This window comes from Chryseobacterium joostei (assembly GCF_003815775.1).
Lineage (GTDB): Bacteria > Bacteroidota > Bacteroidia > Flavobacteriales > Weeksellaceae > Chryseobacterium > Chryseobacterium joostei.
Genome location: NZ_CP033926.1, coordinates 3,402,614 through 3,460,284, shown reverse-complemented (window position 1 = coordinate 3,460,284; position 57,671 = coordinate 3,402,614). Strand labels below are relative to the sequence as shown.

The window sequence follows — 57,671 nt, the reverse complement described above, 5'->3', positions numbered from 1 at the left end:
AACGAGATACGCAAAGGTATCACTACTCCAGATCAGCACAAATAGGAAAAGAACCTCCAAAGTGAAGGTATCATTATAGCTCGAGAACTTTGGTAACCCTAGTGCAAAACTGAACGGAAGAGCCACATAAATGACCGTAAAAATCAATTTTCCGCTGTCGTAGTATAATTCGTTAGGAAATTTAAATAAAGTAACTACAGCAATGGCAATGAGCGCAAGTGCCAGTATTTCACTTAATCTAAAATCAAAAAAGAAATCGTGATGGAAGTATCTTTTCGAAAAGACGTAGAAGATAAAAATAACCAATGGATACACTACCCATTTTTCATATCCTTTACCAAATTTCATAATTTTCACACACTCCCAGGTACCTACAATCAGTAAAAGGCTTATCAAGCCATAATAAAGATATTGTTGCTGAATAAGACCAGGAAAAATGTTATTGATGAGTTGTGCTCCTAACGGAGTCGAGCAAAGAATAATAACAGCTACATAAACGAGACCTGAAATGGTTCTTTGAATGAGATTTTTGTCCAAAATTTAAAATTTAGATGTGGGTGCTTAATCTTCAAGCAGCAGTAAAAACAATTTTGTATTGGAATTCGAAGAACTATCCATTTTCGACTGGCTGCCGCTTATGGAAGTAAGGTTCTTGATATTTCCGTTTCTTTTTATTTTCCCCATGGCATCATTCAGGTTGTTTACAATCTGTGAAACATTAGCTATGATGATAATCTTATCCGGTAGCCTTGAAGAATGATAATGAAGAATATTATTGTGGGAAAGCATAATTCTCCCATCATATGCAATCAGGTATTCACAAGTGATGAATGCTGCGTCATTGGATGTCTGCAATTCTGAAGTATAGGAAGACTTCACAACGTTCAAGAAGTTTTGAAGTTCCTTATCCCAACAGAAAAGGTTGCCAATACCTTCTATCTTGATAATTTGATTTAAAGTTTGTAGAGCCTCCGCTTCATCTGCACAATAATTAAAAAATCCCCCCGAATGCGTAAATAATTGCGCAAACTTATAGTCAAGATCCGCATTTTTCAGCGAATCTCCAAGCTTCTCCAGGCTCTGTTTGTCCTCTTCCTCAGGCTGGTTGGTAAGTTTGCTTACAATCCTCTTGAATAAATTCAACTTAATCTATTTTTAGTCAACTTTATACAAAAATAGAAAATAAATTACAATAGATTCCAAAATATCTCTTTAAATATGAAAAAACCTGACAATTTTGAGATTGTCAGGTTTTAAATTATTCTATTTTTAGAGTATTAAAGCTGTGTTGGGCTTTCTGGAGCCTGTATTTCACTTTCTTCCTCTTTTTCTTTTATCTGAGGAGTTTCCAATACCACTTTTTCAGGAATAGTATTAGTAACTGGTTTCTCTGTCAATTCAGGATCCCATGCTCTCTTTCCGAAAATTTCTTCTAAATCTTCACGGAAGATAACTTCTTTTTCTAAAAGCTTATTGGCTAAAGCATCAAGTTTATCCTTATTTTCTGTAAGAATTCTTACTGCTCTCTCATATTGATTTTCGATGATTGCTTTAATCTCTACATCAATTTTAGTAGCTGTTTCTTCAGAGTAAGGTTTCCCAAAATTATATTCAGACTGACCTGAGCTATCATAGTAAGAAATATTACCAATATTCGGGCTTAATCCATAGATGGTAACCATTGCCTGAGCTCTCTTCGTTACAGTTTCCAAATCAGAAAGTGCTCCTGTTGAAATATTGTTGAAGATCACTTGCTCTGCGGCTCTACCTCCTAAGGTTGCACACATTTCATCCAACATCTGCTCTGTAGTGGTAAGCTGTCTTTCTTCCGGAAGATACCATGCAGCACCCAGAGAACGTCCTCTTGGAACAATCGTTACTTTTAAAAGTGGAGATGCATGTTCTACCAACCAAGAAATTGTAGCATGACCAGCTTCATGATAAGCCACTCTTCTTTTCTCAGATGGCTTAATTGCCATATTTTTCTTTTCAAGACCTCCGATGATTCTGTCTACAGCATCTAGGAAATCCTGTTTTGTAACAGAAGTATGATTATATCTTGCTGCGATTAATGCTGCTTCATTACAAACGTTAGCAATATCTGCCCCACTGAATCCTGGAGTTTGTTTTGCCAAGAAGTCTCTGTCAACATTATCATCAAGCTTGATTTTCTTCAAATGAACATCAAAAATTTCTTTTCTTTCATGTAATTCCGGAAGATCCACATAAATGGAACGATCGAAACGTCCTGCTCTCATTAAAGCTTTATCAAGGATATCCGCTCTGTTGGTTGCAGCCATTACAATTACATTTACATCTGTTCCGAAGCCATCCATTTCAGTAAGAAGCTGGTTCAATGTATTTTCTCTTTCATCGTTTCCACCAGAGAAATTATTTTTCCCTCTTGCACGTCCAATAGCATCAATCTCATCGATAAAGATAATGGCCGGAGATTTTGCTTTTGCCTGAGCAAAAAGGTCTCTTACTCTTGAAGCACCTACTCCAACGAACATTTCCACAAAGTCAGATCCTGAAAGTGAAAAGAAAGGAACCTTAGCTTCACCTGCAACAGCTTTTGCCAATAAGGTTTTACCTGTTCCCGGAGGCCCTACCAAAAGTACACCTTTAGGGATTTTACCACCAAGCTTTGTGTATTTTTCAGAGTTCTTCAAGAAATCTACAACTTCCTGAACTTCTTCTTTAGCCCCTTCTAATCCTGCAACATCTTTAAATGTTACCTGAATTCTTTCTTTTTCGTCAAAAAGCTTAGCCTTTGATTTTCCGATTGAGAAGATTTGTCCACCAGGACCTCCACCACCTCCCATCTTTCTGAAAAGAAGGAAATAGAACAATCCTAAAATAGCAATCCAAATTAATGCAGACACAAGAATATCTGCGAACGGGCTTTTACCTGTTCCATAGTCCTTCGCTGTTTTAATAGCTGGATTAGTAGCTTTAACCTGCTCAAATTTTTGAAGGAAAAGCTGAAGATCTCCATATTTCACAGAGTAATCTGCTTTAGGAGCCATTTCAAATGCTGAAAGCGGGTTGTTTTCCTTAGCGGTTTTAGAGACCATAGCTGATTTTGCTTCTTTGGTAAGAAAAACATCAGCTTTTTCTATGTCTTTGTATATAATTATATTTTGGACTTTCCCCGCCTGCATTTCTCTAAAGAAACCATCTTCATCAATAGATTTTGCAGTATCTCCTCCTAGAAAATTGGAGCCAAAGAATAGCAAAAGAGCTATGATTGCAATAGGAAAGAACCAGTTGAATCCTTTATTATTCATTTATACTTTTTAAGATTTTAAAATTCATTTTCAATTTTGGTAATGACTGCGTCATTCCAAAGCTCTTCTATATCGTAGTACTCACGTACATCTTTTTGAAATATATGAACGACTACTGAAACATAATCCATTAGTACCCACATTGCATTTTCTGTTCCCTCTACATGCCAAGGTCTATCTTTCAAGTCGTTTCTTACTTTCTTCTCTACACCTCCTGCTAATGCTGCCACCTGTGTATTTGAGTTTCCGCTACATATTACGAACGTTTCCGCTACTGAGTTTTCAATTTTAGAAAGGTCGAAGATCATAATATCTTCTGCCTTTATATCTTGAAGAGCTTCAACGATTTTATCTATTAGTGCTTGTTTTTCTGCTGTTTTATTCATTAAAAATATACTATAATCTGCAAATTTATTGTTTTTTCTTTACTTTAACCTTACTTTTACCCCCTTAATGTCTTAAAGTTTTCTTAAATGAGTCAACTATTCTACCTAAAAGAATGTTCTTCTACTAATGACGAAATATCAAAGTTTTTACTTTATGAAAATTCAGATTTTATTGGACTTCATACTTTCAACCAAACAAAAGGCCGTGGACAGTATGGAAATGTATGGACTCAAACTGCCGGAAAAAACCTGGCGTATACGCTGGCAGTGAATACTCACAACATTCTGTGCTCCGACTTTATATTCAATTATTATACCGCAATTATTGTCAGGGATTACCTTGCCAATTTGGCTGATTATGACGTAAAGATCAAGTGGCCGAATGATATTATCCTTAAAGGTAAAAAAATCGTCGGGATTTTGATTGAAAAGAAAAAAATTAATCAAAATAATTATTTTATTATCGGAACGGGTATCAACGTTCTTCAGGATAAATTTGAAGCAATATCCAATGCAGGATCGCTTCTAACGCAGACAGGGCTGGAATTTGACCTTGAAGATCTTACATTGAATTTTCATGAATTCTTATGTGAAAAACTGAAAAACATTCCATCTGACCAGGAAATTTTAGAAAGCTTCAACAAGAACCTTTTCAGAAAAGACATGATATCAGTCTTTGAGATTGAAAAAGAACGCCAAAATGGCATCATCCGAAATGCAGATGACAAAGGTGAACTTTGGATAGAACTGGAGGACGGAATGCGCTCTTTCTACCATAAAGAAGTAAAACTTCTCTACTGATTCGCTCTTTTGATATAAAGATAAAGGGTAAGCGGAAGAAACACCAGATTCGGCAACCACATGGCCAAGGCCGGGGATAAACTTTTATTTTCTGACACTACCTTCAATGCTTCAAAGGAGAATACAAAGAGAAAGGCCAGTGAAATCCCTATCGCAAGGTTGATTCCCAGTCCTCCTCTTTTCTTTTGGGAAGAGAGTGATAGTGCTAAAAAGGTAAGAATAATGATGGAAACAGGCATTGAGGTTCTTTGGTGAAGCTCGTTCAGATAAGAATTCAGGTTACTGTTTCCTCTTGCTTTTTCTCTTTCAATAAATTTTAACAGCTCAGGGGTGGTTTTGTTTTGTCCTAAAAGCTCGTTGGGAAAAAGTTCTTCTGGTGAGTGTCCATAATTTTTCCTAAGCTCTATTCCACTACCTAACTTTTCGGTATTATCTTTATTGATAGTTTTTTCAAGATAGTTATTTAAAACAAACTGCTTTTTGGTATTATCCCAATATACATCACCAGCTTTCAGTTCGTACACCATTCTTCTGTCTTTATCAAACTTCTGATAAACAAAGCTGGATCCTCTTTTTTCTCTCTTATTCCAGGAGTCTACGAAAATATATTCCGTTTTACTAAGCTGTGAGGAAGCAGGGGCTGTCCCCAGAATTTTTTCTTTATTGGCCGCGTTATAGGTGTAAGCCTCTAATTCGTTTTTCTTGATATTAGCCCAAGGAAGAACCATATGATATACCAGCATTGCCACCAGTGCAATCAGGATTGAAGTATAAAGATAAGGCTTTGAAAACCTATGGAAACTGGCTCCACTACTAATAATGGCTACAATTTCCGTATTATTGGCCATTCTTGAGGTGAAGTAAATAACGGTAATAAACACCAGAATGGAAAGGAATGTCACCACAAGGTTAACGATCCAGAAAGGGTAAAAATGAATCAGGAAATACACCAGATCAAGCTTTGGATCAAGCGCCTTTGCATTTTCTATCCTTGGGATCTTTTGCTGTACATCTATGACAAGCACCACTATAGACAATAGCACTAGCATGAAACTGAAAGTTCCAAGGTATTTTTTAATGATATATCTGTCTACAATTTTAAGCATAATTCTTTTACAGTCTTTGTCTAAGAACCGGTACTACAGAGTTTTTCCATTCGTAGAAGTCTCCGGCTAGGATGTGCTCTCTTCCCACCTTAACCAAGTCAAGATAAAATGCAAGGTTATGAATTGAAGCAATCTGTTTTGCCAGATATTCTTTGGATACAAATAAGTGACGAAGATACGCTTTTGAATATTCTCGGTCTACAAAGCTGGTTCCAAATTCGTCAAGAGGCGAAAAATCGCGCTTCCATTTCTCATTTTTAAGGTTCATCACGCCCTGCCAAGTGAAAAGCATAGCATTTCTCGCGTTTCTTGTAGGCATTACGCAATCCATCATATCAATTCCTAATCCAATGGATTCCAAAATATTCCAAGGAGTTCCTACGCCCATCAGATATCTTGGCTTTTCTTTTGGAAGAATATCAGTTACTTCATCAGTAATTCTGTACATTTCTTCTTCCGGCTCACCTACGGAAAGACCACCTATGGCATTTCCTTCAGCTCCAGCCTCAGAAATCACCTCTGCAGATATTTTTCTTAGATCAGAATAGGTAGATCCCTGTACAATAGGGAAAAGTCGTTGTTTGTGACCATATAACTCGGGATTATCATTGGTCCAGTCGATGCATCTTTTCAACCAACGGTGTGTAAGTTCCATTGATGATTTAGCCTGATTATATTCACAAGGATAAGGTGTACATTCATCAAAAGCCATGAAGATGTCTGCTCCGATCTGTCTTTGAATTTCCATAGATCTTTCCGGAGAAAACATGTGGTAGCTTCCGTCAATATGAGACTTGAATCTAGCCCCTTCCTCTGTCATTTTTCTGTTGCTTGCCAATGAAAAAACCTGAAAACCTCCTGAGTCTGTAAGAATTGGAAGATCCCAATTCATAAACTTATGCAGACCTCCTGCATCCTGCATGGTTTCCATACCGGGACGAAGGTAAAGGTGATAGGTATTACCCAAAATAATTTGGGCCTTAATGTCTTCTTTTAATTCTCTCTGATGAACTGTTTTTACACTTGCAACAGTTCCCACTGGCATAAAAATAGGAGTTTGGATCTTTCCATGATCCGTAGTAATCTCCCCTGCCCTTGCTTTTCCTTCAGAGGTTTTTTCTATATTAAAAAATTTCATCCGTATATTTTTTAAATTCACCGCCAGCAGCGGTTAATCATTCTTCGGGAAGAACCCGCTTCATCATTATTTATTTTACAAAAGGCATCAGTCCTCCATTCTGCTTTTTCTTGTCCTCTATATATTTTTTTGCCTTAGGATCTTTTTTAAGCAAAATTTCCTGGGCATCATTCGCTATTCCCTCCATTTCTTCTTTAATAACGTAGTATTTAAAGCTTTCCGTGAAATCATCAGGTTTTACATTGTGCGCTTTCAAGACGAATCTTGTGCCTGCTTCCATGTTTTTATCCTGATACATAAATATTGCCTGATCATTGATGGTAAGATCAACGAGAATATCTGTCATCACATCTTTATCAATAAGATTTTTAGGCTTATCGATATAATCACTGCATGAGGACAGCCCCAGTAGAACAAAAATAAGGATCAGTTGTTTCATCATGGTCATGCTTTGTTTCATAATCTATTGATGATTGATTTCCATTTTAAGTTTAACACCCCAAAAACAGCTTCATGGATAATCCCGCCATTCATTTTGCTTTCTCCTAAAATTCGGTTAGTAAATATAATAGGAACTTCTACAATTTTGAAACTTTTTTTGTAGGCTCTGAACTTCATTTCTATCTGAAATCCATATCCTTTCAATCTTACATTGTCTAATCCGATATCTTCCAGTACTTTCCTTGAAAAGCACACAAAACCAGCTGTAGTATCATGAATAGGAAGTCCCAAAACAAATCTTACATATTTTGAAGCAAAATAGGAAAGCAATACTCTCCCCATTGGCCAGTTTACCACATTCACTCCTTTTGAATAACGGGAACCAATAGCCATATCTGCATTCTTGCAGGCTTCAAAAAGTTTTGGTAAGTCATTCGGATTGTGTGAAAAATCGGCATCCATTTCAAAAATGTAGTCATATTTGTTTTCTATGGCCCATTTAAACCCATGAATATATGCCTTTCCCAAACCATCTTTAATGTGCCTTATTGACAGATGAAGATAGTGTGGGTTTTTCTTCTGCAATTCCTTTACAACTTCCGCTGTTCCATCCGGAGAAGAATCATCCACTACTAAAATATGAAAGTCATCCTCCAATGCAAAAACCGCGGAAATAATATTTTCAATATTTTCCTTTTCGTTATACGTTGGGATAATGACGAGTTTTTTCATTTCAGTTTGCAAAGATAGTTTATTTAACCTTTTTATTTTATACAAAATAATCTATAATTTTGCAAAAATATTTCTCACAGATTATATGATGATATTAAGACTTTATGAAACAGTCCTGCATATCATCTACAATCGATAAGGAAGTATACTTTAGCATAAATACCACGGATGAAGCGATAAAGAAAATCCATGCCAAGTTGTGTTATTGATCATTAAATAAAAAATAAAAAAAACTTAAGATTTGCCATCATCACAAAACTTCATCAATCACGTAAGAATACCCGAGAATAATGACTGGGTGGTCTTTATATTAATAGGCTGTATATTTTTATATGTTTTTATGATGAACATTATAGAAAGAGATGCAAGCCTTAAGGATTTTTTGCTTCAAAAATATTTTGATGCCAGTAATAACCTGCCTAGCTGGATCATTACCTCGTGTGTGATTACCCTTACCCTGTCTGTGCTCATCTCACAATATATTCCTATAGTACCGAAATATATTGCCGACCTGCATCTTTTGGGGTATCAGCTTAATAAATTTGGATATACCTTATTGGTAGTGATCTTTTTTTATGTGCTGAGATCAGCATTAGGCTTTTTATTTTATCAAAGTATAGGGGATGGAAAAAAATGGACTGTTTTTTATTTTACCTCTACAAAATTTTATTTTATCCTGTCTTTTTTATTGATAATTCTGTGCATTACCCATTATTACTTCCCTATAGACAGAAATAAAATATTTTCTTACTATTTCTTCTTCTTTTCTTTTGTATTCATTTTCAAAGTTTTTTTCTATTTATTTCACAAGAACAAGATTCTTCCTGAGAAATGGTATTATAAATTTTTGTATATTTGCACGCTCCAAATCGCACCATTATTACTGCTTTGGAAGTTGTTATTTTTTTAATAAATGTCAATGATGAGAATAAAGTCTATATTGGTTTCTCAACCAGCGCCTAGTGAGTCTTCTCCATATTTGGATATAGCGAAGAAGGAAAAAATAAAGATTGATTTCCGTCCATTTATCCACGTCGAAGGGGTTGACAATAAAGAGCTCAGAACACAGAAAATAGATCTGACGCAATATACTGGAATCATTTTTACCAGTAAAAATGCGATTGACCATTACTTCAGACTAGCGGAAGAACTGCGTTTTGCAGTTCCGGATACAATGAGATATATCTGTCAGTCGGAAGCAATAGCCAACTACCTTCAAAAGCATATTGTGTACAGAAAAAGAAAAATCAGCTTTGGGGAGAAAAACTTCTCGGATCTACTTCCTCTTTTCAAAAAGTTTCCAACTGAAAAATATCTGTTGCCATCTTCAGATGTTTTAAGTCCGGATATTGTAAAAACTTTAGATTCTGCAAATATAGAATGGACAAGAGCAATCATGTACCGTACTGTATGCAGCGACCTGACAGACATTACCATTAAGGATTATGATATGTTAATTTTCTTTAGCCCGCAAGGAATTAAGTCTTTACAACAGAATTTCCCAGACTTTAAGCAGGATGAAACAAAGATCGGGGTTTTCGGAAACACTACTCTGGCCGCTGCTGAAGAAGCAGGATTAAAGGTAGATCTAATGGCTCCTACAAAGGAAACACCATCCATGACAATGGCACTGGAAAAGTATATTAAAGCGCTTCATAAGTAGTCTTTAATACAAAAAATAAACTCAACCATCTTTTCAATAAAGGAAAGATGGTTTTTTTTTACCTAAATTTGAACAAGAATTAACATTGAATGAAATGTCTATGCAAAAACATTAAAAAAAAAGAAAATTGCGTAGAACATTAAAAATTAAAATATCCGGATGAAAGCTCCACAGGCAAAAAAAATAGAAAAAATACTAGAAACTCACGGCGACAGAAGAATAGACAACTACTTCTGGCTTAATGAAAGAGAAAATCCCGAAGTCATCAAATATCTTGAAGAAGAAAACGCTTACGAAGAATTCATTATGAAAGATACGGAAGAACTTCAGGAGCAACTTTTTGAGGAAATGAAGGCACGTTATAAAAAAGATGACGAATCTCTTCCTTATATCTTTAATGAATACTGGTACATTGTACGCTACGAAGAAGGCAAAGAATATCCTATCTTCTGCAGAAAATACAAAAGCCTTGATAACCCGGAAGAAATTGTACTTGATGTAAATCTTTTAGCTGAGGGCGAGGAATTCTTTGAGGTTGGCAGTGTAGCAGTAAGCCCTAATAATGAATTAGCCTCTTTTTCTTCAGACAATGTAGGCAGAAGAATTTATACTTTAAATTTCAAGAATTTAAAAACCGGTGAAATTCTTCAGGATAAAATAGAGAATACAACAGGAAAAGCAGTTTGGGCTAATGATAACCAACATGTTTTTTATATCAGAAAGGACAAAAGCCTCCGTGCATTCCAGGTGTACAGACACCAACTGGGAACAGATTCGTCTGAGGATGTTCTGATCTTCCATGAGAAAGATGAAACATTTGATGTGAACGTCTTTAAGACAAAATCTTTACAATATATTTTCATCGCAAGTTCAAGCACCATTTCTGACGAGCATCACTTCATCCCTTCTGATAATGTATTTGCAGATTGGAAAGTGATTCAGCCAAGAATAGATGATCTTGAATATTCTGTGGAACATTATGAAGATGAATTCTATATCATTACCAATGCTGACGATGCTACGAATTTTAAAATCGTAAAAACAAAGATTGACAACTGTGGCATGGAAAACTGGGTGGATGTAATCCCTCACCGTGCAGAAGTTCTATTGGAAGGCTTTGAAATCTTTAGAGACTATTTAGTTCTTGAGGAAAGAGAGAAAGGACTACTACAAATCAAGATAATTGATGAAAAAACGCAGGAGTCTCACTATTTACCATTCTCTGATCCTACCTACACTACTTATATAGGAATCAACCTGGAGTTTGATACAGAGGTTTTACGTTATGGCTACACCTCATTAACACAGCCAAGTTCCACTTATGAGTACAACATGAGGGACAATACCACAGAACTTCTTAAACAACAGGAAGTTTTAGGCGGAAACTTCATTCCTGAAAACTATATCTCAGAAAGAATATGGGCAGATTCCAGAGACGGAAAAACAAAGGTCTCCATTTCTCTTGTTTATCATAAGGACACAAAGAAATCTGCCGACACACCACTTCTTTTATACGGATATGGAAGTTACGGACATACTGTAGACGCAAGTTTCTCTAATGTAAGATTATCAATTCTGGATCGTGGATTCATCTATGCCATAGCTCACATCCGAGGAGGAGAATATCTGGGTAGAGAATGGTATGAGGATGGAAAAATGCTGTCTAAGAAAAATACATTCTTCGACTTTATCGATGCAGGAAAACACTTAATAAAAGAAAACTACACTTCTTCTAAACATTTATATGCAATGGGTGGAAGTGCAGGAGGCCTGTTGGTAGGAGCTGTTGTGAATTACGAGCCACAATTATTCAACGGAATTGTAGCACAGGTTCCTTTTGTGGACGTTGTTACCACTATGCTGGATGACACGATCCCTTTAACAACCGGAGAGTATGATGAATGGGGAAACCCAAATGACAAGGAGTATTATCATTATATGAAAGAATATTCACCTTATGACAATGTAGAGGCCAAAGATTATCCGCACATGCTAATCACTACAGGATTCCACGATTCCCAGGTACAATATTGGGAGCCGGCAAAATGGACAGCCAAATTGAGAGAGGTAAAAACAGATCATAATATTTTAGTCTTTAAAACAGACATGAGCTCAGGGCACGGAGGTGCAAGCGGAAGGTTTGAATCATTGAAAGAAGATGCATTAGAATATGCTTTCCTGTTGAAGATTGATAAGAAATAAAATAATAATTAAAAAATATATTGTCATTAGAAAATGGCAGATATCATCATATGAACGAATCTGAATATTGGAAAAAAATAGAACAGTTCTTCGAAGACAACTTTCAGACAGAGAAGAACCCTCCCATTGAAACTCTTTTGTTTCTAATAGGATTACAGGAACTGGGAAGCGGGCAACAAAAGTACACAAAGGAAGACAAGGTAAACCTGATTCACATTGCGGTATGCAGGCTACTTGAACCTTTCGGGTATTATAAATTCACCCACTATGAAGATGGGTGGCCACAATTCGAAAAAATGGAAGAACTTCCTGAACTAAGGCCTAATGAGCAGAGCTTGCTTATGAAAAAGGCGATTATTCAATATTTTCAGGAGGAAGAACTAATTTAACCTGAAAATGCAATAATTTAAATATTTGATAATAAAATACTGTAATAATTATCAAAATCAACCTAAATAATAAATTTTATTGACACAATAGAGATGAGCCAAAACTTATCTCTATTTTTTTTAAACAAAATTAAACTGTTAATTAAAAATATTATTTAAAAAATAAATTATAATTAAAAATTTAAATCAATTCATTACCAAAACATTGCCATTTTATTCCCTAAAGATTAAATGTCTCACCTACAATATTTCATAATTTGATTGGCTGATATTACATTAGATTTGTACTTTAGACAGGTCCATACCACGTTCTTTTGATCAAGTACTATGATCAATTTCCCTCAGAATATTATGGTCAATTTTTCCATGCTTTTTTAATGATAGGCTTGAAAAAAAAGACAACAAATGATAAATCCAGTTCAGACCCGAACCTGGAGAGATAAAATTTTGAATAAAAACCACAAAAACTAAAACTGAAAAAACTATGTATTTCGATAAAAATTATTCTGGATAAAACAGATTAAAATTTAAATAGAAATCAAAACCATGAAAAAAATCAGCACTTCTTTGATGTTGCTCCTCGTTAACTTAAGTTTTTCACAAGTAGGTATTTCAAAAAATCCGACTGTCGAAATTCACAATAAGGCTATTTTACAGGTAGACGGAAAACATGAAAGGAAAAACCTAGGCATGATGCTTCCTGAAGTCTCTGCACCGGAAAATCTTCCGTTGTATACTCCCTCCACTTCTGATCCTGAAATGACAGGAATGATGATGTTCGAAAAAACACATTCCACATTTTACTCTTATGACGGAGCCAAATGGAGCAATGAACCTACAGCTTCAGACTTCAAAATGAAACAATCCAGATTTTTATCTACAGCTGATGAAGAAACCAGCGTGGTATGTGTTCTTCTTGGATGTGGCAGGCATGTAGGCATTGGATTCAGCGCTCCGGTAGATGGGCAACAATCTTACAATAACCTCAATATCACAAGGGAAGCTGCAGTGGTACCAGGAGGAGGAATTTATGGCAACAAAAGCTTCGATAATGCTAAGTTTGTCGTAAATGAAGCAGGTGTTTATGACATTTATTTAAATATACCCTCCAAAACAGGAGGAGCCGTCTCATTAACAAGCGGACCACAATACCAGCTAAGAGCATATCTGAAACAAACCGACGGAAGCCACAATGAAGTTAAATTAACTACTTTCTTTCCAGATTATTATGGTATTCTTGGAATAGGTGGCGATACGAATACAGCGGCATTCACCACAACCAGAATTCGTCTAAATCCGGGAGATTACATTGTTTCCAGAATACATTCTCCTTTGGCAACAGTATCTGTAGTGGTTACGCTGACTGCAGCTGCCAATACAAACATTGCCCAATATTATCCAAGAGAAATAATGTTTACCAAAGTAAGTGATTAAAATGATTAAAAAAGTTATTACACTCAACGTTTTTATATTAACAACTATGGGATATCCTGGATATGCCCAGGTAAAAATAGGTAACAGACCTGAAGCTGTTCATCCAAGAGCAGCTTTACAGATAGAGCACAATACCAAGGGAATAATGCTGCCGGTTGTTGAAAACCACACCGAACTACCCAATTATAATGCTGCTCATCCAGATTTATACGAGAATAATCCTACAGATAATGGATTGATATTTTATAGCAAGGAAATAAAGGATGTCGTAAAGTACGATGGCTACAGATGGATTGCAGCCACAGAAAGAAGTATTAAAAATTATAAGAACCTGAGCATTCTAGGATCAAACTCAACCGATCAGACTGTTGCCAATGTACTGGGGATTACGGGACGACCTACCTTACAGTTTAATATTTTAAATGATTTTGACCGAAATAATATAAATAATTTAGGATTAACCGTCAATGCCAATGGAGAAATCACCATTCCCGCAAGTGGATTCTACAGGATTAACCCTTCCGTTAAAACGAGCAGCGCCGGCGGACTTTCTGTAGGAAATGCAGCCACTATTGTATCCCTTCAGGCTCTTTATGTAAATGCCGTAGGAGAAGGATGGCAAAAAATTCATGAAAACAGCTTTTTATTGTATGGGCTGCTGGTAACCGGGGGAAGCTCAAATTCAATAAACAGCTTTTCTACTACCAAATATCTGCATGCAGGAGATCAAATTCGTTTGAGAGCCGGTATTCAGGCAGACACCGGACTAAACGTAGGAACCGGTGTAACGTTTAAAATGAGTGATAAGGATACCTATTTATATATAGAAAAACTGAACTAAAATGATGAAAAAAATATACATCTCAGTACTTATGGCTTTGGCCGGTACAGCTTTCTCACAAGTCACTCTTGGCAGCGCTGCCAACCCAAGCGCAAACTCCATGTTTAGTGTTGTAAATAATGAAGACAATGCTGCAAAATCCAAGGGAATGATGATCCCAACAGTAAATAATGAAACAGAATTACCTTTATATAATGCCAGTGATCCGGATCGCTTTAGCAATGACCCTACGATGCAGGGAATGATCATGTATAGAAAAGACATACAAAGAGTGGTTGTTTATGATGGTGAAAAATGGAAACCTACTTTTTATGAAAACGGCGGAAGAACAACCCGCGCCAGCATGAACCCTGCCACACCGGAAAATAATTTCCCCTCTGTAGCCTGTATACTTATTGGTTGTGGAGAAAAAGACGTCCCTTTCGGATTTTACAACAATACTTTGGATGGAGATAAATTAGGCATTATTGATCCACAGGGAACGGTAAATAGCAACTTCAATAATTTCACATTCAAAGAATCAGGATTTTACAGGGTATTGATCAGTTTAAAGGTAAAAACTTCAGGAATCCACGTAAGTCCGCCTGTTATTTCATTCAGGGCTTTAAAAAATGGCAGTGTGCTTGCCCGAAATGATGTATCCTTAAATGAAGCCATTTTAATTACTGCCGGAGCCAACCGAGTAGGAACTATGGAGTTTTTGGCAATGTTTGACAAAGGAGATCAGCTTAAGGTTCAGGTCTCAGGAGGTATTTCAATACTTACCGTTGCTGACGTCTATAAAATAGTTCCCACAGACGGAACTTTCATTAGCATAGAAAAATTATAAATTAATGTTAAAATAAGAAATAGCAAAACATTTTTATTCCATATTTTAATAAATAGAGTGTTCCAATTGGAGCACTCTATTTTATTAGTACAAAATTAACCTACTATTTTTCTAATGATGATCTAAAATTCCCTCCAGCTGATTCAGTCCCATTTTAAGTCCTTCTTCAAACCCCATTTCCAAGATTTTTTTCATTATTTCCTGAGATTGATAATGAATGTTAATCGTTATTTTTACCCCCTCTTCTACTCCCGTAAAGCCTACCAGCCATTTTGATCCTGAGAAATCTTCATTTATATTTCCCTTTTCATCGCAAAAGGCACTTGTCCAATCCACGCTTCTATGCTCCATGATCTCACCATATTTGAATTGGGCATAAGCTTTTTCTCCGTTCGGTCCTACCATTGAATAGAGCCAGATGCCACCTTCTTTAAAATCCTGATCTAAAGTTTCACATCTCCATGGCTTGGGTCCCCACCATTGATCCAATAATTCGGATTGGGTAAAATAGTTCCATACCGTTGAAACATCAGCGTTGTAAACTTTCATTACATAAACGCTATTCGAGTCAAAATCTTTGTTGAAAATGATACTAGATTCCATAATTAATTATTTTTAATAAAGTTAAGTCTTTATTTATAGAAAGGACTTTTCATATGACAAGTAAACAATAATTCATAAATAATTGTTAAAAAACACTCTTTTAAGAAAAAAAACATAATTTTTTGGCTCGTTTTTTGTTTACGTAGTCTTAAAACAATTAATTTTAACATTCATTTTTCCAAAACATATATAATTAAATAATGAATAACAAATTCATCCCAATAATTTCGGTGTTTATGACAATTTCACTGATTGTCTTTGTGACGCTCCAATTTTATTGGCTGAAAGGCTATTACGGTGTACTGGAACAGGATTTTTCAAATAAAGTGTATGCTGTTTTGGAAAGTACTTCAAAAAGTATTGAAGAAATTGAAGCTGAAAAATATTTAAATCAGGATTATAAAAATTTCAGAAATAATATTCTTGCTAACAGTAAACAGCCTTCTTTAACCACCATTCAACAGGTTGAAGACTCCGGAACCCAAAGACAGATTATTTACTCCAAGAACATTATTGAAAAAACACAGCTTCCTATCTCTAAGAAAGGAGACTCTATAAAACTGACTACTTTATATACGGACGAAGCTGCCTATAAAATAAAGAGAGATACCACAAACCGTGAACTTCTTACTACAGATATTAACCAGGATATAGAAACGGGTGACTATTCCATGAAAGAATTTGTAAAGGTTTACGGAAACAATCTTCCCATCACCAAAAGAGTTGACGCTACCGTTCTTGATTCTGTCATCACCAAGGAACTGAGAATAAGAGGGATTACCGCAAAATTCGGATACGGAGTCCTTGATAGAAATAGCAAATTAACAAGCATTGTTAATAAAGCCTATAAAGAGAAAAAAGATAGTAATACGTATAGCTTTCCTCTTTTTACAGACAAAAAAAACACATTATACAGTCTTGCATTGGTATTCCCTAAAAAGGAATATTCTTTGGCTATGAACAACTGGCCCATGTTATTGGGGACCTTCCTTTCCTTACTTACCATTCTTGGAATTTATATCATCTCCATCAATTATATGATGAGACAGAAAAAGCTTGCAGAAGTGAAGACGGATTTCATCAATAATATGTCTCATGAATTCAAGACGCCATTGGCAACTATTTCTGTAGCAACGGATTCTCTGGCTAATGATAAGATTGCAACCAATCCGGATAAAGTAAAATATTATTCCGAATTGATCAAGCAGGAAAACTTAAGAATGAAAAAGCAGGTGGAAAATGTTCTGAACATGTCCAAGCTTGAAAGAAATGAGGTAGAATTATTCCTAAGAGAAACCAACGTAAGGGAATTGATTAAGAGAACAACGGAATCTTTTAACCTTATTGTACAGCAGAGAAATGGTTCTTTAACCCAAGAATTTAATGCGACTCATTATAATTTTAAGATTGATGAATTCCACATCTCAAATATGCTAGTGAACCTATTAGATAATGCCAACAAGTATTCTCCTGAGGCTCCTGAAATTCATGTAGAAACAAGAAACGAAGGACATTGGTATATCATCGAGATCTCGGACAAGGGAATGGGAATGGATACCCAGAATAAGACAAAAATATTTGAGAAATTCTTCAGGGAAGAAACAGGAAACATTCATAATGTAAAAGGACAGGGCTTAGGTCTTTCCTACGTTAAAAAGATTGTGGAACTCCATAAGGGGCAGATTCTAGTAGAATCTAATAAAGGACAAGGAAGCACATTTACGATAAAGCTTCCAATGAGCTAAAAATGAAAGAATCAATGGTAATAAACACTTTACCTCATTGATTAATTATAAAATAAAAACCAAAAAACAAAATATAGGAAGAGAGAGTGAGAAAGTTCATTCTTAATTGTTAATTATTAATTATTAAAATTATGAGCAACAGAATATTATTAGTAGAGGACGATCAGAGTTTTGGAGCGGTGCTTAAAGATTATTTAACAATCAATAATTTTGAAGTTACCCTGGCAACAGATGGAGAGCAAGGACTTAAGGAATTTACGGAAAACGAATTCGATATCTGCATATTTGACGTGATGATGCCTAAGAAAGACGGATTTTCATTGGCGGAAGATGTAAAAAAGATTGATAAAAATACCCCTATTATATTCCTTACGGCAAGAAATATGAGAGAGGATATTCTGAAAGGATATCAGCTGGGAGCTGATGATTACATCACAAAACCTTTTGATACTGAACTTCTTTTATACAAAATCAAGGCTATTCTTCAAAGAAGCTCTACATTGGAAAATGAAGAACAGGAGCAATTTAAGATTAGTAATATCTTCTTCGACTCTATGTTGAGACAACTGAAAGTAGGTGATAAAGAATACAAACTTTCTCCAAAAGAAAACGAATTATTAAAACTTCTTTGCATTCATAGAAACGACTTCATGCCTAGAGATCTTGCTCTAAGAAAGATCTGGAAAAAGGAAAATTACTTTACGGCAAGAAGTATGGACGTTTATATTGCTAAGCTTCGTAAGTTATTAAAAGACGATGAAGGATTGGAAATTATCAACGTTCACGGTGAAGGATTTAGACTTCTTGTGAAAAATTAATCTAAAAATCGGATTATAAATATAAAATTAGCAAAACAATTGAAAATGTTTTGCTAATTTTGTTTCATACCCAATCTAGGATATGAAGAATACGTTTTTAGGTTTGATCTCTGTATCAATATTAGCTGTCTCTTGTAAAAAGGATGAGAAAGCAACTTATTTAAAAGAAGAAGCGGGCTCGCAGCCATCGTCTGTAGCAATCAATAACACGCCCAAGGCTTCACTGATGGATCAGGCTGGAATTCAATCCGTCTCTAACCCAGCTCCCATAGCAACTGCTGCAGGAATGAATCCTGCTCACGGACAACCGGGACACCGTTGCGATATCCCTGTAGGACAACCTTTGAGTGGACAGCCAGCGGCTACTCCTGTTGCACAAACTGTGAATACTGGAAATAGTAATACCATTCAGATTGATCCAAATTCAATGTCTCCGGGAAAAGTAACAATTGATAATAATAGCGGAAAACAGATTAAAACCGCACCCGGAATGAATCCTCCACACGGACAACCGGGACACCGATGTGACATTCCTGTAGGACAACCCTTGAACAGTAAGGCTGCTCCGGCTCCACAACCTGTTCAAAATGTAGTACAAACCTCTCCTGCCCCAGCTCCGGCGGCACAAAATATTGCCATGGGAGAAAAACCAAAGCTAAACCCTGCTCACGGCGAACCTTGGCACAGTTGTTCTCTAAAAGTTGGTGATCCATTACCATAAATTTTGTATTTTTGCAGACATGAAGCTGTTTCATCTACTTGCAATAGTATTTTGTTTGGGAATTTTCTTGGTTCCTAAGGACAGCTTCTACGCTCAATCTATGCAGGATACCTGCTGTAAGGCAGAATCTAAAAAGAGTGACTGCTGTAAAAATCATTCCTCAAAAAAAGATGGCAAAAATGATTCTAAAAAATCATGTAGTGATGATTGCTGTTCATCATGTGTTGTTTGCTGTACCTTTATTGAGACTCCATTTTCAAAAAATCTACGTTTGGAACTTTCTTATTACAAAGCGAATAAGAATCCACAGTTCCAGTATTCAGATCCATACCTTTCGGACCGTTTAAAGGAGATCTGGCAACCGCCCAAAATAGGTTAATTAAAACATTATGTGTTCGTTATATGATATAATGAACCGTTTTTACTTAATCTAAACTTTAAACAAAATGAAATTATATATTTCCAGGTTTATACTTGGTGCATTATTCTTATTTACTCAATTTATATCCGCTCAAAATCTTTCAAAAAATCAGTTCAAGGTAAAAGGGAACTGTGAAATGTGCAAAACAAGAATTGAAGGAGCAGCCAAAAAAGCTGGAGCAAAAACTGCGATATACTCTATTGATCTTCAAACATTAACATTAGAAACAAACAATGTTTCAGCAGACGAAATCTTAAAAAAGGTTGCAGAGGCGGGACACGACAATGAAAAATTCAAGGCTCCCGATGAAACGTATGAAAGTCTTCCGGGATGTTGTCTTTATGAAAGAGATCTTCAACCTAAAGCAGCTGAAGCTCATGAACATCATGCTAAAAAGGACAATGAGTTCTACGTAAGAGGAAATTGTGCTTCATGTAAAGCCAGAATTGAAAAAGCAGCTAAAGGCGCGGGAGCAGACTCAGCAGACTGGAACGCAGAAAAGCAGACGGTTACTTTAAATTTTAACCCATCTAAAACCTCATCAGATCAAATTTTAAAGGCAATTGCCGATGCTGGGCACGACAATGAAAAATATAAGACTTCTGATGCCACTTACAATGGGCTTCCGGGATGTTGCCTGTACGACAGGGATTTCACTTTTGGAGAAGCTAATCCAAAGGTACATTATGAGGAAGAAACAAAACATGAAGATCATAAAGACCACTCTACTCCGTCTGATAATGACACCCACAGCAAACAGGAGAAGAATATTGACGGTGTTGTTGTTACAGGCTCCAAGGCTGCAACTTCTTTAAGTAAGAAGGAGGCTGGACTTGTCTTTAATATTGATAAAAAGGAGCTATTAAAAGCTGCTTGTTGTAACTTATCTGAAAGTTTTGAAACCAATGCCACTGTAGACGTTTCGTTCAGTAATGCTGTAACAGGGACAAAACAGTTGAAAATGCTTGGTCTGGATCAAAAGTACACCAGTTTAACCAAGGAACAGCTGCCTGAGATCAGAGGACTGGCTTCAGCTTATGGGTTGAATTTCATTCCCGGAAGATGGATTGAAAGTATCCAGTTAACAAAGGGAGGAAGTACGGTAACTAATGGTTATGAAAGTATTACAGGACAGATCAACACTGAGCTTTTGAAAAACGCAAAGACTCCGGAAACATCACTGAATCTTTTTTCTGATTTTAATGGAAGAGCGGAAGCTAATATCACCAGTGTATCTCCTATCAACGATAAATGGTCGCAGACATTCCTTCTTCACGGAAATGGAACTTTTGGAAATACGGACATGAATCACGATGGTTTTCTTGACAGACCAAAGGGAACTCAAATTAATGCGGCCTATCTCCTTAATTACAATGATTTGGAAAAGTCGGGATTTGGCTCTCATTTTGGGATCAACTTCATCAGAGATGAGAGAACCGCAGGACAAACTAATTTTGATAAAAAACTGGCTCAGGATAAGCAACCTGCCTATGGTGTTGGAATTGACATTTCAAGATTTCAGGTTTGGAATAAAACAGGATATGTTTTCAAAGGAAAGCCTTACCAAAGTATTGGCTGGATGAACCAATATGTATATCATCAGCAGGACAGTTTCTTTGGATTGAGAAATTATGCGGGGAAACAACATACTTATTATTCCAATTTAATCTTTGAAAGTATCCTTGGAAATACAAACCATAAGTATAAAGCAGGGGCAAGCTTTTTATATGACGGGTATGAGGAAAATTACTTAATGGATGACATTAAGAGAAATGAAATTGTTCCCGGAATCTTCGCTGAATATACTTTAACAGGATTAAAATATACTTTAGTAGCAGGAACCAGAGTTGACTTTCATAATCTGGCAGGAACTCAGTTCACACCAAGAGTTAACTTTAAGTACGACTTTACACCACAGACTATTTTGAGACTTTCTGCGGGAAGAGGATTCAGAACAGCGAATGTATTTGCTGAAAGCCAGCAATATTTTGCATCGAACAGAACGATTAATATTTTACCAAATGGTGGAAATATCTACGGATTAAAGCCTGAGATTGCATGGAACTACGGAGCGAGTCTACAGCAGGAATTTAAGCTTTTCGGAAGAAAATCAACCATTATTGCAGACTTTTTCAGAACCGATTTCCAGGATCAGGTATTGGTAGATCTGGACAGATCTCCTCAACAATTAACGTTCTATAATCTTGAAGGAAAATCTTTTGCCAACTCTTTCCAGACCCAATGGGACTTTACGCCTTTCAAAAACTTTGATGTAAGACTGGCTTATAAATATTACGATGTACAGGCGGATTATATTGACGGAAGAAGAGAGGTTCCTTTTATGGCGAAGCACAGAGGTTTTGTAAATCTGGCCTATTCCACCAATAAAAATGATAAGGGCGGATTCTGGAGTTTTGATACGACTTTAAACTGGGTAGGAAAACAAAGACTTCCTGATATGTCAAGCAACCCTACAGAGTTTCAGCTGCCGGCTTATTCTAATTCATATGCTGTCCTTAATGCACAGATATCAAAGAACTTCAACAAGAAGCTTAGAGCGTATGTAGGGGGAGAAAACCTGACTTCTTACTATCAGAAAAATGCAATCATTGATTTTAAAAATCCTTTTGGAAATTATTTTGATGGCGGAATGGTATATGCTCCAATTATGAAAGCAAATTTCTATGTAGGATTGGACGTAACGTTCTAAAATCTATAAGATACCACAAACTTATTTTTCTCTGAGAGAAATAAAAAAACAGCATCAAATTGATGCTGTTTTTTTATTTCTACTTATCTTCCAAAGTCATCCTGTACTCTTACAATATCATCTTCATCTGAAGGGTTAGATGCATCGGTATGCTGCCAGATTTCGGCTACTACACCCCAATCTGCCAGGCCTATCAACCTATGTCTTTCGCCTTTTTGAAGTTTTACCTGATCTTGAGGCTTGTATTCTCCAACCTCTCCTTCTTCATCTGTCATACTGCGTTTAATTCCTACCGTTCCCTCTACAACCTGCCAGATCTCGGCTCTTCTGTGATGATACTGCCAGCTTAATCTTGCTTCCGGAGCCACAATAAGAATTTTGGGGCTTAACTTCCCTCCTATTCTCAGGTTTTCCACATCAATTCCGTCAAAATATTGATTTGCAAAATCCTGTGCCTGCGTTTCATCAATAACGAAAAACCCGCCCCATGGCCTTGTGTCATCTTTTGCTGCAATATTAAAACCTTGTGTGTGCAACATTTCTTCTACTCTATCGAATATTTCTTTTTTTTCTGTACTCATACAGCTTGTATTTCTAAATTAAAAATTTATTTACTTGATTCTTCTTTTGACATGGAATACGGAAAGTCTTTTTCCTGTGATCCTCTGTCTTTATTCGGCTTACTATCCATTTTAAAGTCTAAAACCGTTCCTTTCATCAGTTCTTTATGGCTGATCCAATTTTTGGAATAAGGTTGCTGATTAACGTTCAAAGACTTTACATATAGATTTTCAGCATTATTTTCCGGAGCTTTTATTTCAATTTTCTTCCCATTTTCCAGATGGATGGTAGCTTCTTTAAATAATGGTGCTCCCAGTACATACTGATCTGTTGCCGGCGTTACAGGGTAAAAGCCTAATGCAGAGAAAATGTACCATGCAGAAGTCTGTCCGTTATCTTCGTCTCCACAATATCCGTCCGGAGTGGCATGATATAATTTATTCATAACCTGCCTTGTCCAATATTGCGTTTTATAAGGAGCTCCTGCGTAATTGTAAAGATAAATCATATGCTGAATCGGCTGATTTCCGTGGGCATACTGTCCCATGTTCATAATCTGCATTTCTCTGATCTCGTGGATTACTCCTCCATAATAGCTGTCATCAAAAACCGGTGGCAGTGAAAACACCTCATCCAGTTTGGCTTCAAATTTCTTTTTACCTCCCATCAGCGTTGCCAGTCCGTCAATATCCTGAAAAACAGACCAAGTATAGTGCCAGCTGTTTCCCTCTGTGAAAGCATCTCCCCATTTGAAAGGGTTGAAAGGTTTCTGGAAGTTTCCATCTTTATTTTTACCGCGCATCAACCCTGTTTCCTTATCAAACAGATTTTTGTAATTATACGCTCTTTTTTTGTAAATATCAATTTCTGAAGCGGGTTTTCCCAATGCTTTTCCTAATTGATAAATAGAAAAGTCATCGTAAGCATATTCCAATGTTCTGGCTGCATTCTCATTGATTTTTACATCATAAGGAACATAGCCTAATGTATTGTAGTACTCTACTCCTGCACGGCCAACTGCTTCTATAGGTCCTTCGTTGTTCGCTCCATGCTTTACAGCCTGCCAAAGGGTTTCCACATCGTATCCACGAAGTCCCTTTATATAGGCATCTGCTACTACGGATGCAGAATTATTTCCAATCATGATATTTGAATATCCCGGGCTGCTCCATTCTGGCAGAAATCCACCCTCTTTATAAGCATTAGCCAATCCTTCCTGCATTTCTACATTGATGCTTGGGTATACCAAGTTCAGGAAAGGGTATAAAGCTCTGAAAGTATCCCAGAAACCTGTTCCTGCAAACATTTTTCCATCTGCTATTTTACCGTTGTAAGGACTCCAGTGCTTTACTTTGTTCTGGGCATCAATTTCATATAGTTTTTGTGGAAAAAATAATGTCCTGTACAAAGAGGAATAAAAGGTTCTCATTTGTTGATCTGTACCTCCTTTTACTTCTATTTTTCCCAATGTATTATTCCAGATATTTTTGGCATCTGTTTTTACCTGATCAAAGTTTCTTCCTCCGATTTCTCTTTTAAGGTTAAGTTCTGCCTGCTCGAAGCTTATGAATGAAGAGGCCACTTTTGCATAAACAGCTTCTTTATTTTTCAGTTTAAAACCTACTACTGCTCCTGTATGATCGCTGGTGATTTCCAACTGATCATTGATGAATTTATCATCTTTCCAGGTTTTTGTCAGTTCAAAGTCTTTATCAAACTGAACTACAAAATAGTTTTTAAAATTATCATACTTCCCGGTAGAATATCGGGTTGTATATCCCAGAATTTTTCTTTCCTTAGGCAAAATTTTAATGTATGAGCCTTTGTTTAGTGCATCAATAACTACATAGGCGCTGTCTGTTTTTGGAAAATCAAATTTAAAGAAAGAAGCTCTTTCTGTTGGTGTAAACTCGGTGGTTACATTGATATCTGCCAAGTAGACACTGTAAAAATAAGGGGTTGTAACTTCAGCTTTATGACTGAACCAGCTCGCCCTGTCTTCTTCTTTGAATTTCGGTTTGCCCACACCCGGCATTATGGCAAATGCGCCGTAGTCATTCATCCAGGGAGAGGGCTGATGCGTTTGCTTGAATCCGTTTATTTTATCTGCATCGTAGCTATAAGCCCATCCATCGCCCATTTTACCGGTTTGAGGGGTCCAGATATTCATTCCCCACGGAAGTCCGACCGCCGGATAGGTATTTCCGTTGGATAAAGAAGGTTTAGACTGGGTTCCCATCAATGGGTTTACATAATCTACAGGAGATAGATTCTGACCGAAAGCCAAAGCCTGTACTACGAGAAAGAAAGTAGAAAATATAGACTTCATTGTATCATTTCGTTTATTAATTTATATACTCTTTTTTAATGCATAGCTGGCAGCTCCCAGAATGGCTGCATCTTCAAAAATAGCTGAGATTCTGACCTGCAAATTAATATTATTCTTTTTTAAATTATGAAGAAATCTTTCCTCAAAATAAGGATAAGCTTTTGCAATATTTCCTCCTATAACTAAAACTTCCGGTTTATATTCATCTACGTAGTTTACAATGAATCCGGAAAAGGAGTCCGCATATTCATCAAATATTTTGGTTCGTATTTCTACAGGTTTATCCAATAGATCCTTGGTTCCTGAGATTTGTTCACCGGTTAATTCTGCATAGTAGTTGACAAACCAACGTGTTGCCAGATAGTCTTCGCAGATAGAATCTTTAAAAGGGGAATCCCACAAATCTTCATCGGTCGCTATTTCTCCGTTGTAAAAAGTGGTTCCAAGCCCTGTACCGAGTGTCACACCAAAAATTCTTTTAAAATCCTGTACACAACCCCCAAACACTTCCCCTTCCATAAAGGCTGCCGCATCATTTACAAAATGAATCTGATTCTGTGAAATGGATAGTCTTTTTGCCAGTTCTTCTTTGATATTTATCTGATACATATCGATGAATTTTCCTTGTTGCATCAAAGAGACTCCGTTTTCGTAATCAAAAGGTCCGGGCATTGCAATGCCTATTAAAAGATCCTTTTTTGCCAGATCATGAGCTCCTTTTTCAATGGCTGAAACCCACGCAGAAAAAATAACTTCTTTCTCATCAAAGGAATTAACATGTTCCCTTACATAAGTTGAAGCAATAATTTCACGTTTTTCAGGATTTACCTGAGCCAGCGTAATATGTGACCCTCCAATATCGATTCCTACTATATTCTGCATTATTTTTAATTTTAACTTCTAGTAATTCTCTCTTACTGAAAAAACAGACAAACAAGAATATACAACTTATCTGCCTGTTTACAGCTTTATTTTATTTACAGATAACAATCTGAATATCTCAACCTTACCTGATGATTACTTTACCTGATGATAATATTTTATTGTTTGAGGATGTAATTTTGTAAATATAAGTACCACTAATTAAATCCTGCGTATTCACTGTATTATTATTTTGATTAATATTCTGCTTTTTGATTACTTTTCCTGTAGAATCATACAACAAAACCTCAGCAGTAGAGCTGCCATTGATTGTGAAATGAATGTCATTCCCTTTTTTTACAGGATTTGGATAGACACCGTTTTCTTTCACCGCATCAAGATCTCTCACAGATAGAAGCGGATCACAAGGCACATCTGTTTTCCAGTTAGTATCAGTCATATTCACAAGTGTTGCAAAATGTGTATTTGGAGTAGAATCCAAGGCCGCAATTCCACTTCCTTCATCCATTTTCCAGTTGGCTTCCAGACTTGCAGAGTTCGAAGCAACATTACATTTATTATCCAGGATCTCCTGAGCTGTCAATGCTCTTTTCCAAACTCTAAATTCATCAAGAGAACCATTAATGGCACGTGAGTTATCATAATTTCTACCCAGATAAAGAATACCGTTTGCTGTAAAATTACCTGTTGCTGCTACACTTGAATCCAAGGTACCATTGATGTACATCTTCATGGAAGCACCATCATACGTTGCAGCAATATGATACCAGGTATTTGTATTAAATGTGGCGTTGCTATTCAGTTTTATCTGAGAAGACCCAAAACTTAATATGAACTGAAGCTTGTTACTTGGCAGGTTTCCATCACCAAATCTTAGCATAGCGGAGTTGCTGTCTCCCACTTCGATACCCATTACGGACGAAATATAAGGGAAAGCTGTTTTAAATGAATTTACTTTTACCCATCCTTCGAATGTTAAGGCATTTCCATTCAGGTTAAATTGCCCCGCATTCAGATAATTTGTACTTCCATTAAAGGAAAGTGATCTCGGACCGGGGCTTGTAACAGGTGCTAACCCACTGTTGAATGTACCGTCCCCTGAATAGGTGCTTGTAGTTCCTCCATCACATACGGCCTGTACTTTCCACACATAGCTTGTGTTGGGAGTCAGATTTTGCAATGAATAATTATTGGATGTAATATTCTGTACTACAGTCCATGTTGATCCCGCTGCTGGTTTGTATTGCAATGTATAAGAAGATGCTGTACCTGCACTCCATGATAGCTGTGTAGTATTTCCAAGATAACTTCCTGATACCAGCCCTGAAGGAGCTGCACATCCGTTTCCGGAATTGAATCTTGGAGCAAACAGATAAGTACTTGTTAATGTTGGAGAGCAGTTGGATTGTATTCTCCAGTCATAGTCTGTATTCAGATTCAGGCTATTGACTACTACATTACTTCCTGAGTAGTTTGTGGCGGCATTGGTCCAAACTGTTGAATTAGCCGGTTTATAATCAATATTATAGGTTTGGGTCCCATTGGAGGTCCAGTTCAATTTAGCAGAAGTACCTGTTACATTGGTAACTTCCAGTCCTAATGGCGGATCACAGGCTTGTCCCTGAGCCCAGGTATATAGTTGCCCGCTTAACTGGGTATTTTCATTATAAAGAATATTGGAACCTGTGCTCAGATAATTGGCAACATCGGCTAATCCCAGATCATACCACATGAAAACTCCATAGCCATCTGTTTTTGTACTGGTTGCTAAAGAAGCCAGTGTAGAGGCAGATGTAGAACCAGAGTTTGAGTTCTGTACCCAGATTGCTGCCGGAGAAAGCTTGGTTTTATCCAATGGAGGAACATTCGGAACACTGTAGGTACCATACATTGCATTCCAGCTATAATTGATATAGTTTCCTGCCTGATCTCCGTTATAACTCTGCCTTGATGTGGCAGGACCATAATAATAAAATGTGATCAGCTTATCTGGCATTGCAGCCTTAAGTTCCTGTAACAGCATGACAAAAGAACTGCTATTAGGCTGTCCTGTTCCGTTATTTCCGTATCCTGCGTATTCATCATCCAGATCCACTCCATCCAGCCCATAAGTATACACCGTATTCGCCACTTGTAAAGCGAAGTCTTTTGCTGCTTCACGGTTTGGAAAATTAGAAATACCAGCCCCTTGATGGTTTCCTAAAATATCTAATAATACCTTTATCCCCTTTTGCTGTAAAGGCTTTACATAGGTATTCACATCGTTCAAAACCTTGGTAACGTTGTTGTTATTTGAGATGTATGCTCTGCTTTTGGAAACATCATAGTTGATATTGGCCGCAAAAATAATAGCAACATCAAAAAGCTGTTTGTTTGAATTCTGCAAAGTATAGGAACCTGCATTCAGCATATTATTGTTGTTTACTTCTACATAGCACACTCCTAAGGGATTAAGCTGCTGCGCCTTAAGCAATGGAGCCGATTGAAGCATCAGAGCCATTAAAGGAATAAAAAAGGATTTTTTTCTCATAGTATATTAATTTTATAGTAGAAAAAGTCATTGGGACTAAGCCCAATGACCCGTTTTTTTTATTTTACCATTAATTGTTCTGTCTGTTTCAGGCTTCCATCCTTAGACTCAAACTGAAGAATATAATTTCCTTCTCCAAGTCTGGTCAGTTCATATAAGTTATCACCTGCATTCAGTGATTTTACATCTACGGCCTTTCCATTAAAGTTATAAATCGTTAGTTTTCCTCTGTTGTATTCATCAGGCACAGTAACTGTAAGGGATGAAGATTTGTTTACCGGATTCGGATATAGCTTTATCTGATTCTTCACATTGATTTCTCCTGCATTTCTTGCTAATTTTGAAGTTCCTGCTGTACAAGGCAGATCCGTTCCCCAGTTGGAGGAATCCACCCCGGTTAATGTTAAGCTCGCTCCGTTTCCTGAACTATCCTGAACCGTAGAACCGCTTCCTTCGTTAAATTTCCAGTATGCAGAAAGAGAGGAAGCAGGAACTGATACGTTACACATATTCTGACTGATTTCCGTCTGGCTTAGTGCCCGTTTCCAGACTCTAACCTCATCTACTTTACCATTGAAGTTTCGGGAAGTATTGTATAAGTATCCCACATTGAATGCTCCGTTTGAATTCACACTTCCAGTTTGTGCTTTGCTTGCATCCAAAACACCGTTGATGTAAAGTTTCATCGCAGATCCATCGTAGGTTGCAGCAACATGATACCATGTATTGGCATTCAAAGCTGTAGCTGAGGCTAGTTTTTGCTGTACATTGTTAATACTTACAACAAACTGAAGCTTATTATTTGCCAGACCAGCGTCTCCTAATCGTAAGAATGCAGAATTACTGTCGCTTACTTCCGTTCCCATAATTGAAGAAATATATGGAGATGCTGATTTGAAAGATGAAGGTTTAATCCAGCCCTCAAAAGATAACGCCGAACCACTCAGAGTAAGGTTTCCGGCAGTGCCTGATTCAGTGCTTCCGTCCAGAGAAAGAGAATAAGAGCCTGTAGGAGTTGTTGTTCCTGATCCACTGTTAAATCTTGGAGCAAACATATAAGCACTTTTTACACTGCAGTTGGTTCTGATTCTCCAGTCATATTCGGTATTGGCAGTTAATCCTGAAATCGTTACGGAAGTAGAATTAAGAGCTGATGCTGCATTCGTCCATGTTGTAGAGGAAGCCGGTTTATAATCGATGTCATAAGTATTGGTACCTACATAAGACCAGTTCAGCTTTGCGCTTGTACCTGTAAGGTTGCTCGTATATAGTCCAATGGGAGCATCACAATTTGTACCCTGTGTCCAGGATTGTAGAGTGCCGCTTAACACAGTTGGCTGTCCGTATAAGGTCTGTGTTCCTGCTGAAAGCTGTGCTGTTTCATTGGTTCCGTGAAGGTCATACCACATGAATACTCCATAGCCGCCATTTTTAGTCTGAGTTGCCAGACTGGTGGTTGTGGAATTGGAAGTATTCCCCATCCATACTGCTGCCGGAGAAATCTGTGCTTTGGTAAGGGGAGGTACGTTGGGAGCAGAAAATGTTCCGTACATCGCATTCCAGCTGTAGTTGACGTAATCTCCCACTCTGGCACCGTTCCATGAAAGTCTTGAAGCCGCAGGTCCGTAATAATAGAATGAAATTATTTTATCCGGAAGCAATGCTTTTAACTCCTGAACAAGCATTACAAAAGAACTATCATTGGGCTGTCCTGTTCCGTTTTGCCCATACTCGGAATATTCATCATCAAAATCAATCCCATCCAGACCGTAAGTATTAACTGTGTTGGCAAGCTGTAATGCAAAGTCTTTTGCCGCCTCACGGGTAGGAAAATTACAAATTCCTGCTCCCTGATGATTTCCCAGAATGGTCAATACTACTTTCATTCCTTTCTGCTGGAGCGGTTTGATGTAGGTATCTGCATTGGTAAGAACCTTGGTTACATTATTATTAGAATAGAGATAGGCTCTGCCACGGCTGGTATCATAATTAATATTGGCCGCAAAAATATTTACCACATTGAACAGATAGCTGTTCGATGTTTGCAGTTTGTACGCTCCTGCATTCAGGAGGTTGTTATTGTTCACTTCCACATAGCATATTCCTGTAGGATTCAGCTGTTGTGCATTAAGCTGGGAACCACACTGAAGCATGATGGCAGTCAGCGCGGTAAAGATGGATTTTTTTTTCATTACTATAAATTTTGGTGATGTTTTGTGTTAAATTTTGATATGGAACTCCCCTAGCATTCTTCTTTTTAAAGAAAAACACCTCAAAATAAGAGCGATATGAAATAGAAAATTATACTAGCAGTTCTGGGTTTTCATTAAAGGTTTTCCATAGCAATTCTCCAAACAATGTATTTGACCATGCAAACCATTCTCTGGTAAATTTCTTGTCATTGTCTTTATGGAAAGATTCATGCATAAAGCCTGTTCCTCCATGAGTTTTCTGTAAAGTATCTATACACCACCTGATCTCACCTTTGTCTTTTGTAGTGAGCGCTTTCATAATGATACTCATTGGCCAGATCATATCAAGCCCAATGTGCGGACCACCTATTCCCTCGGCTAACTTCCCTTTGAAAAAGAACGGGTTATTTTCTGACCAAACGAATTTTCTTGTATTCAAATAAACCGGGTCATCAGATTTCACAGCATCCAGATAAGGTAAACCTAACAGGCTTGGGCAATTCGCATCATCCATCAGGTTATAGCTCCCGAAACCATTGACTTCAAAAGCATATATTTTCCCATATTCAGGATGATTATAAATTCCGTATTTTTTGATGGCTGCATCTACCTCATCGGCAAGGCTGGTCAGTTGCTGAGCCAATGTTTTTTCATTTTTTATCTGGGAAACCATTTCTGCAGCCTGACGTAAGCTTACTACTGCAAATAAATTGGAAGGAATCAAAAAACCATAGATTGTAGCATCATCACTTGGACGAAACATAGAACTGATAAGACCTACCGGCTTTGTTGGATAGCCATACCCACCCATAGGAACTCCATCAGTAGCCCAAGATGTTGTACGTTCAAATTTGTAAGGACCTAAGTCTTTTTTTCTCTGCTGTTCTATAAAAGTCTGCAAAGTAAGTTTGATCCCCTGCAACCAGTTGTCATCAAAAGGTTTTGTATCGCCTGTTGTTTTCCAGAAATGATAAGCCAGACGGATAGGATAACATAGTGAGTCGATCTCCCATTTTCTTTCATGGGTTCCCGGCTTCATATCTGTGTGATCATATTCTTTCCATTTGCTTATTTTTTGATCATCATTGTAGAATGCATTGGCATAAGGGTCTTTCAGGATGAATGTTGTCTGCTTATGAATTACCCCGGAGATAAGCTTATGAAGCTTTTCATCCTTTTTAGAGAACTGCAAATAAGGAAAAACCTGAGCAGAACTATCACGAAGCCACATGGCATCAATATCTCCCGTAATCACGTAGGTATCTGGAACACCATTGGTTTCAGTGTAAAAAACAGTAGTATCTAATGTATTAGGAAAGCAGTTTTCAAAGAGCCAGCTTAGTTCTTTATTTTTAACTTTCTTTTTAAAGGCTGCGATGGCACCTTCTACGGATTCACTGGTAAAATGTCTTTTAGCTTTAGGAACACGGACAATAGGAAAACCCTCTACGATCAGGTTTTTTGCAAAAACATTTTGAGTAAACAGCAATCCGGCTCCTGCCAATGCACTTGTTTTAATAAAATCTCTCCTTTCCATTGATACTTTTGTTTCGTTTATTTTTATTAGTCTTATTTTACAGGTTTACTTCCCATTACAAATCTAAGTTCACCACCATTCATGATGTCAGTATGGTTCAGTTCCCAGCTTTTATACTCTTTTCCGTTAAGGAACATCTTCTGTACATAGATATTTTTATCTGATATTTTGTCTGCAATCACCGTAAATGTCTTCCCATTTTCCAATTGTAAAGAAGCTTTCGGAAACTGAGGAGCACCGATTGCATAGACTGGTTTCCCGGGCGTTACAGGATAAAATCCTAATGATGAGAAAATATACCAGGCTGACATTTGTCCACAATCTTCGTTATTGACAATTCCGTCCGGCTTGGCTGCATACATATTGTCACGGATATATTTTACCATTTTCTGTGTCTTGTACGGGCTTCCTGCATAGTTATACAAATAAGGAACATGGTGTCCCGGCTCATCTCCAAATCCTAAAGACCCGATGAATCCGGAGATATCAACATGCTGTTCGCCCTCCATGTTAAGTGCTTCTGTAAAGGTTTTATCCAGTTTTTCTTCAAAACCTTTTTTACCTCCGTACAGATTCATCATTTCATCAATCTGATGTGGAACAAAGAAATCATAGGCCCATATATTTCCGGAAACCCAGTGTGGCTGAAGCTTCTTCCAGTCGTTCAAAGCGAAATTTGCTAAGAATTTCCCGTCTTTTTGTCTTGGCCAGAAATGATTATTCTCTTTGTTGAATGTATTCAGGAAGTTCATGGAACGTTTTCTGTAAACCTCAGCTTCATCTTTTTTGCCTAGTTTTTCTGCCAGTTGCTGAATACACCAGTCATCATAGGAATACTCTAACGTTGCAGAAACAGAAGCTCCATTTTCTGAAGGTGTATAGCCAAGCTTGATATAATCATTAAGGCCTCCACCTCCATCGCTACTGCTCATTTTATCAGTAAGAGAAGCATCTTTCATCGCTGCAAAGGCTTTTTCGGCATCAATACCGGGTACTCCCTTAGAGATGGCGTCCCAAATTACCGATGTACTGTGATAGCCCAACATACAAAAGTTGTCATATCCACATAGCTCCCAGATTGGCATATGATCTTTACGATCCGTATATCTGCTAATTAAAGAATTGGCAAATTCCTTAGTATGCTTCTGGTCCATAATGGTAAGCAATGGATGCGTTGCCCTAAACCCGTCCCAATACGAATAGGTACTGTAGTTGGTAAACCACTTGGTATTCATATTTTCCTGAGCGGCTACATAATCTCCATTAACATCCATATAAAGATTAGGTGCAATGAATGTATGATAAACTCCTGTGTAGAAGATTTTTCTCTGACTATCCGTACCTCCTGTTACCTGAAATCTACCGATTAGATCTCTCCATGTTTTTTGAGCTGTTTCTTTCGCCTTTGCAAAATCTACATTCTTTGCTTCTGTATCAAAGTTCTCCTGTGCATTTTCTGTGCTTACCGGAGATAAAGACACTTTTACTTCAATGCTTTCGCTGTCTTCTGTAGAGAATCTCACAAAGGCTTTGGCATCTTTAGCAAGGGCTATTTTTTCGTTATTCCTCACTTTTCCCTCAGCATACACTCCGTAGGATTTGAACGGTTTGGAGAATTCCATTACGAAATAGGCAAATCGTTTACCACCCCATCCATTACTGTAGCAATATCCTTTTATTTTATTGTTCCCCTCAATGCTTACCAGTGTATGGTAAATATTGCCGAAGATTTTATTGGTAGGGTCGATAATGATATTGGCCTCATCACTTTTTGGGAATGTATATTTATGGAATCCCACTCTTGGAGAGGCAGTAAGTTCTGCTTTAACTCCATAGCTATCAAGCATTACGGAATAATATCCCGGCGCAGCGGTTTCCTTATCATGACTGAAAGTTGAACGATAACCTGTTTCAGGCTTATCTTCTGATCCCGGAACCATTTTTATCTGTCCCACCGTAGGCATCACCAGAATATCTCCAAGATCTGCCCATCCTGTTCCACTAAGGTGATTATGACTGAACCCCATAATGGTTTTACTGCTGTAGTGGTATCCTGAACACCAATCCCAATCCCCACTTTTGGTATTCTGATCCGGGCTTAGCTGAATCATTCCAAACGGAGTGGTCGCTCCCGGAAATGTATGACCATGTCCTCCTGTTCCAATGAAAGGATCTACCCAGGATAAAACGTCATTTTTATTTTGCTGGGCATTGGCGGTAGAAATCAAGGCTGTAAAAAGACAGATAAGCAATTCTTTTTTCATGATAAGAGAGGTCGGAATTTTTTTTAATTTAAAAGTTGGTTTAAAAATATGAAAACCATAATAAAAATCCCAAAAAGGAGAGAAATTAAACTGTTCAACATATTTTTAAAATTTTTATATTATTTAGATTGAATTCTTTTTCATAAAATCAATAATTTCTGAAATATACCCAAAGGCAATAGCCACTACAGTATCGGCAGCACCGTAATATACCGTTACCTTGTCACCTTCCGTTAATGCTGCACAAGGGAAAACCACATTGGGAACATCCCCTGTCAATTCATATACTTCTGCCGGAGCCAATAAATAAGGCTTTGTCCTGTATAATACTTTTGTTGGGTCTTCAAGGTCAAGCAAAGCTGCTCCCATTGAATATCTGAAACCTCTGCATGTATTGATCACTCCATGATAGAATAGCAACCATCCTTCTTCTGTCTTAATGGGAACCGGCCCACCTCCAATCTTTGTACACTGCCATGCACTGTCTTCAAAAGGGGTTACTTTCATTACACAACGATGTTCTCCCCAATATTTCATATCAGGACTATAACTGATATAAATATCTCCAAAAGGGGTATGGCCATTATCACTCGGACGGCTCAACATGGCGTATTTACCATTGATTTTTTCCGGGAAAAGCACTCCGTTTCTATTGAATGGAAGAAATGCATTTTCGCACTGGAAAAACTCCTTAAAGTCAAACGTATATCCAATCCCGATAGTAGGCCCGTTATATCCGTTGCACCAAGTAATCCAATAACGATCTTCTATGAAAGTAACACGAGGATCATATTTGTAATCAGATTCAATCATGTCGGTATTTCCTGCCTGCATTACAATAGGATCATGATTGATATCCCAATTGATTCCGTCTTTACTGAACCCTGCAAAAATATTCATCTGCACCGCTTTGTTATCACAACGGAACACCCCTGCAAACCCATCCTCAAAAGGAATCACTGCGCTATTGAATATACTATTAGATGTCGGTATCGCATATCTGTTAATGATCGGGTTTTCGGAAAACCTCCACATGATATCATTACAACCTTCCGGGCGATCCTGCCAAGGGATCATTACTGATTGAGCTGTCATAAAGTATTTTTTACTTTTATATTTAAATTTGTTTACTAATTGATTTATTCTTCTTTCTGATTTTCTGAATAAGGGAAAGGGACCCATAAGGTCACAAGAAATGCCGGAATGGTAGCAAACAGCACCCAGATAAAGAACATCTTATATCCGATCCAGTCACTAATCATCCCACTAAACATTCCGGGAATCATTACTCCAAGATTCATGATACCTGTTGCAAAGGCATAATGGGCAGTTTTATGTTTTCCGGGGGCAATCTGCTGCATCATATACAGCATCAGTCCTACAAACCCAAACCCATAACCAAAATATTCTACTACTACCGCAATTCCTACGGGAAAAAGATCTACCGGCTGATAATAAGCCAACAGTGCATATACCACAAATGGAATATTGAATGCACAGCACAGCCATATCAAAGATTTCTTCAATCCGCGAGCTGAAATAAAATATCCGGCAAGGACTGATCCTAAAATGAATGCTGCTGAACCATAGGTTCCATATATAAGTCCAATATCTGAGGTAGATAATCCTAATCCGCCTGAAGTTCTTGGTGCCTTAAAAAACAAAGGCGCTATCTTAATGGCAAATCCCTCTGCAAAGCGGTACAGGATAATGAATAACACAGACCACAGAATGTTTTTTTTGGTAAAGAATGAGGTAATAACTTCCAGCAGTTCTTTACGGACATTTCCGGCTGTCTTTTCATCTTTCTGACGGTCCTGTTTATCCTCTTTTGGAAGAATCAAATAATGATAAATGGCCAATACAAAAAAGAGGAGCGCATAGATTACCATAATGATCATCCATGCACGGGTAACTCCTTTTGTTTTCTCTAAAAATCCGGCAAAGTAGACCAATGCTCCACTGCTGATAATTTTAGCCAGATTATAGAAAGCACCCTGCCAACCAATATATTTTGCCTGTTCTTTATTGGTAAGAAAACCAATATACGTTCCGTCTGCCACTACATCATGGGTTGCTCCACAAAATGCAATGACGGCAAAAAGAGCAATACTGTATTTAAAAAAACCAGGCAGAGGCAAGCTTAATGCAATCAGGGCAAACAGAATTCCGATAGCAAACTGGGCGGCAACAACAAAGAATTTTTTGGTTTTATATATCTCCAAAAAAGGACTCCAAAGAGGCTTCAACGTCCATGAAAACATAATAAGAGCGGTCCAGAATGTAATTTTTGAATCTGAAATGCCCATATCTTTATACATAATTCCTGAAACCGCATTAATGGTTACAAAGGGAACGCCCATTGCAAAATATAATGTGGATATCCAAAGAATAGGTTGAATCCGACGGGTTCCGGAGTTGTTTTTTCCCATATTAAAAAATAAGATTCTAAAGAAAAAGAGAGCATCTCAAAAATTTATCCCGGGTTGAAACGAAACTATAAATTTTTCGGAGTTTGTACACTCCTGCCCGAATAAATCTATCAGATAATTCTGAGTTCTGAGATGCCTCTGTATTGTTGAGTGATGTTGATTAATTTTTATTTTTTATCCCACCATAACTTGGTTCCGCCAGTATCTGGTCCATTCAGCATTTGTGAAGCCTGCTGGTAGTTGTACAACGAAATTTTAGTATCAATAGTGAAAGGGATTCTTCTAATCATTGCGTCTGTGCTAATCAATCCTCCACTGTCATTTTTTCTTACCTTAAACAGAATAGGGTATCCTGTTCTTCTTTGCTCCGCCCATGCTTCAGGTCCATTCGGATAAAGAGACAGCCATTTTTGGGTAATGATTCTTTCCAGTTTTCTTTCGTTAGTATCACCGTCATTCCATGCGATGGTAATGGTACTTAACTGAGGATTTCCGGCCTCTATGTTATTGGCGGCATTTTTTGGATCAACATAAGGAGCTTCCGTAGCTGTTGTATTGGCAAGATAACTTCCCACTTCTGCACTTTTCCCCCATTCACCAAAAGATTGCTGAACTCCGGTTGTATAATTGGCTTTAATATCTCCGGCTCCGGCATATCCTCTCAGCGCTGCTTCTGCTTTTAGGAACCATGCTTCTGCGGCTGTAAATAATTTCATTTTACCATCTGTTGCAGAGAAATAATCTCCTGCTGCTGATTTTGCTTGTGGTTGTGAGAATGCACCATAGGTTGATTTTCCATTTAATAAATCAATTCCCTGACGTACACCTATATATTTTCCCTGAACATCTAAGTCTTTTGCTGGAATAGCGTATGCAGAAAGTCTTGGATCATTATAACCATTCATGTAAGCCATTAAAGGCGCACCTATCAAACAATCTCCCCAAGAATAGATAATAAAACTTAATTCAGACTGTCCTACACTAATCAATGCATTATCAGCATTATCAGTAATCAATCCTGCAGATGAAGCCAATGCTTCTTCAGCATATTGCTTTGATTTAGCAGGATCAGCATAACTCATTCTCATAGCTAACCTCAACTTCAATGAATTGGCAAGCTTTGCCCATTGAGTCATATTTCCACCGTACACCAAATCAGCACTTTTTAACGAAGTTTTATCTTCTACATTCTGTGTTGTCGGAGTAGCGGCTATTTTTTGTAAATCTGTAATCGCTGAAGTAAGATCAGCAATAAAATAATTGTAAGCATCCTGCTGGGAATCAAAATCAGTAACTCCGTTAGGATTAGGTTTTTCATATTTACTGTACACCAGAGGACCATGATTGTCTGAAACTCTTGCTGCCGTAATAACTTTCAGAATTTTTTTAACCGCAAATGTTCCGGTAAAATCTACTCCTGCATAATTCCCTTTAGCAGCATTATCAATAATGATAGAATAATTGAAGATGTCCTGCTGTCTGGCAATAATTCTGTTGTTCCATCCATCCATCATAGAATAGGTAAGGTTATTTACCCCGCCATTAAACTGGGTTGCCGTACTGAACATTCCACTGTACATGTCTGCACTAAGGTTAGGATAAAGCTGATAATCTGCCTGCAGCCCCCTTTGTATAGATTTCATTGGGTTAACAATAGCAATAAAATCTGCGTAAAAATTTTCTGGTCCTCCCAGTTTTTCCTGATTATATTGTTCAAAGTCATTGGTACATCCTGATGCAGAAAACAGAACAGCAGCTCCGAATACCAATGTTTTAATAGTATTGATTTTCATTTTCTTAGTTGTAAAAGTTAGAAGTTAGCTTTTAATGATAATCCGATAGATCGGGTAAGTGGTAGTCCAAATGAGTCTACCCCCACTCCTCCAGGAGTGTTTCCTGATACCTGCTCAGGATCAAACGGTGCTTTTTTGTAGAAGAAAAATAAATTGGTTCCCACTAAACTTACCGTTGCATTTCTCATATATCTTGAATTGATATCAAAGGTATAAGAAACAGAAGCCTGACGTAAACGTACCGTTGTAGCGCTATACAAATAGGCTTCATCAACTCCTTTTCCAAACCCTTCTGTAGTACCAACTGCTTTATAGTAATCTTTTGCATTGGTAGTCCCTGTATAAGCCTGCCCGGCATTAGGAGTTCCCGGCGCATATACTGCATTTGGAATAGATACTCCTCCTGCATCTCTTGCATCAGCAGTAGCCTGGCTTACCCCAAACACATCATTGGCTTTCTCTGTAAGGGAAAGAACTTTACCTCCGAATTTACCATCAATAAGGAAAGAAACTCCAAGCTTACCGATGTTAAATGAGTTATTAAAGCCCATAATAAACTTAGGGTTCGGGTTTCCAAGATAAGAAACAGTAGTTTCAGCTAATGGAACACCTTTTTCATTCACTAAAATACGTCCCTGATCATCTCTTTTAAACTTAATTCCATACAGATCTCCGAAAGATCCGCCCAATTTAAGTTTAGTATACTCTCCTCCTCCTGTTAATGAGAAAGGAAGTTCCTGAGAAATATTCAAACTTGTTGGTAATAATTCAACAATCTTATTTTTATTTGCTGATGCATTCACAGTAGCTGTCCATCCGAATTTTTCCGAGCTGAAAACTTTATAAGATAAGGAAGATTCAAAACCTGTATTACGGATTTTTCCCGCATTGATATAGTATGATCCAGGAATCAAACCTCCTAAATATGACGGAATGGTAGTTTCCAACAACTGATTGCTCGTATTCGAGTTGTAATAAGTGATATCAAAACTCAATTTGTTACCCAACATTCTTACTTCAGTCCCTGCTTCAAAAGTTTTATTAAGCTCCGGTTTTGGGAGTAAAGCTTCAAAGCCAACACCTGTAGCGAATGAACTTTTAGGATATACAAGCGTTCCTGCATCTACACCATAAGTGTATCCTTTACTGTATTCAACCATCGCATTGGAAATATTGGTTGGCAATCCCAATCCTACAGTTGCATAGGAGCCTCTTACTTTCCAGAAATTAATAACTTCCGGAAGTTTGAAGACAGACGACAATATCGCATTCACTCCTACAGACTCATAGTCAAATCCCGTTCTTCCGGTTAAAGCTAAAGTAGAATCCCAGTCGTTTCTGAAAGTCATATCCACATAGAACATATTCTTGTACCCTACAGAAGCACTTGCAAAGAAAGACTGCACCTGCTTTTTCATATTGGTATAAGTATGATGATATCCGTCTCCAGGTGCTCTATTTGTACTCCACTGAAGGTTATTCAACGTAAAAAGGTTAGGGTTTGCCAGATAAGCATTGTCAATTTGCGTTATCTTGTTTCTTGTTGTATTGATGCTTCCTCCTACCGTAAAATCTAAGGAGATAGATTCACTTATTTTAGGGCTACCAATCAATAAAACATCTCCATAAGTAGAAGAGTTTTCATAGATATTTTTAAGCATTCTGCCATTAACACCATTCGCCAGTAAACTAGGTGCAGAAAAAGCAGCAATATCACGCTGGCTATCAGATATATTCCAGCTATAGTTACCTCTCACTCTTGCAGACAACCATGGATTGATCTGATAAGATAGAGCAAGTGCTCCATAGGCATTCTTGTTGTTTACAGTAACCGGATTTCTGTTTAAGATCCAATAAGGATTCTGCGTTACCGGATTTCCTTTGAAACTTCCGTCCGGATTTACTTCCCACCAGTTTTGAGCTGGTAAAAATCTGGTTTTATCTAAATAAGAATAATTATCTGGTCCATATTGATCAAAATTTACCCCTCTTGGTAACCAGTACAAACTTGTTAAAGGAGAAAAAGACGCTCCCGGAGTCTGTCTGTTCTTACTTTCCTGCAAGGAACCAATAAAATTGGCATCTAATGTCAGTTTATCATCCAGAAACTTACTTGAATTTCTGAAAGAGATATTGTATTGATCAAAATAAGACATCGGAACCACTCCCTTATTGGTTGTATTCCCAATGGAGAAATAACTGGTTGATCTTTCATTTCCTGACTGGAAAGAAAGGCTATTCACCCATGTAGTACCTGTCTGCAGAAAATCTTTAAGATAATCCTTAGATTCTCCTTTTGCTCCCCAGCTCTCGGTAGATTGACCAGGAGCCTGACCTGCAACTGATGGATCATAAGATAAATAACTGTGCTGCAGTTTTGGAAGACTATAGGCCCTGTCTACTGTAAGACTGGAACTGTATGTGATTGAGCTTTTACCTGCACGTCCTTTTTTAGTGGTAATCAAAATAGCGCCATTTCCTCCGGCAGATCCATACAATGCAGAAGCAGAAGCACCCTTCAGGAAATTCATGCTTTCAATATCATCAGGGTTTATTGAGCTTAAAACATCTCCCGGATCAGGCATATTGGAATACTGCCCAATATCTGCAGACTTCCCTGTTCCATTAATGATGGGAATTCCATCAATCACATATAGTGGCTGGGCGTTGTTTACAGATTTATTACCTCTCATAATTACCCTTACGGAGCTTCCTACACCATTGGTCCTATTGATCTGTACATTGGAAACTTTTCCGTTAACGGCATTTAAAAGATTGGGCGTTTTCACTTCTGTAAGCTCATCTCCTCCAATCTGCTGACTGGAGTAAGTAAGAGAGCGGGCCTGCCTTTTTATCCCCAAAGAGGTGACTACGACCTCCTGAATATCGGTTGTCTTAGTAGTGTCGGCCGCTTTTCTTTCCTGTGCAGTTGCAGAAAGGGAAAAAACAAATAGAACCGGTATAACTGCTTTTCTCATAAGGTTTAGATTAGTTAGATTTAATTGAGAATCAATGACATTACTTTATATTTCAATACAGAAAAAAATATTATTCTTTTGATAATTTTTCACCTCTTATGTATTAAATAATTTAAAGTTTTGTTAAGATTTAATTCACATTGACAAATCTAAATTTTGTAGCCAGTCTGATATAATACTATTTTATCATAAAACGATATTATTTTTTCAGAACCTTTAGAAAAAAGCAAATAACGCCCTTATTGTCAGTAAAATAAAACACCATCCTACCAATCAAAAAAAGAGGATTTATCTTCGTATTTTATTGAAAAAAAACGAAATATTCTGTTTAAAATCTTAAAAAAACAAAGAAAACTGACACCACTGGGGCATCAAATTTTAACGTAAAATTATTCAATTTTTTTAACGCCTTTAAACTGTTCTTTAAATTCTGTAGGCGTTGTTTTTTTGATAGATTTGAAGACCTTGTTGAAATTGGCAATGTTATTAAAACCAGCCTCAAAAGCGATTTCAAAGACAGTAAGATTCTTTTCCATCAGCCAGCGTGCCGCATAGCTGATTCGTATTTCATTAAGATAATTGATAAAAGTTTTTCCCGTTCTCTTTTTAATAAAACGGTTGAACGTTACATTACTCATATTGATCAGAGATGCTACATTATCCAAAGTTATTTTATTTTCAAAATTCTTATGAACAAAATCGTGAACAATCTTCATTTTATCATTATCACCAAAAGTTTCAAGCTCTATACTGTAAGATGACAGTAGTATTTTATCTTCTGCAACTGCCAATTCATTAAGGATCTTCATAATTTCTATGAAAGATTCAAAACTGTTCATCTTGGAGAGATTAAGAAACGAATCTTTTAGTTTTTCAGCAGTTTCAGTAGAAAAAAGAATTCCCCTGATTGAATCTTTCATCAGATTATTAATTGGTTTCAGGATATTTTTCTGCATCATCGACTGATTAAAAAAGTCCTGATTGAACTGAATGGTAATCTCGTGAGTTTTTCTGTTTTTGCACTTGTAATTGGCCCAGCAATGCGGTAGATTAGGACCTACCAATACCAATTCTATATTTCCGATTTCGCCCGTGTGATCTCCAATCATCCTGCGGTACCCTTTTCCCTTGTACACAAAGTTAATTTCAATTTCCGGATGGTAATGATAAGGAAAATCAAATGAAGCCTTAATCCTGTCAAACACCAGAAAACTGTCCTCAGGAGATAGTGGAGTTATTTCTCTCAGAATATTTTCTAATTCATTCATGCAGGCCGTTTTGAAAAAAGGTTAATATATAAATCGCGGTACAAGTTCTTGTAAAATTGATAAAATAATACCAATCTAAAAACATATTTCCATTTTTTTTCATTCCGATTCGATATTCTACTTACAAAACCTAGGTTTCTTTAATTTAATCTATTAGAAATCATGCTTTTTTGTATCTTTAGACTAAAGTTAAAGTATGTTGCAACCACTTATTTTTGAAGATCATTATAAAAGACTTGGGCTGGAAATATTTTCTGAAGAAAATTTGGGGAACTTCAACGGAAATCTGTTCAGATCAGACATCAAAGTATTTTTCATTCCGTCGGGGTATGAACTTACAGTAGACTTTAACCGGTATAAGACCAAAAAACCGTCCCTATTTTTTCTCACCACCCAGCACCTAAACATAGAAAAAGGAAAAGAAGAATCTATGCTTCTCCACTATAACCGTGATTTTTACTGCATTCAGATTCATGATAAGGAAGTAGCCTGTGATGGTCTTCTTTTTCATAATGTATTTGAGATTCCTTTCGTTGAACTTGATCAATCTGAAACAATAATGATTAAAGGATTATTCCAAAACATCAAAGATGAACTTGAGTGGAGGGATTCTTCCGCAGAAGAAATGATCAGAACCTATGTGAAACAGATCATCATTAAGGCTACCAGAAAATGGAAAAAACAGAATCTAGATAATGATACGATAAAAATACCAGGCAGTGAGCTTGATATTTTCAGAGACTTCAGCAGACATCTGGAAATTCATTTCAGAGAAAAGCATAATGTTTCAGATTATGCCGAACTGCTTCACATAGCACCCAAAACCTTAACCCATAAGTTTAAAAGTTTAAACCTGGAATCTCCCAATCAGTTTATCATCAACAGAATTTTATTAGAGGCAAAAAGGTTACTTTTTTACACAGATAAACCCGTTAAGGAAATTGCTTACGATTTAGGATATGAAGATCCTGCCTATTTCAATCGCCTTTTTACCCATAAAATAGGAAGTACACCCACAAATTTCAAGAAAAATTACTCATCGGGAAAAAAGTACAATATTTAAGCCTTTTTATCTATTGAATTCAACTGACCCACCGACCTATCTTTGTAACATCAAAATCAAACAATATTAAACAAAAACAAACATTATGAGACGTAACGCAACAGCCGTTTGGAACGGTACTATTAAAGAAGGTAAAGGACATATTACTACCCAAAGTACAACTTTAAATCAGACTCAATATTCTTTCAACAGCCGTTTTGCAGATGGAGTAGGAACCAATCCGGAGGAATTGCTTGCTGCAGCCCATGCAGGATGCTTTACCATGAAGTTGGATACAGAATTATCACAGGCAGGCTACAATCCGGAAGAACTGAAAACCACTTCTGTCATCACTCTCGATCCAAACATTGGGAAAATCACAAAATCTGAGCTGACTTTAACGGCAAAGGTTCCCGGAATTTCAGAGGAGGAATTTCAAAAGTATGCTAAAATAGCAGAAGAAGGATGCCCTGTAAGTGCCGCTTTCAATTTTGAAATTACATTGAATGCTACTTTAGTCTAAACATTCAATATAAACAATATAGTAAGTCTGAATGCTTATCAGGATTCAGACTTAATTTTTAAAACAAAATATACCAAGTGGTATATTTTTGTATATTTGCATTAAAATTAGATACTTAAAATGTCAAAGGCAGAAAAGACAAAGCAATTTATCATCGAGAAAACCGCAACTTTATTCAATACAAAAGGCTATATTTCCACATCATTGTCAGATATTACTCAGGCAACAGGGCTTACCAAGGGTAGCATTTATGGAAACTTTGAGAATAAGGATCAGGTGGCTATTGAGGTGTATAAGTACAATGCAGGCCTTTTAAGCAAAATAATGAGTCATTCTCTTGGAGATCAATATTCAACTTCAAAGGAAAAACTTCATGCCTTTGTCGATTTTTACAGGAAAAACTGGCGCTCTGTATTCTCAAATGGCGGATGCCCATTGATGAATGCGGCAACAGAAGCAGATGATTCATTTCCGGCTCTGAAAAAGCATGTCCAAATGTCTTTCTCATTATGGACAGAAAAAATTACAAAAGTGATCATTCAGGGACAAAAAAATGGTGAATTGAATACATTGATGAATGCAGAAGAATATGCATCTCTATTTGTTATGCTGATCGAGGGAGGCATTTTACTCTCCAAGACTATGGATGATGAAAAATACCTGAATCAAGCTTTGGATAAGATCAAAAGAATGATCGATCATGAATTAACTATTCTTCCATCATAAATTTCAAAATATGGAAACAAAAAAAGTGGCAATTGTAGGATACAATAGAATCCCATTTGCCAGAATGAATACAGCCTATTCAGAAAAAGGGAATCAGGATCTCTTGCTCGTAGCTATTAATGGCTTGATAGACCGTCACCAGCTCAAAGGGAAATTACTTGGAGAGGTTGCAGGCGGAGCAGTTATTAAACATATTTCTGAGAGTAACCTCATCAGAGAAACGGTAATGAATACCTCACTAGATCCTGCCACACCAGCCTGTGATCTTCAGCAAGCCTGCGATACGGGTATTGAGGCAGCCATTTACATTGGAAACAAAATTGCATTGGGACAGATAGAAAGCGGAATCGCCTGTGGCGTAGAAGCGATGAGCAATATTCCTTTTGAATCTTCACCCCGATTAAGAAAAGCCCTCTTGAATGTCAACAAGGAAAAATCTGCATTTGGAAAATTAAAGTACTTGCTAAGTCCCAGACTGAAAGACTGGATGCCTATTCCTTACAAAGGACAGGAACCCAAGACAGGTTTGGTAATGGGAGGACATACTGAGATTACGGCTAAATATTATAAAATTTCAAGAGAAGATCAGGATGAACTTGCCTTTAAAAGCCACCAAAATATGGCAAAAGCATATGATGAGGGATTTTTTGATGATATGATCACGCCGGCATTTGGTTTAGAGAAAGACAACAATCTACGCCGTGACACCAGCCTTGAAAAGCTATCTCAATTAAAACCGGCCTTTGATAAACAGAACGGAACTTTAACCGCCGGAAACTCCACTCCATTTACCGATGGGGCTTCTGCTGTTTTGCTGGCAAGTGAGGATTGGGCAAAAGCAAATAACTTACCTATTCTGGCTTATATTACATTCTCAGAACTGGCAGGAATAGAATATGTGGAGAATCAGCAAAATCTATTACTCGCACCTGTTTTCGCCGCTGAAAGAATGTTGAAGAAAGCCAATATGAATCTGGGAGACTTTGATTACTACGAAATTCATGAAGCCTTTGCCGCACAGGTCTTAGCCACCATCAAAATCTGGGAAAATGATGATCTTGCGAAGCAGTTCGGATTGGAAAAAGCTCTTGGAAAAATTGACAGAAATAAACTGAACGTAAAAGGAGGCAGCCTTGCAGCAGCTCATCCTTTTGCAGCAACGGGTGGTAGAATCATCGCAACATTAGCGAAACTTCTGAATGAAAAAGGCAATGGAAAAGGATTTATTTCGATCTGTGCCGCTCGAGGTCAAGGAGTAACCATGATCATAGAAAAGTAGTTTACAATAATAAAAGTACTCTCTTTTATCTAAAATTATTTCGTTATGCTATAAATAATATGTCTAATTATTCGTCTGTAGCGAAAGAAAAATGATAATATTGCAAACGAAAACCCAAATGATAAAAGAAAGAAGTGAAAATGAAGCATGGGTAAATCGGGTTTACCACATGAAAATCTAATCTGTTTAAAATTAATAACTAAATATGAAAAGAGTTGTCATTACAGGCTTGGGAGCAGTGACTCCCCTGGGAAATAATGTCGAAGATTTTTGGCAAAACAGTATTAACGGAGCTAGCGGAGCAGGGTTAATTACTCATTTCGATTCAGAAAAGTTTAAGGTACACTTTGCCTGTGAGGTAAAAGGTTTTGACCCAAAGGTACACCTTACCCACAATGAAATTAAAAGAAGTGATCTTTTTACACAATATGCAATGTACGCTTCTGCGGAGGCATTAAAAGATTCCGGTCTGGAGCTTGAAAATATGGACCCATTTGACACAGGTGTGATCTGGGGAACAGGACAAGGCGGAATGTGGACTTTTGAAAAGGAGGTAATGGATTTCGCACAAGGAGATGGAACACCACGCTTTAATCCGTTTTTTGTACCTAAGTTTATTGCCAACATGGCTTCCGGAATGATTTCCATGAAATATGGGCTTCAGGGAATCAATTATACAACAGTTTCGGCTTGTGCAACAGGAAATACAGCAATAATGGACGCCTTCAATTACATCCGTCTTGGAAAGGCTAAAGTAATCGTAAGTGGTGGCTCTGAAGCTGCTATTACCCCTGCATCTATTGGAGGATTCTCTATTATGAAGGCAATGTCTACAAGAAATGATGATGTTACCACAGCCAGCCGTCCTTATGATGCAGAAAGAGACGGATTTGTAATGGGTGAAGGAGCGGGAGCTTTAATTCTGGAAGAGTATGAACACGCAAAAGCAAGAGGGGCAAAAATCTATGCTGAATTAGCGGGAGCAGCCATGACGGCAGATGCCTATCACATGACAGCACCTCATCCTGACGGTATTGGGGCCATTAAAGCAATGCAGATCGCTGTAAAAGAAGCCGGTGTGAACATGGAAGATATAGATTATATTAATCCACATGCCACTTCAACACCACTGGGAGATCTGGTTGAATTAAAAGCAATTAACAATGCTTTTAAAGGAAGTAAAAACCTTGATATTAGTGCTACAAAGTCTATGACCGGGCACCTATTGGGCGCTGCCGGAGCTGTTGAAGCTATTCTTTCCATTAAGGCTATTCAAAATGGTATTATTCCTCCTACTATTAATCTACATCATATTGATGAGAACATTCCGAAAGATATTAATATTGTTTTTGGGGAAGCAAAAGAGAAAGATATCAATTTTGCACTGAGTAATGCCTTTGGCTTTGGAGGGCATAATGCCACTTTAGTATTCAAGAAGTTCAGATAATCCTGAAATAAAGATAATTTGTAATCCCCGTGTTTCCGCACAGGGATTTTTTATTTTTCCTTACCGATGCTGTGGATACTATAAGATTTGTAACTTGAAATTTCTTTGTAATGACAAAGTTTATGAATTATCTGACAAATAAAAAAGCAGTCAAATCTGACCGCTTTTCATACTTATGATTTTAACCATTCCGAAGAGGAAAGATAATTCTGATCAGGATAATAAATAAATAGTAAATTTCTTCCTTTTATTGTATTGATCATAGATTGTGTCAGCTCCCTTGGTATTGCCGGACATCCCCAGCTTCTTCCGATTCTTTTGTGTGTAGCTGCAAATTCATCGCTTACATAATCTGCACCATGCATTACAATTGCTCTTCTATAGGCTGCATCATTAAATCCTTTATCCATTCCCAGTAACTTCAGTGAATATCCGTTATCACCCTGATAGGTTGCATCTGTGATATAAAATCCCATGCTGCTCTGCCGCGAACTTTCCGTGTTAGAAAAATTCGTAGCAAATTCTTCGCCTGTATTTTTTCCGTGGGCAACCAATGAGTTGAATACTACTTTTTTGTCATCAAGGTCTATTACCCAAAGTCTTTTCATATTGGAAGACATAGAAAAATCGCAGATAGTCAATAAATGCGAGTCCTTGGTAAGCAATCCGGCTTTCTTTAGATTTTCAAATCCTGTTAATGCCTTAGAGAATACTTCGTAGTTCAGTTCGTGTTCAGGTTCAAATATAATTGAATTGTATAATGCTTCTGACGAAGATACAACAGCTGCATTCTTCTCAGATTTCGTGTCAGTTACTCTTTCAGTTTTTGTCGTGATTACATTTTCATTCTTTACCGCCGTTCTTGGAGAAAGATAGAATGATGTCGTCACCATGTAAATAAGGCCTAATACGCCATAAAATCCATTCATTCAATAATATATTAATTCCAAATTAGTGGAGCAAAATTATAAAAACATAATTACCAGCCAGTTATAACTCCACAAAGTTTAACTCAATTTAAGAAACTTTAACGGTGACTTTCTCCATCTATCTGATTATAAATCTCTTCTATTCTTTTCCAATAACTCCTATTTATCTTACCATAGAAAAGATAAATACATTTAACAGCGAAAATATCCAGCTTACTTCTTGTTTCGATCCATTTCATAATATTTTTAACCAATATCGGCTCATTAAACCCTGCCCATTCTCCTGCCGGGCTTAATAGATTTGAAAAGAGGACCGGAAAAACTTCATATTGGTCAATTCGTTTTATTTCATCAAAAGTAAAAGAGCTTTCAAAGAGAATTTTTGCCATATACGTGAAATCTGACTCCTGAAGCTCAGTATCAAGATAGAGTTCTGACAGAGCGACCCAGACTTGTTTTCTGTTTTCCAGACTCTCCTCTCCCATAGTAAATGGATAATATGATTTTATTGTTGTGAGTCCGAAACAAATTCCAGACTTACGGAATTCATGCAATATCTTAATCCGGTAGGCTTTGGACCATCATCAAAAACATGTCCCAAATGAGAATCGCATCTTTTACAAAGAACTTCTACCCTCTCCATTCCGTAGGTTTGATCTCTTTTGTAATACACCCCTTCCTTATCCGCTTCAAAGAAACTTGGCCAACCACAGCTGCTAGCAAATTTTGAAGTGGAACGGAATAAATGGTTTCCACAAACGGCACAATAGTAATCTCCTACCTCATCGAATTCATTATACTTTCCTGTAAATGCTCTTTCTGTTGCGGCTTCTCTCGCAATAGCATAAAGATCGGGAGCCAGAATTTTCTTCCATTCGTCATTGGAGATATTCAGCTTTGTAGTATCGGTTCTTGAATAGTATGGATTGTTTTTTGCTTCTGTATTTTCCATAGAAGTGGTTTTAATGGGTTGTTGTTTCTGCGTACATCCCTGCAGAAAAATTAATATAATGATTGAAACTAAGAATTTCATCGTAAATTTTAACTCTTAAAGTTGAACTGCAAGATTTAAAAACATTTAGGTTACCTAAAGTGTTTAAAGCTTTTATAAAGATTAAACAGTTTCATAACCAAATTTAGTAAATTTGAGAATATGAATGACGAAGCAAAAAGAAAACAGCTTAGAAAATATAAGGCTTTTGCCACAGGTCTATTTGTTCTGATGGCCCTTATTTTCATTGTTACAACCATATTACAGAAGTCCAATCCCTCTCATTGGGTTGGTTATGTACGCGCTTTTGCTGAAGCAGCCATGGTAGGTGCCCTAGCCGATTGGTTTGCTGTAACAGCTCTGTTTCGCCATCCATTAGGCTTGCCCATTCCTCATACGAATCTGATTGAAAACAGTAAACAAAGATTAGGGGATAATCTGGGTAGCTTCGTTGTCAGTAATTTTCTTTCGCCTCAGAATATACGTCCCTACATTCAAAAGATAAAGATTTCCAACTTTGTAGGCGAGTGGCTTGGAAAGCAAAAAAATCAGAATATTCTTGTCAAAAATCTCGCAGATATTGTTCTTGACATCCTCAATAAACTTGATGACTCTACAGTAAGCCAGTTTATCAGTAAAAAAGTATCTGATATGACTGATGACATTAAGCTCAATAAAGTGGTAGGAAACGGAATCCATTATATTCTGGAAAAGAATGATCATCAGAGAATCATTACCAACCTGTCTAAACAGATCAAGGAGTATATTATTGAAAATGATGAAATGATTCAGGATCGGGTAAAGAAAGGAAGTTACTCGTTCATTCCATCCTTTGTTGATAATAAAATTGCAGATAAAATTACAGATGGCTTATCTGATTTCTTTAGGGAAATTGAAGAAAATCAGGAACATGAAGTAAGAGCATTAATCACTCAAAAAATTCATGAATTTTCTACAGACCTTAAGGAAGATCCAAAATGGGATGAAGAGTTCAAGACAATCAAAAATGGTCTTCTGAAGAATGATAAACTTGATGAATATTCCAATGACATTTGGGTTTCCATCAAGAAAACATTGATGAAAGAATTGCAGGAAGATCATTCGGCATTGAAAAACTATCTGTTGAATAACCTCAACGAGTTTTCACAAAACTTAAAGACAGATGAAAATCTTCAAAACAAGATTGATCACTGGGTTCGTGTAACAGCCTACAAATACATTCTGAAAAATACCCATCAATTCGGAAGTCTTATCAGTAATACCGTAGGAAACTGGCAGGGTAAGGAGCTAAGTGAAAAGCTGGAGCTGGAAGTAGGAAAAGATCTTCAGTTTATCCGTGTAAACGGTACATTGGTGGGAGGTCTGGTAGGGTTAATTATCTATACCATTGCCAACTTCTTCCTTTAAAAACACAGTCCCTTAACCATGAAAAAAATCCTTACGTTATTATTATCCCTCACCTTTACTATTCTTTTCTGTCAAAAAGTTGAATTAAGAAAGGTTACAGATTCTTCACAACTCTTCAAGGGAGAAATTGCAGGTGTTCCTATCACCATGCAGCTTCATTATGCCGGTATTGCAGATTGTAGCCTGTATCAGTATTTTGTGGAGGGCTGGTATTATTACGATAAGTATCAGAAGAAACTTCCTCTTACCGGAATTTATGATTATGGTAAACTGGCTTTATACAATTTCGGAACCAAGCATAAACAAAATTCGTCAAAGCTCAAAGAACAAATCACTTCACCGCAGAAAGTGGAAAAGATCGCTGAAATTGCACAAAACCTCAATCCAAAAGAATCCATCATATTTGGAGAAGATCAAACTAAGGATAATCCTATTTCAGGAAAATTTCATCTAGGAAATAAAGTGCTGCCAGCCCAATTATTCACCGGTAATGACATGATCTACCGATATAACAACTATCTGATCCTACCTAATAATAAAAAGATCAACACTTTTGACTTCATCAATCAACATGGTGGAAATGAATTGATTTCATATGTTTCCGGAGAAAAAGGAAATCGGGTTTTATTGTACTTTGAACATTCCTCGAATTTTAATGCCTGTGGAAGATGCGGAGCCAGTGAGGGAGAAAAAGGATATAGGATTCTCTATTTTACCAAAGACTGGAATTACAAACGATATGAGGAGTTCCTTACCGAAAGCTGTCTGGAAAATATATATGATACGGTTGAAACAAAATCAAAAGATGGAAAAATGATACAGCTTAAAGTGGGTAAATCCGATTCTTTACCAGCCCACACCCTTACCGTTGATGTGAAAAATGCTCTCATTGTAAAGTCAAAATAAAAAAAGAGTCCAAAAATGAACTCTTTTACTTTATCTTATCTAGGTAATCTGCTTGCTCTTTTCAAAAGCTCCTGATTAATTTCGTTAATCAATTCCGGGCCTTCGTAAATAAATCCGGTATACAGTTGAATTAAACTTGCACCCGCATCTAATTTTTCAATGGCATCCTTTGCAGAGTGAATCCCTCCTACTCCAATAATTGGAAATGCTCTGTTACTTTTATCGGAAAGGTACTTGATCATTTTTGTACTTCTTTCACGAATAGGCTTTCCACTTAGACCACCATTTCCTATTTGTTCCAAAACTTCCGATGAAGTTTTTAAACCCTCTCTGTTTACAGATGTATTGGAAACAATCACTCCATCAATTTTTGTTTCTGCAATAAGCTCAACAATTTCATCCAATTGATTGTTATTAAGATCTGGAGCAATTTTCAGTAATATAGGTTTCTGTACCGTTTTTGATTGGTTGATTTTTTTCACTTCTGTAATCAGCTCTCTCAGATATTCTACATCTTCCAGTTTAGCGTGGCTTCCCACATTCGGGCAGCTTACATTCAAGACAAAATAGTCTACATGAGGATGAAGACCTTCAAAACAGTCCAGATAATCCTGGGTATAGTTTTCAGGGCTTGTATTAGTGTTTTTTCCTATGTTTCCGCCGATGATTATTTTTCCTTTGTTGGATTTCAGCTTTTCAATAGCAGCTTCAAGTCCATCATTGTTGAATCCCATTCTGTTGATGATTCCGCCATCTTCAATAAGACGGAACAATCTCTTCCTAGGATTTCCTGCCTGGGCTTTTGGAGTTACCGTCCCGATTTCTACAAATCCGAAACCTAGGTCACCCAATTCATTAAATAAAACTGCATTTTTATCGAAACCAGCAGCCAATCCTACAGGATTTTTAAATTTTAATCCGAAAACTTCTCTTTCCAGGCGCTTGTCCTCAATGGGTTTAGGGAAAAATAATTTAGTAAGAAATCCAAAATTCTTGAGCACCGAAAAAGTAAAGTGATGAACATCTTCCGGGTCAAATTTGAAAAGAATAGGTCTGATGATGCTTTTGTACATTGAAAAAAAGTTTTACAAAATTACTCATTTTAAAATTAACCATCGATTTACCTATGATATTTTATCAAAATGTTTTATAAATACTATCTATAAAGTACATCTATGCAATAAGCATCAAGAATATGAACTTAAATCGAGGTTCAAAATATCTCCTACTCTTTTGAACTCTTCGTTTACCTTGGCATTCAGTGTTATTCTTTCGTTGGTAACAGGATGATCGAAGATTAATTGATGAGCGTGAAGCATCATTTTTTTCATATTAAAAGTTTCCAGCCAAAGTTTATTCTGTTTATTACATCCATAAGGACGACAGCCCAAAATGGGGTGTAAAATATGTTTAAAATGCTTTCTCAGCTGATGCATCCTACCTGTTTCCGGAATGGCTTCTACCAAACAGTATCGGGAAGTCTGATGTTTTCCAAAAGCTAAATCTATTTCTGAAGTCTGTAAACGATGATAATAGGTAATGGCATTCTGCTGAATTTCATCTTCATTAATCAAATCATAATCAATTGTTTCTTCCTCCTTCGTCCAGCCACGAACAATGACTAAATATTTTTTCTCAACTTTTCGTGTCGCAAATTGATCGTTCATCACTCTCAATGAATCTTTATCTAAAGTAAACAACAAGACACCAGAAGTTTTTCGGTCCAAACGATGCGCAGGATAAACATACTGCCCGATCTGATCTCTCAATTCCTGAATGGCGTAGGTATCCGCCTCTCCTGCATAGTAAGATTTATGAACCAATAATCCGCTTGGTTTATTGATGGCAATAAGATGTTCGTCCCGATAAAGAATTTCTAACATGGGGCAAAAATAGAAATTTTCAACCGATCTAGCCCTGATTGCAGCGACATCCTTTTTTGTGGTGGCCCAAGCAAAGTGAAAAAGATACAGCGGAAAGCAGGTTCCCGGCTCCTTAAAATAAAAATGTAAATTTTTGAACTTTTATTTACTGCTTTTTTTATGGAATTTCATGATTTTGGAATCCAAATTCATATTTTTGCACATCAGACGTTAAAAAAATTATGGCAAAGCAAGAAGATGTTTTCAAGAAAGTAATTTCTCACGCTAAAGAATATGGGTTTATTTTCCCATCAAGTGAGATCTATGATGGTTTATCCGCTGTTTATGATTATGGACAGAACGGTGCCGAATTAAAAAACAATATCAAACAATATTGGTGGAAAGCTATGGTACAGCTTAACGAAAATATTGTCGGCATTGACTCGGCGATCCTTATGCACCCAACAACATGGAAGGCATCAGGCCACGTAGACGCTTTCAACGATCCATTGATTGATAATAAAGATTCTAAGAAACGTTTCAGAGCAGACGTTTTGGTGGAAGATTATTGTGCTAAGATTGAAGATAAAGAGAATAAGGAGATTGAAAAAGCTGCGAAGAGATTCGGTGATGCTTTTGATAAAGATCAGTTTGTGGCTACCAATCCAAAAATTTTGGAATACAGAGCAAAAAGAGAGGCTATTCTTTCAAGACTGGCAAAATCTCTGGAAAATGAAGACCTTGCTGATGTAAAATCTTTAATTGAAGAATTAGAAATTGCAGATCCTGATACAGGTTCTAAAAACTGGACGGAAGTAAGACAGTTCAACCTGATGTTCGGAACAAAACTAGGGGCTTCTGCTGATTCTGCAATGGATCTTTACCTAAGACCTGAAACAGCACAGGGTATTTTTGTTAACTTCCTGAATGTACAGAAAACTTCACGTCACAAACTTCCTTTCGGTATTGCACAGATTGGTAAGGCATTTAGAAATGAGATTGTTGCAAGACAGTTTATCTTCAGAATGCGTGAATTTGAACAGATGGAAATGCAATTCTTCGTTGCTCCGGGAACAGAACTTGAATTCTACGAGCAATGGAAGCAGAAACGTCTGAACTGGCACTTAGCTTTAGGGTTAGGTAATGAAAATTACAGATTCCATGACCATGAAAAACTGGCTCACTATGCGAATGCAGCAGCAGATATTGAATTCAATTTCCCATTCGGATTTAAAGAATTGGAAGGAATTCACTCAAGAACGGATTTCGACTTAAAGGCTCACGAGGAGTTCTCAGGAAGAAAGCTTCAGTTCTTCGATCCTGAAAGAAACGAAAACTATGTTCCTTATGTAGTGGAAACTTCAGTAGGTTTAGACAGATTATTCCTTTCTATTTTCTCTCATTGTTTAAGAGATGAAGTATTGGAAGACGGTTCAGAAAGAACAGTATTATCTTTACCTCCTGCTATTGCTCCAATTAAAGCAGCAATCCTTCCATTGATGAAAAAAGATGGGCTTGCTGAGTATGCTGAGAAAATCTTCAATGACCTGAAATATGATTTCAACTTATTCTACGAAGAGAAAGATGCCATCGGAAAACGATACAGAAGACAGGATGCCATCGGTACTCCTTACTGTATTACCATTGACCACGACTCTCTAACGGATCATACAGTAACAATAAGAGACAGAGATACGATGAAGCAGGAAAGAGTTCCGGTTTCAGAGTTGAGAAGAATCATTGATGAGAAGACCAACTTCAGAAATTTACTTTCTAAAATATAGAATAAAAGCCTTGAGAAATCAGGGCTTTTTTATTTTCAGTACTTCTATCTTATTTTATTATTTTTAAGTCTCAAATTGTTTAAATTTGTTAGAGACCCATTGACGAAAAATGAGAATATTAAAGTACATGATAGGCGGGGCAGTAGCCGGAGCGGCAGCAGCTTACTTTTTGGGATACGATTATTTATTTAGTGGCATTTCCAAAACCTACCTTAAGGGAAAATCAAGTGCCTATATTGATGACGGAAACCTGTTTCCAAGCAATCCTATTGCTACAGAAGAGCCTAGACTATGGGAAGAAGATTCTGATTACAATAAAAAAGAATTACCTAAACATTTAGTCGAAGATTTAAAACATTCTAAAGCAGCCGCTTTTGTGGTAATAAGGAATGGGAAAATTCTTCATGAACAATATTGGGATGGTTATAATCAGCTTTCGCAAACCAATTCCTTTTCCATGGCCAAAGCTGTTACCGTTATGCTTTTAGGGAAAGCATTGGAAGAAAGGATCATTCATAATATTGACGAAAAGGTTTCTGACTTTTATGCTGAATTTAAGGAAAAATCATTTGGAAATACAGTCACTCTCAAAAATCTGGCTCAAATGGAAGCCGGTCTTGACTGGGATGAAAACTATAACAGTCCGTTTCTTCCTAACGCCAAAGCCTACTATGGAAAAAGTCTTGTAAAAGCTGTATTTTCAAGAAAATTCAAGGAAGTTCCGGGAACAAGATTTGAATATCAAAGCGGAGCGACACAACTTCTTGGCTTTGCTCTAAAAAAGGCTTTAAAGCAACCCTTGGCAACCTATTTATCTGAAAAATTCTGGGTTCCGCTGGGAATGGAACAAAATGCAAAATGGAGTACGGACAATTATGGAATGGAAAAAACATATTGCTGTATCCATTCTAATGCAAGGGACTTTGCAAAACTGGGCCAATTATTTCTGGATGATGGTAAGGTAGGTGATCAACAGATCCTTAATTCTGATTTTATTGAGCAGATGAGAACCCCTACAGAAAAATCTGAAAACATCTATGGAATGGGACTTTGGATTAATCACGACAATCCTATCAAACATTATTATTTTTTAGGTCTTCAGGGGCAGTATATCATTATGATTCCGGAGCACAATATGGTTATTGTAAAGACCGGAAGCTATGCTAATAATCCTAAAAATGACAGAGGAAGACCGGATCAGGTAAAATTCCTTGTCAATGAAACCATATCGTTATTTCAATAGAAAACATGGAAAAATACAGCTCAAAAATAGATTCTTACATTGAAAAATCACAGGATTTCGCGAAGCCTATTCTTCACTACATTCGGGAAACCGTTCATGAATACTGTCCAGATGCAGAGGAAGCCATGAAGTGGAGCTTTCCTCACTTTATCTACAAAGGGAAAAATCTTTGTGCAATGGCCTCTTTTAAGCAACATTGCACCTTTGGATTCTGGCTGGAGAAAGAGATGAAAACTATGCAGGAAATTACTCATGATATTGAAAAGAATTCCATGTTCAGTCTGGGAAAAATTACAAAAACGGAAGATCTCCCTTCAAAACCTCAGCTTAAAAAAGCGATCTTGGAAGCCATGGAACTTACGGATATGGGAGTTACCATGAAAAAAGCAGCCCCATCCAAAACAGAAATGGAGATTCCTGATTATTTTCAGGCAGCTTTAAACGATAATTCAAAGGCATTAGGTTTCTTTGAAAAAGCATCTCCCTCTTTCAGAAA

49 protein-coding genes (2 of these 49 running past the window's edge) are annotated in these 57,671 nt (G+C 37.1%); 23 read left to right on the top strand and 26 right to left on the bottom strand.

Annotated features, from left to right (window positions below; all coding sequences use genetic code 11):
- The 4 genes from EG359_RS15775 to rsfS form a co-directional block, all read right to left on the bottom strand.
- Positions 1-537 carry the 5' portion of a phosphatidate cytidylyltransferase gene (locus EG359_RS15775; protein ID WP_076353100.1) on the bottom strand. 336 nt of this gene lie to the left of the window's left edge, so only the first 537 of its 873 coding nucleotides appear in the window; its start codon is at positions 535-537; its stop codon lies off the left edge, out of view.
- A 24-nt stretch (positions 538-561) separates the two neighbouring features.
- The gene (locus tag EG359_RS15770) at positions 562-1,143 is read right to left on the bottom strand and encodes an LUD domain-containing protein (protein ID WP_076353099.1); all 582 of its coding nucleotides are present in this window, start codon (positions 1,141-1,143) and stop codon (positions 562-564) included.
- Positions 1,144-1,277: 134 nt separating this feature from the next.
- The gene (ftsH, locus tag EG359_RS15765; RefSeq protein ID WP_076353098.1) at positions 1,278-3,290 is read right to left on the bottom strand and encodes an ATP-dependent zinc metalloprotease FtsH; all 2,013 of its coding nucleotides are present in this window, start codon (positions 3,288-3,290) and stop codon (positions 1,278-1,280) included.
- Positions 3,291-3,307: 17 nt separating this feature from the next.
- A complete protein-coding gene (gene rsfS / locus EG359_RS15760) occupies positions 3,308-3,676 on the bottom strand; it encodes a ribosome silencing factor (protein WP_076353097.1) in 369 nt (122 codons plus the stop codon).
- 87 nt (positions 3,677-3,763) lie between these two features.
- Between rsfS and EG359_RS15755 the strand changes: the two genes are divergently transcribed.
- A complete protein-coding gene (locus tag EG359_RS15755; protein WP_076353096.1) occupies positions 3,764-4,477 on the top strand; it encodes a biotin--[acetyl-CoA-carboxylase] ligase in 714 nt (237 codons plus the stop codon).
- Here EG359_RS15755 and EG359_RS15750 read toward each other — a convergent pair.
- The 4 genes from EG359_RS15750 to EG359_RS15735 all read right to left on the bottom strand — a co-directional run bounded on the left by EG359_RS15750 (position 4,471) and on the right by EG359_RS15735 (position 7,894).
- Entirely contained in the window at positions 4,471-5,583 is a 1,113-nt protein-coding gene (locus tag EG359_RS15750; protein ID WP_076353095.1) for an LptF/LptG family permease, read from the bottom strand. The genes EG359_RS15755 and EG359_RS15750 overlap by 7 nt on opposite strands.
- Positions 5,584-5,590: 7 nt before the next feature.
- Positions 5,591-6,721, bottom strand: a complete 1,131-nt coding sequence (gene tgt, locus EG359_RS15745; protein ID WP_076353094.1) for a tRNA guanosine(34) transglycosylase Tgt — start codon at positions 6,719-6,721, stop codon at positions 5,591-5,593.
- A gap of 70 nt (positions 6,722-6,791) precedes the next feature.
- A complete protein-coding gene (locus EG359_RS15740) occupies positions 6,792-7,163 on the bottom strand; it encodes a DUF4296 domain-containing protein (protein ID WP_228434989.1) in 372 nt (123 codons plus the stop codon).
- Between the two features lie 14 nt (positions 7,164-7,177).
- On the bottom strand, positions 7,178-7,894 hold the full coding sequence (locus EG359_RS15735) for a polyprenol monophosphomannose synthase (protein ID WP_076353093.1): 717 nt from the start codon (positions 7,892-7,894) through the stop codon (positions 7,178-7,180).
- A gap of 340 nt (positions 7,895-8,234) precedes the next feature.
- Here EG359_RS15735 and EG359_RS15730 point away from each other — a divergent pair, with 340 nt between their 5' ends.
- The 7 genes from EG359_RS15730 (at position 8,235) to EG359_RS15700 (ending at position 15,252) form a co-directional block, all read left to right on the top strand.
- Positions 8,235-8,804, top strand: coding sequence for a DUF4271 domain-containing protein (locus EG359_RS15730; protein WP_262706999.1), 570 nt, complete (start codon positions 8,235-8,237; stop codon positions 8,802-8,804).
- Between the two features lie 12 nt (positions 8,805-8,816).
- Positions 8,817-9,557, top strand: coding sequence for a uroporphyrinogen-III synthase (locus EG359_RS15725; RefSeq protein WP_076353426.1), 741 nt, complete (start codon positions 8,817-8,819; stop codon positions 9,555-9,557).
- 159 nt (positions 9,558-9,716) lie between these two features.
- A complete protein-coding gene (locus EG359_RS15720; protein WP_076353092.1) occupies positions 9,717-11,759 on the top strand; it encodes a S9 family peptidase in 2,043 nt (680 codons plus the stop codon).
- Positions 11,760-11,809: 50 nt separating this feature from the next.
- The gene (locus EG359_RS15715) at positions 11,810-12,148 is read left to right on the top strand and encodes a hypothetical protein (protein ID WP_076353091.1); all 339 of its coding nucleotides are present in this window, start codon (positions 11,810-11,812) and stop codon (positions 12,146-12,148) included.
- A 546-nt stretch (positions 12,149-12,694) separates the two neighbouring features.
- Entirely contained in the window at positions 12,695-13,582 is an 888-nt protein-coding gene (locus EG359_RS15710; protein WP_076353090.1) for a hypothetical protein, read from the top strand.
- A gap of 1 nt (position 13,583) precedes the next feature.
- Positions 13,584-14,423, top strand: a complete 840-nt coding sequence (locus tag EG359_RS15705) for a hypothetical protein (RefSeq protein WP_123867416.1) — start codon at positions 13,584-13,586, stop codon at positions 14,421-14,423.
- Between the two features lies 1 nt (position 14,424).
- Positions 14,425-15,252 (top strand): hypothetical protein, encoded by an 828-nt coding sequence (locus EG359_RS15700; protein WP_076353088.1) that lies wholly within the window; start codon positions 14,425-14,427, stop codon positions 15,250-15,252.
- Positions 15,253-15,363: 111 nt separating this feature from the next.
- Here EG359_RS15700 and EG359_RS15695 read toward each other — a convergent pair whose 3' ends face one another.
- Positions 15,364-15,855, bottom strand: a complete 492-nt coding sequence (locus EG359_RS15695) for an SRPBCC family protein (RefSeq protein WP_076353087.1) — start codon at positions 15,853-15,855, stop codon at positions 15,364-15,366.
- A 200-nt stretch (positions 15,856-16,055) separates the two neighbouring features.
- On the opposite strand from EG359_RS15695, the gene EG359_RS15690 reads away from it, so the two are divergent.
- From EG359_RS15690 to EG359_RS15670, 5 genes are all read left to right on the top strand, one after another.
- Positions 16,056-17,600 (top strand): sensor histidine kinase, encoded by a 1,545-nt coding sequence (locus EG359_RS15690; RefSeq protein ID WP_076353086.1) that lies wholly within the window; start codon positions 16,056-16,058, stop codon positions 17,598-17,600.
- Positions 17,601-17,731: 131 nt separating this feature from the next.
- Positions 17,732-18,418 (top strand): response regulator transcription factor, encoded by a 687-nt coding sequence (locus EG359_RS15685; RefSeq protein ID WP_002982671.1) that lies wholly within the window; start codon positions 17,732-17,734, stop codon positions 18,416-18,418.
- An 82-nt stretch (positions 18,419-18,500) separates the two neighbouring features.
- Positions 18,501-19,139 carry a hypothetical protein gene (locus tag EG359_RS15680; protein WP_076353085.1) on the top strand — a complete coding sequence of 213 codons (639 nt, stop codon included), beginning with the start codon at positions 18,501-18,503 and terminating at the stop codon, positions 19,137-19,139.
- Positions 19,140-19,194: 55 nt separating this feature from the next.
- Positions 19,195-19,518, top strand: coding sequence for a hypothetical protein (locus EG359_RS15675; protein ID WP_228434988.1), 324 nt, complete (start codon positions 19,195-19,197; stop codon positions 19,516-19,518).
- Between the two features lie 67 nt (positions 19,519-19,585).
- Positions 19,586-22,270, top strand: coding sequence for a TonB-dependent receptor domain-containing protein (locus tag EG359_RS15670; protein WP_076353083.1), 2,685 nt, complete (start codon positions 19,586-19,588; stop codon positions 22,268-22,270).
- An 83-nt stretch (positions 22,271-22,353) separates the two neighbouring features.
- Here EG359_RS15670 and EG359_RS15665 read toward each other — a convergent pair whose 3' ends face one another.
- From EG359_RS15665 to EG359_RS15610, 12 genes are all read right to left on the bottom strand, one after another.
- The gene (locus tag EG359_RS15665; RefSeq protein ID WP_076353082.1) at positions 22,354-22,851 is read right to left on the bottom strand and encodes a cupin domain-containing protein; all 498 of its coding nucleotides are present in this window, start codon (positions 22,849-22,851) and stop codon (positions 22,354-22,356) included.
- Between the two features lie 26 nt (positions 22,852-22,877).
- On the bottom strand, positions 22,878-25,160 hold the full coding sequence (locus tag EG359_RS15660) for a GH92 family glycosyl hydrolase (protein ID WP_076353081.1): 2,283 nt from the start codon (positions 25,158-25,160) through the stop codon (positions 22,878-22,880).
- Positions 25,161-25,181: 21 nt separating this feature from the next.
- Entirely contained in the window at positions 25,182-26,042 is an 861-nt protein-coding gene (locus EG359_RS15655; protein WP_076353080.1) for an ROK family protein, read from the bottom strand.
- Between the two features lie 124 nt (positions 26,043-26,166).
- Positions 26,167-28,572 carry an endo-beta-N-acetylglucosaminidase H gene (locus EG359_RS15650; protein ID WP_076353079.1) on the bottom strand — a complete coding sequence of 802 codons (2,406 nt, stop codon included), beginning with the start codon at positions 28,570-28,572 and terminating at the stop codon, positions 26,167-26,169.
- A 59-nt stretch (positions 28,573-28,631) separates the two neighbouring features.
- Positions 28,632-30,764: an endo-beta-N-acetylglucosaminidase H gene (locus tag EG359_RS15645; RefSeq protein WP_076353078.1), complete on the bottom strand. Its 2,133-nt coding sequence runs from the start codon at positions 30,762-30,764 to the stop codon at positions 28,632-28,634.
- 109 nt (positions 30,765-30,873) lie between these two features.
- Positions 30,874-32,301, bottom strand: coding sequence for a glycoside hydrolase family 125 protein (locus EG359_RS15640; protein WP_076353077.1), 1,428 nt, complete (start codon positions 32,299-32,301; stop codon positions 30,874-30,876).
- A 32-nt stretch (positions 32,302-32,333) separates the two neighbouring features.
- Positions 32,334-34,565, bottom strand: a complete 2,232-nt coding sequence (locus EG359_RS15635) for a GH92 family glycosyl hydrolase (protein WP_076353076.1) — start codon at positions 34,563-34,565, stop codon at positions 32,334-32,336.
- Positions 34,566-34,688: 123 nt separating this feature from the next.
- Positions 34,689-35,660 carry a glycoside hydrolase family 130 protein gene (locus EG359_RS15630; protein WP_076353422.1) on the bottom strand — a complete coding sequence of 324 codons (972 nt, stop codon included), beginning with the start codon at positions 35,658-35,660 and terminating at the stop codon, positions 34,689-34,691.
- A 44-nt stretch (positions 35,661-35,704) separates the two neighbouring features.
- Positions 35,705-36,997 (bottom strand): MFS transporter, encoded by a 1,293-nt coding sequence (locus EG359_RS15625; protein ID WP_076353075.1) that lies wholly within the window; start codon positions 36,995-36,997, stop codon positions 35,705-35,707.
- Between the two features lie 167 nt (positions 36,998-37,164).
- The gene (locus EG359_RS15620) at positions 37,165-38,790 is read right to left on the bottom strand and encodes a SusD/RagB family nutrient-binding outer membrane lipoprotein (protein ID WP_076353074.1); all 1,626 of its coding nucleotides are present in this window, start codon (positions 38,788-38,790) and stop codon (positions 37,165-37,167) included.
- Positions 38,791-38,807: 17 nt separating this feature from the next.
- Complete coding sequence (locus EG359_RS15615; RefSeq protein WP_084180356.1) at positions 38,808-41,768, bottom strand: SusC/RagA family TonB-linked outer membrane protein; 2,961 nt, start codon at positions 41,766-41,768, stop codon at positions 38,808-38,810.
- 389 nt (positions 41,769-42,157) lie between these two features.
- Complete coding sequence (locus EG359_RS15610) at positions 42,158-43,036, bottom strand: AraC family transcriptional regulator (RefSeq protein ID WP_076353073.1); 879 nt, start codon at positions 43,034-43,036, stop codon at positions 42,158-42,160.
- A 196-nt stretch (positions 43,037-43,232) separates the two neighbouring features.
- Between EG359_RS15610 and EG359_RS15605 the strand changes: the two genes are divergently transcribed.
- The 5 genes from EG359_RS15605 to fabF all read left to right on the top strand — a co-directional run bounded on the left by EG359_RS15605 (position 43,233) and on the right by fabF (position 48,053).
- The gene (locus EG359_RS15605) at positions 43,233-44,099 is read left to right on the top strand and encodes a helix-turn-helix domain-containing protein (protein ID WP_076353072.1); all 867 of its coding nucleotides are present in this window, start codon (positions 43,233-43,235) and stop codon (positions 44,097-44,099) included.
- Positions 44,100-44,184: 85 nt separating this feature from the next.
- Positions 44,185-44,601, top strand: coding sequence for an OsmC family protein (locus EG359_RS15600; protein WP_076353071.1), 417 nt, complete (start codon positions 44,185-44,187; stop codon positions 44,599-44,601).
- A gap of 120 nt (positions 44,602-44,721) precedes the next feature.
- Positions 44,722-45,327, top strand: a complete 606-nt coding sequence (locus EG359_RS15595) for a TetR/AcrR family transcriptional regulator (RefSeq protein ID WP_076353070.1) — start codon at positions 44,722-44,724, stop codon at positions 45,325-45,327.
- 10 nt (positions 45,328-45,337) lie between these two features.
- A complete protein-coding gene (locus tag EG359_RS15590) occupies positions 45,338-46,606 on the top strand; it encodes an acetyl-CoA C-acetyltransferase (protein ID WP_076353069.1) in 1,269 nt (422 codons plus the stop codon).
- Positions 46,607-46,811: 205 nt separating this feature from the next.
- On the top strand, positions 46,812-48,053 hold the full coding sequence (gene fabF / locus EG359_RS15585) for a beta-ketoacyl-ACP synthase II (protein ID WP_076353068.1): 1,242 nt from the start codon (positions 46,812-46,814) through the stop codon (positions 48,051-48,053).
- Between the two features lie 173 nt (positions 48,054-48,226).
- Here the strand turns inward: fabF and EG359_RS15580 are convergent, their stop codons facing one another.
- The 3 genes from EG359_RS15580 to msrB all read right to left on the bottom strand — a co-directional run bounded on the left by EG359_RS15580 (position 48,227) and on the right by msrB (position 50,015).
- Complete coding sequence (locus EG359_RS15580) at positions 48,227-48,982, bottom strand: murein L,D-transpeptidase catalytic domain family protein (protein WP_076353067.1); 756 nt, start codon at positions 48,980-48,982, stop codon at positions 48,227-48,229.
- A gap of 98 nt (positions 48,983-49,080) precedes the next feature.
- Positions 49,081-49,467, bottom strand: coding sequence for a DUF7079 family protein (locus EG359_RS15575; RefSeq protein WP_076353066.1), 387 nt, complete (start codon positions 49,465-49,467; stop codon positions 49,081-49,083).
- 20 nt (positions 49,468-49,487) lie between these two features.
- Positions 49,488-50,015, bottom strand: coding sequence for a peptide-methionine (R)-S-oxide reductase MsrB (msrB, locus tag EG359_RS15570; protein ID WP_076353065.1), 528 nt, complete (start codon positions 50,013-50,015; stop codon positions 49,488-49,490).
- 120 nt (positions 50,016-50,135) lie between these two features.
- Here msrB and EG359_RS15565 point away from each other — a divergent pair, with 120 nt between their 5' ends.
- Together EG359_RS15565 and EG359_RS15560 are read left to right on the top strand one after the other, a co-directional pair.
- Positions 50,136-51,380, top strand: coding sequence for a DUF445 domain-containing protein (locus EG359_RS15565; RefSeq protein WP_076353064.1), 1,245 nt, complete (start codon positions 50,136-50,138; stop codon positions 51,378-51,380).
- 18 nt (positions 51,381-51,398) lie between these two features.
- On the top strand, positions 51,399-52,286 hold the full coding sequence (locus tag EG359_RS15560) for a hypothetical protein (RefSeq protein WP_076353063.1): 888 nt from the start codon (positions 51,399-51,401) through the stop codon (positions 52,284-52,286).
- Positions 52,287-52,321: 35 nt separating this feature from the next.
- On the opposite strand, the gene EG359_RS15555 is transcribed toward EG359_RS15560, so the two are convergent.
- Together EG359_RS15555 and EG359_RS15550 are read right to left on the bottom strand one after the other, a co-directional pair.
- On the bottom strand, positions 52,322-53,359 hold the full coding sequence (locus tag EG359_RS15555; RefSeq protein ID WP_076353062.1) for a quinone-dependent dihydroorotate dehydrogenase: 1,038 nt from the start codon (positions 53,357-53,359) through the stop codon (positions 52,322-52,324).
- A 114-nt stretch (positions 53,360-53,473) separates the two neighbouring features.
- Positions 53,474-54,169, bottom strand: coding sequence for a pseudouridine synthase (locus EG359_RS15550; protein WP_076353061.1), 696 nt, complete (start codon positions 54,167-54,169; stop codon positions 53,474-53,476).
- 221 nt (positions 54,170-54,390) lie between these two features.
- On the opposite strand from EG359_RS15550, the gene EG359_RS15545 reads away from it, so the two are divergent.
- The 3 genes from EG359_RS15545 to EG359_RS15535 form a co-directional block, all read left to right on the top strand.
- Positions 54,391-55,932, top strand: a complete 1,542-nt coding sequence (locus tag EG359_RS15545; RefSeq protein ID WP_076353060.1) for a glycine--tRNA ligase — start codon at positions 54,391-54,393, stop codon at positions 55,930-55,932.
- A gap of 109 nt (positions 55,933-56,041) precedes the next feature.
- Entirely contained in the window at positions 56,042-57,175 is a 1,134-nt protein-coding gene (locus EG359_RS15540) for a serine hydrolase domain-containing protein (protein WP_084180354.1), read from the top strand.
- Between the two features lie 5 nt (positions 57,176-57,180).
- Positions 57,181-57,671 carry the 5' portion of a YdeI/OmpD-associated family protein gene (locus EG359_RS15535; RefSeq protein WP_076353059.1) on the top strand. Its footprint extends 121 nt past the window's final position, so the window shows 491 of its 612 coding nt (coding positions 1-491); its start codon is at positions 57,181-57,183; its stop codon lies off the right edge, out of view.

What these genes read in the sequence shown, in the direction of transcription:
- EG359_RS15560 (WP_076353063.1), top strand. Translation starts at nt 51,399, where the DNA reads ATGAAAAAAATCCTTACGTTATTATTATCCCTCACCTTTACTATTCTT.
- EG359_RS15595 (WP_076353070.1), top strand. Translation starts at nt 44,722, where the DNA reads ATGTCAAAGGCAGAAAAGACAAAGCAATTTATCATCGAGAAAACCGCA.
- rsfS (WP_076353097.1), bottom strand. Translation starts at nt 3,676, where the DNA reads ATGAATAAAACAGCAGAAAAACAAGCACTAATAGATAAAATCGTTGAA.
- EG359_RS15750 (WP_076353095.1), bottom strand. Translation starts at nt 5,583, where the DNA reads ATGCTTAAAATTGTAGACAGATATATCATTAAAAAATACCTTGGAACT.
- EG359_RS15700 (WP_076353088.1), top strand. Translation starts at nt 14,425, where the DNA reads ATGATGAAAAAAATATACATCTCAGTACTTATGGCTTTGGCCGGTACA.
- EG359_RS15620 (WP_076353074.1), bottom strand. Translation starts at nt 38,790, where the DNA reads ATGAAAATCAATACTATTAAAACATTGGTATTCGGAGCTGCTGTTCTG.
- EG359_RS15735 (WP_076353093.1), bottom strand. Translation starts at nt 7,894, where the DNA reads ATGAAAAAACTCGTCATTATCCCAACGTATAACGAAAAGGAAAATATT.
- ftsH (WP_076353098.1), bottom strand. Translation starts at nt 3,290, where the DNA reads ATGAATAATAAAGGATTCAACTGGTTCTTTCCTATTGCAATCATAGCT.
- EG359_RS15725 (WP_076353426.1), top strand. Translation starts at nt 8,817, where the DNA reads ATGAGAATAAAGTCTATATTGGTTTCTCAACCAGCGCCTAGTGAGTCT.
- EG359_RS15565 (WP_076353064.1), top strand. Translation starts at nt 50,136, where the DNA reads ATGAATGACGAAGCAAAAAGAAAACAGCTTAGAAAATATAAGGCTTTT.
- EG359_RS15640 (WP_076353077.1), bottom strand. Translation starts at nt 32,301, where the DNA reads ATGGAAAGGAGAGATTTTATTAAAACAAGTGCATTGGCAGGAGCCGGA.
- EG359_RS15575 (WP_076353066.1), bottom strand. Translation starts at nt 49,467, where the DNA reads ATGGGAGAGGAGAGTCTGGAAAACAGAAAACAAGTCTGGGTCGCTCTG.
- EG359_RS15680 (WP_076353085.1), top strand. Translation starts at nt 18,501, where the DNA reads ATGAAGAATACGTTTTTAGGTTTGATCTCTGTATCAATATTAGCTGTC.
- EG359_RS15610 (WP_076353073.1), bottom strand. Translation starts at nt 43,036, where the DNA reads ATGAATGAATTAGAAAATATTCTGAGAGAAATAACTCCACTATCTCCT.
- tgt (WP_076353094.1), bottom strand. Translation starts at nt 6,721, where the DNA reads ATGAAATTTTTTAATATAGAAAAAACCTCTGAAGGAAAAGCAAGGGCA.
- msrB (WP_076353065.1), bottom strand. Translation starts at nt 50,015, where the DNA reads ATGAAATTCTTAGTTTCAATCATTATATTAATTTTTCTGCAGGGATGT.
- EG359_RS15755 (WP_076353096.1), top strand. Translation starts at nt 3,764, where the DNA reads ATGAGTCAACTATTCTACCTAAAAGAATGTTCTTCTACTAATGACGAA.
- EG359_RS15695 (WP_076353087.1), bottom strand. Translation starts at nt 15,855, where the DNA reads ATGGAATCTAGTATCATTTTCAACAAAGATTTTGACTCGAATAGCGTT.
- EG359_RS15605 (WP_076353072.1), top strand. Translation starts at nt 43,233, where the DNA reads ATGTTGCAACCACTTATTTTTGAAGATCATTATAAAAGACTTGGGCTG.
- EG359_RS15670 (WP_076353083.1), top strand. Translation starts at nt 19,586, where the DNA reads ATGAAATTATATATTTCCAGGTTTATACTTGGTGCATTATTCTTATTT.
- EG359_RS15685 (WP_002982671.1), top strand. Translation starts at nt 17,732, where the DNA reads ATGAGCAACAGAATATTATTAGTAGAGGACGATCAGAGTTTTGGAGCG.
- EG359_RS15665 (WP_076353082.1), bottom strand. Translation starts at nt 22,851, where the DNA reads ATGAGTACAGAAAAAAAAGAAATATTCGATAGAGTAGAAGAAATGTTG.
- EG359_RS15740 (WP_228434989.1), bottom strand. Translation starts at nt 7,163, where the DNA reads ATGATGAAACAACTGATCCTTATTTTTGTTCTACTGGGGCTGTCCTCA.
- EG359_RS15655 (WP_076353080.1), bottom strand. Translation starts at nt 26,042, where the DNA reads ATGCAGAATATAGTAGGAATCGATATTGGAGGGTCACATATTACGCTG.
- EG359_RS15545 (WP_076353060.1), top strand. Translation starts at nt 54,391, where the DNA reads ATGGCAAAGCAAGAAGATGTTTTCAAGAAAGTAATTTCTCACGCTAAA.
- EG359_RS15635 (WP_076353076.1), bottom strand. Translation starts at nt 34,565, where the DNA reads ATGAAAAAAGAATTGCTTATCTGTCTTTTTACAGCCTTGATTTCTACC.
- EG359_RS15650 (WP_076353079.1), bottom strand. Translation starts at nt 28,572, where the DNA reads ATGAGAAAAAAATCCTTTTTTATTCCTTTAATGGCTCTGATGCTTCAA.
- EG359_RS15550 (WP_076353061.1), bottom strand. Translation starts at nt 54,169, where the DNA reads ATGTTAGAAATTCTTTATCGGGACGAACATCTTATTGCCATCAATAAA.
- EG359_RS15690 (WP_076353086.1), top strand. Translation starts at nt 16,056, where the DNA reads ATGAATAACAAATTCATCCCAATAATTTCGGTGTTTATGACAATTTCA.
- EG359_RS15720 (WP_076353092.1), top strand. Translation starts at nt 9,717, where the DNA reads ATGAAAGCTCCACAGGCAAAAAAAATAGAAAAAATACTAGAAACTCAC.
- EG359_RS15715 (WP_076353091.1), top strand. Translation starts at nt 11,810, where the DNA reads ATGAACGAATCTGAATATTGGAAAAAAATAGAACAGTTCTTCGAAGAC.
- EG359_RS15590 (WP_076353069.1), top strand. Translation starts at nt 45,338, where the DNA reads ATGGAAACAAAAAAAGTGGCAATTGTAGGATACAATAGAATCCCATTT.
- EG359_RS15645 (WP_076353078.1), bottom strand. Translation starts at nt 30,764, where the DNA reads ATGAAAAAAAAATCCATCTTTACCGCGCTGACTGCCATCATGCTTCAG.
- EG359_RS15705 (WP_123867416.1), top strand. Translation starts at nt 13,584, where the DNA reads ATGATTAAAAAAGTTATTACACTCAACGTTTTTATATTAACAACTATG.
- EG359_RS15540 (WP_084180354.1), top strand. Translation starts at nt 56,042, where the DNA reads ATGAGAATATTAAAGTACATGATAGGCGGGGCAGTAGCCGGAGCGGCA.
- fabF (WP_076353068.1), top strand. Translation starts at nt 46,812, where the DNA reads ATGAAAAGAGTTGTCATTACAGGCTTGGGAGCAGTGACTCCCCTGGGA.
- EG359_RS15710 (WP_076353090.1), top strand. Translation starts at nt 12,695, where the DNA reads ATGAAAAAAATCAGCACTTCTTTGATGTTGCTCCTCGTTAACTTAAGT.
- EG359_RS15625 (WP_076353075.1), bottom strand. Translation starts at nt 36,997, where the DNA reads ATGGGAAAAAACAACTCCGGAACCCGTCGGATTCAACCTATTCTTTGG.
- EG359_RS15580 (WP_076353067.1), bottom strand. Translation starts at nt 48,982, where the DNA reads ATGAATGGATTTTATGGCGTATTAGGCCTTATTTACATGGTGACGACA.
- EG359_RS15555 (WP_076353062.1), bottom strand. Translation starts at nt 53,359, where the DNA reads ATGTACAAAAGCATCATCAGACCTATTCTTTTCAAATTTGACCCGGAA.
- EG359_RS15660 (WP_076353081.1), bottom strand. Translation starts at nt 25,160, where the DNA reads ATGAAGTCTATATTTTCTACTTTCTTTCTCGTAGTACAGGCTTTGGCT.
- EG359_RS15730 (WP_262706999.1), top strand. Translation starts at nt 8,235, where the DNA reads ATGATGAACATTATAGAAAGAGATGCAAGCCTTAAGGATTTTTTGCTT.
- EG359_RS15615 (WP_084180356.1), bottom strand. Translation starts at nt 41,768, where the DNA reads ATGAGAAAAGCAGTTATACCGGTTCTATTTGTTTTTTCCCTTTCTGCA.
- EG359_RS15630 (WP_076353422.1), bottom strand. Translation starts at nt 35,660, where the DNA reads ATGACAGCTCAATCAGTAATGATCCCTTGGCAGGATCGCCCGGAAGGT.
- EG359_RS15600 (WP_076353071.1), top strand. Translation starts at nt 44,185, where the DNA reads ATGAGACGTAACGCAACAGCCGTTTGGAACGGTACTATTAAAGAAGGT.